The sequence below is a fragment of the Streptomyces sp. NPDC000878 genome (assembly GCF_053599695.1).
In genome coordinates, this window is record NZ_JBSFMT010000008.1 from 1 (window position 1) to 56784 (window position 56784).

At 68.0% G+C, this 56784-nt stretch carries 52 protein-coding genes, 1 tRNA gene and 2 pseudogenes (1 of these 55 only partly in view); 11 read left to right on the forward strand and 44 right to left on the reverse strand.

Translation table 11 applies throughout. The annotated features are described in order from the left end of the window. Positions 1-141: 141 nt before the first annotated feature. The 5 genes and pseudogenes from ACWDR4_RS09830 to ACWDR4_RS09850 form a co-directional block, all read right to left on the reverse strand. On the reverse strand, positions 142-2787 hold the full coding sequence (locus tag ACWDR4_RS09830; protein ID WP_450406228.1) for an ATP-binding protein: 2646 nt from the start codon (positions 2785-2787) through the stop codon (positions 142-144). A 249-nt stretch (positions 2788-3036) separates the two neighbouring features. After that, positions 3037-3360: an STAS domain-containing protein gene (locus ACWDR4_RS09835; RefSeq protein WP_006382151.1), complete on the reverse strand. Its 324-nt coding sequence runs from the start codon at positions 3358-3360 to the stop codon at positions 3037-3039. A gap of 210 nt (positions 3361-3570) precedes the next feature. After that, on the reverse strand, positions 3571-4419 hold the full coding sequence (locus ACWDR4_RS09840) for a 3-hydroxyacyl-CoA dehydrogenase family protein (RefSeq protein ID WP_450406231.1): 849 nt from the start codon (positions 4417-4419) through the stop codon (positions 3571-3573). A 136-nt stretch (positions 4420-4555) separates the two neighbouring features. Then, the gene (locus tag ACWDR4_RS09845; RefSeq protein WP_450406233.1) at positions 4556-5113 is read right to left on the reverse strand and encodes a zinc ribbon domain-containing protein; all 558 of its coding nucleotides are present in this window, start codon (positions 5111-5113) and stop codon (positions 4556-4558) included. Between the two features lie 379 nt (positions 5114-5492). After that, positions 5493-5660: pseudogene (locus tag ACWDR4_RS09850) on the reverse strand (hypothetical protein); the annotation flags it as partial. Between the two features lie 28 nt (positions 5661-5688). On the opposite strand from ACWDR4_RS09850, the gene ACWDR4_RS09855 reads away from it, so the two are divergent. Then, the gene (locus ACWDR4_RS09855) at positions 5689-6261 is read left to right on the forward strand and encodes a cob(I)yrinic acid a,c-diamide adenosyltransferase (protein ID WP_450406236.1); all 573 of its coding nucleotides are present in this window, start codon (positions 5689-5691) and stop codon (positions 6259-6261) included. On the opposite strand, the gene ACWDR4_RS09860 is transcribed toward ACWDR4_RS09855, so the two are convergent. Next, positions 6178-6807 (reverse strand): hypothetical protein, encoded by a 630-nt coding sequence (locus tag ACWDR4_RS09860; RefSeq protein ID WP_450406239.1) that lies wholly within the window; start codon positions 6805-6807, stop codon positions 6178-6180. The genes ACWDR4_RS09855 and ACWDR4_RS09860 overlap by 84 nt on opposite strands. A gap of 186 nt (positions 6808-6993) precedes the next feature. On the opposite strand from ACWDR4_RS09860, the gene ACWDR4_RS09865 reads away from it, so the two are divergent. The 3 genes from ACWDR4_RS09865 to ACWDR4_RS09875 all read left to right on the forward strand — a co-directional run bounded on the left by ACWDR4_RS09865 (position 6994) and on the right by ACWDR4_RS09875 (position 10831). Next, complete coding sequence (locus ACWDR4_RS09865) at positions 6994-8226, forward strand: sensor histidine kinase (protein ID WP_450406241.1); 1233 nt, start codon at positions 6994-6996, stop codon at positions 8224-8226. Next, complete coding sequence (locus ACWDR4_RS09870; RefSeq protein ID WP_450406243.1) at positions 8223-8882, forward strand: response regulator; 660 nt, start codon at positions 8223-8225, stop codon at positions 8880-8882. The genes ACWDR4_RS09865 and ACWDR4_RS09870 overlap by 4 nt, the downstream gene beginning before the upstream one ends. A 128-nt stretch (positions 8883-9010) precedes the next feature. Continuing rightward, the gene (locus tag ACWDR4_RS09875; RefSeq protein WP_450406245.1) at positions 9011-10831 is read left to right on the forward strand and encodes a glycosyl hydrolase family 18 protein; all 1821 of its coding nucleotides are present in this window, start codon (positions 9011-9013) and stop codon (positions 10829-10831) included. A gap of 16 nt (positions 10832-10847) precedes the next feature. On the opposite strand, the gene ACWDR4_RS09880 is transcribed toward ACWDR4_RS09875, so the two are convergent. The 26 genes from ACWDR4_RS09880 to ACWDR4_RS10005 form a co-directional block, all read right to left on the reverse strand. Further along, positions 10848-11294, reverse strand: a complete 447-nt coding sequence (locus ACWDR4_RS09880) for a DUF2550 domain-containing protein (RefSeq protein WP_235474805.1) — start codon at positions 11292-11294, stop codon at positions 10848-10850. Between the two features lie 131 nt (positions 11295-11425). Further along, on the reverse strand, positions 11426-11800 hold the full coding sequence (locus ACWDR4_RS09885) for a F0F1 ATP synthase subunit epsilon (RefSeq protein WP_105970735.1): 375 nt from the start codon (positions 11798-11800) through the stop codon (positions 11426-11428). A 132-nt stretch (positions 11801-11932) separates the two neighbouring features. Next, entirely contained in the window at positions 11933-13369 is a 1437-nt protein-coding gene (atpD, locus tag ACWDR4_RS09890; protein WP_450406249.1) for a F0F1 ATP synthase subunit beta, read from the reverse strand. Continuing rightward, a complete protein-coding gene (locus tag ACWDR4_RS09895) occupies positions 13369-14286 on the reverse strand; it encodes a F0F1 ATP synthase subunit gamma (protein WP_450406251.1) in 918 nt (305 codons plus the stop codon). The genes atpD and ACWDR4_RS09895 overlap by 1 nt, the downstream gene beginning before the upstream one ends. A 20-nt stretch (positions 14287-14306) precedes the next feature. Continuing rightward, positions 14307-15899, reverse strand: coding sequence for a F0F1 ATP synthase subunit alpha (atpA, locus tag ACWDR4_RS09900; protein WP_369033105.1), 1593 nt, complete (start codon positions 15897-15899; stop codon positions 14307-14309). A 158-nt stretch (positions 15900-16057) separates the two neighbouring features. Continuing rightward, positions 16058-16873 (reverse strand): F0F1 ATP synthase subunit delta, encoded by an 816-nt coding sequence (locus ACWDR4_RS09905; protein ID WP_450406628.1) that lies wholly within the window; start codon positions 16871-16873, stop codon positions 16058-16060. Between the two features lie 2 nt (positions 16874-16875). Next, a complete protein-coding gene (locus ACWDR4_RS09910) occupies positions 16876-17424 on the reverse strand; it encodes a F0F1 ATP synthase subunit B (RefSeq protein WP_450406254.1) in 549 nt (182 codons plus the stop codon). Positions 17425-17463: 39 nt separating this feature from the next. Then, the gene (locus ACWDR4_RS09915) at positions 17464-17700 is read right to left on the reverse strand and encodes a F0F1 ATP synthase subunit C (RefSeq protein WP_450406256.1); all 237 of its coding nucleotides are present in this window, start codon (positions 17698-17700) and stop codon (positions 17464-17466) included. Positions 17701-17774: 74 nt separating this feature from the next. Further along, positions 17775-18545, reverse strand: coding sequence for a F0F1 ATP synthase subunit A (atpB, locus tag ACWDR4_RS09920; RefSeq protein ID WP_450406631.1), 771 nt, complete (start codon positions 18543-18545; stop codon positions 17775-17777). Between the two features lie 273 nt (positions 18546-18818). Next, positions 18819-19256 carry a hypothetical protein gene (locus tag ACWDR4_RS09925; protein WP_450406634.1) on the reverse strand — a complete coding sequence of 146 codons (438 nt, stop codon included), beginning with the start codon at positions 19254-19256 and terminating at the stop codon, positions 18819-18821. A gap of 299 nt (positions 19257-19555) precedes the next feature. After that, positions 19556-20908 carry an MraY family glycosyltransferase gene (locus ACWDR4_RS09930; protein WP_450406259.1) on the reverse strand — a complete coding sequence of 451 codons (1353 nt, stop codon included), beginning with the start codon at positions 20906-20908 and terminating at the stop codon, positions 19556-19558. Positions 20909-21034: 126 nt separating this feature from the next. Next, positions 21035-22288, reverse strand: a complete 1254-nt coding sequence (locus tag ACWDR4_RS09935; protein WP_450406262.1) for a serine hydroxymethyltransferase — start codon at positions 22286-22288, stop codon at positions 21035-21037. 135 nt (positions 22289-22423) lie between these two features. After that, a complete protein-coding gene (locus tag ACWDR4_RS09940; protein ID WP_450406264.1) occupies positions 22424-23104 on the reverse strand; it encodes an arsenate reductase/protein-tyrosine-phosphatase family protein in 681 nt (226 codons plus the stop codon). Then, positions 23101-23748, reverse strand: coding sequence for an L-threonylcarbamoyladenylate synthase (locus ACWDR4_RS09945; RefSeq protein ID WP_369033110.1), 648 nt, complete (start codon positions 23746-23748; stop codon positions 23101-23103). The genes ACWDR4_RS09940 and ACWDR4_RS09945 overlap by 4 nt, the downstream gene beginning before the upstream one ends. Positions 23749-23801: 53 nt before the next feature. Continuing rightward, positions 23802-24641 carry a peptide chain release factor N(5)-glutamine methyltransferase gene (gene prmC / locus ACWDR4_RS09950; RefSeq protein ID WP_450406637.1) on the reverse strand — a complete coding sequence of 280 codons (840 nt, stop codon included), beginning with the start codon at positions 24639-24641 and terminating at the stop codon, positions 23802-23804. Positions 24642-24728: 87 nt separating this feature from the next. Next, complete coding sequence (prfA, locus tag ACWDR4_RS09955; RefSeq protein WP_450406267.1) at positions 24729-25805, reverse strand: peptide chain release factor 1; 1077 nt, start codon at positions 25803-25805, stop codon at positions 24729-24731. A 103-nt stretch (positions 25806-25908) separates the two neighbouring features. Beyond that, entirely contained in the window at positions 25909-26133 is a 225-nt protein-coding gene (rpmE, locus tag ACWDR4_RS09960) for a 50S ribosomal protein L31 (RefSeq protein ID WP_006381676.1), read from the reverse strand. Between the two features lie 202 nt (positions 26134-26335). After that, positions 26336-27442: an LCP family protein gene (locus ACWDR4_RS09965; protein ID WP_450406270.1), complete on the reverse strand. Its 1107-nt coding sequence runs from the start codon at positions 27440-27442 to the stop codon at positions 26336-26338. Positions 27443-27650: 208 nt separating this feature from the next. Further along, on the reverse strand, positions 27651-29348 hold the full coding sequence (locus ACWDR4_RS09970) for a trypsin-like serine protease (protein WP_450406640.1): 1698 nt from the start codon (positions 29346-29348) through the stop codon (positions 27651-27653). 279 nt (positions 29349-29627) lie between these two features. Next, positions 29628-31706 (reverse strand): transcription termination factor Rho, encoded by a 2079-nt coding sequence (gene rho / locus ACWDR4_RS09975; protein ID WP_450406272.1) that lies wholly within the window; start codon positions 31704-31706, stop codon positions 29628-29630. Between the two features lie 508 nt (positions 31707-32214). Next, complete coding sequence (thrB, locus tag ACWDR4_RS09980; protein ID WP_450406274.1) at positions 32215-33144, reverse strand: homoserine kinase; 930 nt, start codon at positions 33142-33144, stop codon at positions 32215-32217. A gap of 356 nt (positions 33145-33500) precedes the next feature. Continuing rightward, positions 33501-34559 carry a threonine synthase gene (gene thrC, locus ACWDR4_RS09985; protein WP_450406276.1) on the reverse strand — a complete coding sequence of 353 codons (1059 nt, stop codon included), beginning with the start codon at positions 34557-34559 and terminating at the stop codon, positions 33501-33503. A 6-nt stretch (positions 34560-34565) separates the two neighbouring features. Continuing rightward, positions 34566-35858 carry a homoserine dehydrogenase gene (locus ACWDR4_RS09990; RefSeq protein ID WP_450406279.1) on the reverse strand — a complete coding sequence of 431 codons (1293 nt, stop codon included), beginning with the start codon at positions 35856-35858 and terminating at the stop codon, positions 34566-34568. Positions 35859-36016: 158 nt separating this feature from the next. Then, positions 36017-37408 carry a diaminopimelate decarboxylase gene (gene lysA, locus ACWDR4_RS09995; RefSeq protein WP_450406280.1) on the reverse strand — a complete coding sequence of 464 codons (1392 nt, stop codon included), beginning with the start codon at positions 37406-37408 and terminating at the stop codon, positions 36017-36019. Positions 37409-37465: 57 nt separating this feature from the next. Continuing rightward, entirely contained in the window at positions 37466-38575 is a 1110-nt protein-coding gene (gene nrtL, locus ACWDR4_RS10000; protein ID WP_450406283.1) for an ArgS-related anticodon-binding protein NrtL, read from the reverse strand. A gap of 194 nt (positions 38576-38769) precedes the next feature. Continuing rightward, positions 38770-39282, reverse strand: a complete 513-nt coding sequence (locus tag ACWDR4_RS10005; protein WP_450406642.1) for a response regulator — start codon at positions 39280-39282, stop codon at positions 38770-38772. A gap of 115 nt (positions 39283-39397) precedes the next feature. Between ACWDR4_RS10005 and ACWDR4_RS10010 the strand changes: the two genes are divergently transcribed. Further along, positions 39398-39469, forward strand: a tRNA-Arg gene (locus ACWDR4_RS10010). A 267-nt stretch (positions 39470-39736) separates the two neighbouring features. Here the strand turns inward: ACWDR4_RS10010 and ACWDR4_RS10015 are convergent. The 3 genes and pseudogenes from ACWDR4_RS10015 to ACWDR4_RS10025 form a co-directional block, all read right to left on the reverse strand. Continuing rightward, positions 39737-41125, reverse strand: a complete 1389-nt coding sequence (locus ACWDR4_RS10015) for a tyrosine-type recombinase/integrase (protein ID WP_450406286.1) — start codon at positions 41123-41125, stop codon at positions 39737-39739. Continuing rightward, the gene (locus ACWDR4_RS10020) at positions 41122-41325 is read right to left on the reverse strand and encodes a helix-turn-helix transcriptional regulator (RefSeq protein WP_443231941.1); all 204 of its coding nucleotides are present in this window, start codon (positions 41323-41325) and stop codon (positions 41122-41124) included. Before ACWDR4_RS10020 ends, ACWDR4_RS10015 begins: the two co-directional genes overlap by 4 nt. Then, positions 41315-42340: pseudogene (locus tag ACWDR4_RS10025) on the reverse strand (replication initiator); the annotation flags it as partial. The pseudogene ACWDR4_RS10025 and the gene ACWDR4_RS10020, both read right to left, overlap by 11 nt. Here ACWDR4_RS10025 and ACWDR4_RS10030 point away from each other — a divergent pair. Next, positions 42296-42754 (forward strand): UTRA domain-containing protein, encoded by a 459-nt coding sequence (locus ACWDR4_RS10030; protein ID WP_450406289.1) that lies wholly within the window; start codon positions 42296-42298, stop codon positions 42752-42754. The pseudogene ACWDR4_RS10025 and the gene ACWDR4_RS10030 sit on opposite strands and share 45 nt — an antisense overlap. A 486-nt stretch (positions 42755-43240) precedes the next feature. Next, on the forward strand, positions 43241-44260 hold the full coding sequence (locus ACWDR4_RS10035; RefSeq protein ID WP_450406292.1) for a ParA family protein: 1020 nt from the start codon (positions 43241-43243) through the stop codon (positions 44258-44260). Here ACWDR4_RS10035 and ACWDR4_RS10040 read toward each other — a convergent pair. From ACWDR4_RS10040 to ACWDR4_RS10055, 4 genes are all read right to left on the reverse strand, one after another. Further along, on the reverse strand, positions 44257-45933 hold the full coding sequence (locus ACWDR4_RS10040; protein ID WP_450406294.1) for an AIPR family protein: 1677 nt from the start codon (positions 45931-45933) through the stop codon (positions 44257-44259). The genes ACWDR4_RS10035 and ACWDR4_RS10040 overlap by 4 nt on opposite strands. A 448-nt stretch (positions 45934-46381) precedes the next feature. After that, positions 46382-46708 carry a hypothetical protein gene (locus ACWDR4_RS10045; protein WP_450406296.1) on the reverse strand — a complete coding sequence of 109 codons (327 nt, stop codon included), beginning with the start codon at positions 46706-46708 and terminating at the stop codon, positions 46382-46384. Positions 46709-46712: 4 nt separating this feature from the next. After that, on the reverse strand, positions 46713-47027 hold the full coding sequence (locus ACWDR4_RS10050) for a hypothetical protein (protein ID WP_450406299.1): 315 nt from the start codon (positions 47025-47027) through the stop codon (positions 46713-46715). After that, entirely contained in the window at positions 47017-47577 is a 561-nt protein-coding gene (locus ACWDR4_RS10055) for a bifunctional DNA primase/polymerase (protein WP_450406302.1), read from the reverse strand. The genes ACWDR4_RS10050 and ACWDR4_RS10055 overlap by 11 nt, the downstream gene beginning before the upstream one ends. Before the next feature lie 264 nt (positions 47578-47841). On the opposite strand from ACWDR4_RS10055, the gene ACWDR4_RS10060 reads away from it, so the two are divergent. Beyond that, on the forward strand, positions 47842-49212 hold the full coding sequence (locus tag ACWDR4_RS10060; protein WP_450406305.1) for a helix-turn-helix domain-containing protein: 1371 nt from the start codon (positions 47842-47844) through the stop codon (positions 49210-49212). Between the two features lie 209 nt (positions 49213-49421). Here the strand turns inward: ACWDR4_RS10060 and ACWDR4_RS10065 are convergent, their stop codons facing one another. Further along, a complete protein-coding gene (locus tag ACWDR4_RS10065) occupies positions 49422-50147 on the reverse strand; it encodes a phosphotransferase (RefSeq protein WP_450406308.1) in 726 nt (241 codons plus the stop codon). Between the two features lie 627 nt (positions 50148-50774). Here ACWDR4_RS10065 and ACWDR4_RS10070 point away from each other — a divergent pair. Beyond that, positions 50775-51638, forward strand: a complete 864-nt coding sequence (locus tag ACWDR4_RS10070; RefSeq protein ID WP_450406310.1) for a hypothetical protein — start codon at positions 50775-50777, stop codon at positions 51636-51638. Between the two features lie 132 nt (positions 51639-51770). On the opposite strand, the gene ACWDR4_RS10075 is transcribed toward ACWDR4_RS10070, so the two are convergent. After that, complete coding sequence (locus ACWDR4_RS10075; RefSeq protein WP_450406312.1) at positions 51771-52631, reverse strand: helix-turn-helix transcriptional regulator; 861 nt, start codon at positions 52629-52631, stop codon at positions 51771-51773. 161 nt (positions 52632-52792) lie between these two features. On the opposite strand from ACWDR4_RS10075, the gene ACWDR4_RS10080 reads away from it, so the two are divergent. Both ACWDR4_RS10080 and ACWDR4_RS10085 read left to right on the forward strand, forming a co-directional pair. Then, positions 52793-53656 (forward strand): SDR family NAD(P)-dependent oxidoreductase, encoded by an 864-nt coding sequence (locus ACWDR4_RS10080; RefSeq protein WP_450406314.1) that lies wholly within the window; start codon positions 52793-52795, stop codon positions 53654-53656. 71 nt (positions 53657-53727) lie between these two features. Beyond that, on the forward strand, positions 53728-54726 hold the full coding sequence (locus ACWDR4_RS10085) for an aldo/keto reductase (RefSeq protein WP_450406316.1): 999 nt from the start codon (positions 53728-53730) through the stop codon (positions 54724-54726). Between the two features lie 54 nt (positions 54727-54780). On the opposite strand, the gene ACWDR4_RS10090 is transcribed toward ACWDR4_RS10085, so the two are convergent. The 3 genes from ACWDR4_RS10090 to ACWDR4_RS10100 all read right to left on the reverse strand — a co-directional run. Next, positions 54781-55578, reverse strand: coding sequence for a DUF1963 domain-containing protein (locus ACWDR4_RS10090; RefSeq protein ID WP_450406319.1), 798 nt, complete (start codon positions 55576-55578; stop codon positions 54781-54783). 93 nt (positions 55579-55671) lie between these two features. After that, on the reverse strand, positions 55672-56037 hold the full coding sequence (locus ACWDR4_RS10095) for a hypothetical protein (protein WP_450406322.1): 366 nt from the start codon (positions 56035-56037) through the stop codon (positions 55672-55674). Between the two features lie 141 nt (positions 56038-56178). Then, a protein-coding gene (locus ACWDR4_RS10100; protein ID WP_450406325.1) for a LacI family DNA-binding transcriptional regulator crosses the window boundary here: on the reverse strand, positions 56179-56784 show its 3' portion. It continues 555 nt past the right edge of the window; only the last 606 of its 1161 coding nucleotides appear in the window; its start codon lies beyond the right edge, outside the window — the gene reads right to left on this strand; the stop codon is at positions 56179-56181.

The following is a 56784-nucleotide window of genomic DNA, read 5'->3' on the forward strand; positions in this document are numbered from 1 at the left end:
CATCCGATCCGGACGTTGCGCGCACGGTTGTCCGCCACACCTGGGACGTCTCCCTCGACCAGCTGGACGCGGAAGGCTTCAGGCTGGCTCGCCCGGGGACCGGCCCTTCTCGTGTGTACGCCGAACTGCTGGGCCGTGCTGTCAGATCACCGACGCCTCGCTGGACGTCGTCGTCGCGGGGGCGCTGGTGTCGTCGGCCGGGGCGCTCTCCGTCTCGGTCTCGACCGGAGTGGATACCGGGCCGCTGGCCGAGGCCGTGGTCTCCGGGGTGGACGGCTCCGGCGTTGTTGTCGGGTCGGGCGTCGGCTCCGTGGTCGTCGGGTCGTCCGTCGGCTCGGTCGTCGTCGGGTCGTCCGTCGGTTCCGTGGTCGTCGGATCGTCGGTGGGCTCGGTCGTCGTCGGGTCGTCCGACGGGGTCGTGGTCCCCGTACCGCCACCACCGCCCCCACCGGTCCCGCCACCCGGCGTCTTCGTCCCCGTCGGATCGTCCGAAGGCTCCTCGCCCCCCGAGGACGGCGGCGTCGGGTCGTCCGACGTGCCCATGGTCCCGTCGGGACCCGGGTCGGTCGGGCGGCTGGTGGCCGTGCCCGTGTCACCGTCGCTGTTGTCGGCCTTGTCGGCACCGAGGCTGTCGTCGTCGCTGCCCGGGCTGGCGGACGGGTTGACGCCCACCTGGTCGGACGGCGCGCCGTTGGGGTTCGAGGTCGCCCCCAGCGTCACCACCGTGCCGAGCACCGCCGCGAGCAGGGCGCCCGCGCCGACGGCCACGAGGTTGCGCCGGGCACCGCCGACGAGCCGCTGGAGGCTCGATGCCTTGTGCGCCCCGCCGCCCCCGGACCGGGACGTGATGACCGTCGCCGGGAAGTCACCGGACCCGTAAGCGGAACCGGAACCGGAACCGGAACCGGTACCGGAGGCCGGACCGAAACCCGTGCCCGACGGCTGCAGCGGCGGATAGCCCGCGGCGCCGAAGACGGCCGGGACCCCGCCGGGCGGCGACGCCGACTCCTCGTACCGTGCGTCCGGGACCTCCTCGCCCGCCGTGGAGCCCAGGCCGGAGCCGAGGCCCGGGGTGTCGCCGGCCCGGTCGGCGACCAGGGTGAGGGCACGGCGGCCCGCGACCGTGCCGCGCTTGTCGGCGACGGCGCCGCGCAGGCCGAGGGCGGCCTCCAGCTCGGCGCGGGCCTGGTCGAGCTGTTCGCCGCAGAGCGCGAGGATGCCCAACTCGTGGTGGAAGTAGGCCTGTTCCGCGGCCTCTCCGGCGAGCCGGGCGGCCTCGGCACCGGCGAGCAGGACCCGTTCCCAGGCACTCCAGTACAGACCGGCCGCGAAGGCGGGCGCCGCCGTGCGGGCCAGCTGTACGGCCGTACTCTCCTCGTCCTCCCCCGGCGGCACCGTGACCGGGACGAGCACGTCGAGCGCGGCCAGCAGGGCGTCGGCCTCGGCGCAGACCCGCTCGGGGGTCACGGACGGGTGCCCGGCCCACCAGGCGTAGTGCTGGGCGGCGCTGATCGCCCGTTCCTGGGCGCCCTCGCCGTACCCGGCGGCCTCCAGCTGGGCCAGTACCCCGGCCGCGAGCCGGTAGTGCGAGCCGACCGGGGAGACCAGCGCACAGCCGAGCAGCTCGCCGAGGGCGGCGTCCGCGTGGGCGTCGTCGACCAACGCGGGCAGGTGGGCCTGGTGGGGCACCTCGCCGCCGAGCGCGACGGCGAAGCGCAGGGTCTCCCGCGCGGACCCGCTGAGCCGCGAGGCGAGCAGCGGCGCGGGCGCGGCACCCTCGGCGAGCGAGGGCAGCGGTACGTCGTGTTCGTCGCCGGAGTCGAAGGGCGCGTCGACCGGGATGTCCTGGAAGACACCGAACTCGTCGAACGCGTCGGCGCTGGCGCGCAGTCCGTCGCGCTGCCTGAGCAGGGCGCCGGCCTGGACGAACCGCAGGGGCAGGCCCTCGGACTCGAACCAGAGGTCGCCGGCCCAGTTGGCCTCCTCCTCGGTGAGGACCCGGCCGACGGCACGCTCAAGCAGCTCCAGGCCACCGGCCCGGTCGAGGCCGTCGAGGAACAGCTCCTCGATCAGCGCGTCGGCGGACGGCGCGGGCACGTCGGGGGTGGCGCTGATCAGGAAGGCGCACTCGGGGGTCGCGTCGATGAGTTCGTCGAGCGCGGCACCGCCGAACTCCACGTCGTCGAGGACGACGACCGCGCCGGCGTCCCGGACGAGGGCGTGCAGTTCGTCCGGTTCCGGCCGGTACAGAGGTGCGCTGTAGACGGCGTAGAAGAGGTCGTAGAGGAGGTCGGTCGGGGTGCGGCGGAGGCCGCTGAGGCGGACCACGCCGTCGGGCGCGAGGTCCGCGCAGTCCTCGGCGACCGCGTCGAGGAGCGTGGTGCGGCCGGAGCCGGGCGGGCCGGTGAGGCGTACGGAACGGCCGCGGGCGAGCAGCCGCACCAGCCGTTCGCGTTCGCCGTCCCGCTCCAGGAGCGGGAGTTCGGGCTGCGCGGGCCCGGGCGGTACGGGTGGTGTGGCCGCGCGGGTGATCTCGGCGCGCTCGGCCGCGGTGAGCTTGGCGGGCCGGCCGGGCCGTTCGCCGGGCGGGCAGATCTCTATCTCGCTGCCGTCGACCGGGTTGACCGTGAGCAGGTAGTCGCCCGAGACGAGCTGTACCGTGCGGGCGAGCGCGGGTGTGTGCTGGCCGAAGTCGGATGTGAGGGCGTCGCGAGGCGGGCGCTGACGCGGCGTGGTGCCGTCGGCGTCATGGCCGTACTCCTCGGAGCCCTGGTTGTTCGGGTCCATAAGGTTCAAGCCCCCCAAAAGCGTCGTGTGCGGGTCGACAGGACCCAGGCCCCTCCCGGCCTTGCTGCACACTGCGCTGTCGCTTCTGGTCCGGGCCCGCTCGTGGGATGTCAGGCAGCGGGCGACCGAACCCTAAACCTTCGCACAGTATCTACGACAGTCCGGGGTACCGCGCCGTCCGAGACGTCACAGTCTCGTGAGGATTGTGCACGAAGCGTGTTTCACACCGGGTGTCCCACACAGCGCCTTTCACACTCTGGGCAGTGACTCCACCCCGATACCGCCCTCGATCGCCAGGATCCGGTGCAGCCGGGTGGCCACCAGCAGGCGCTGCATCTGCGGTGGTACGTCGCGCAGCACCAGCCGCCGGCCGCACCGCCCGCACCGTCGGTGGGCTCCCATGATCACCCCAAGTCCGGTGGCGTCCCAGGAGTCCAGCTCGGACAGGTCCAGCACCAGATCGCCGACGCCGGTGTCGACGGCCGTGTGCAGGACCGTACGGGCGTCCGCCGCGCTGCGAACGTCGAGGCGGCCCCCGACGACCAGCTCGGCGTGGTCGCCCCTGATGTACATATGCGCTCCCGTGAGTGCGTTGTCGTGCTCCGCGTCGGTAGGTGATGCAACGTCTGACTGCCTGAGGGGCAGGCAGGTTGCCGTCTGTGAGCGAACCGATACCCAATTCACCCCACAGGGTGATACCTGAGGGGTTCGTGCGGTTTTCGTGCCTGTTGACTACTGCTGAGGTACTGCCGACTGCTTCCGTCTACGACTGCTGACGACCGCTCAGTGCTTGTAGAAGCCCTGCCCGCTCTTGCGGCCGATGTCACCGGCGTCAACCATCCGGCGCATCAGCTCCGGAGGAGCGAACTTCTCGTCCTGGGACTCGGTGTAGATGTTGCTCGTGGCGTGCAGCAGGATGTCGACCCCGGTGAGGTCGGCGGTGGCCAGCGGGCCCATGGCGTGCCCGAAGCCGAGCTTGCAGGCGAGGTCGATGTCCTCCGCGGTGGCGACACCGGACTCGTACAGCTTGGCCGCCTCGACGACGAGCGCCGAGATCAGCCGGGTCGTCACGAAACCGGCGACATCCCGGTTGACGACGATGCAGGTCTTGCCGACGGACTCGGCGAACTCCCGCGTGGTGGCGAGGGTTTCGTCGCTCGTCTTGTAGCCGCGGACCAGCTCGCAGAGCTGCATCATCGGCACCGGCGAGAAGAAGTGCGCACCGACGACCCGGTCCGGGCGCTCGGTCACGGCGGCGATCTTGGTGATGGGGATGGCCGAGGTGTTGGAGGCGAGCACGGCGTCGTCGCGCGCGATCTTGTCGAGCGCGCGGAAGATCTCGTGCTTGACCTCCAGCTTCTCGAAGACGGCCTCGACGACAATGTCCGCGTCGCCGACCGCGTCGAGGTCCGTGGTCGCGGTGATCCGCCCGAGAGCGGCCTCCGCATCCTGCTCGGCCAGCTTGCCCTTGCTCACGAACTTGTCGTACGAGGCCTTGATGCCGTCGGTGCCACGGGTGAGCGCTTCGTCGGTGACATCGCGCAGTACGACGTCCCAGCCCGCCTGGGCAGAGACCTGTGCGATGCCGGAACCCATCAGGCCGGCTCCGATGACGGCAAGCTTCCGTGCCACTGTGCGACTCCCCTGACCCGCTGTTTACGTATGCCTCGTGTATGAGCCTCTCCGGCGGACCTTAGCGGTCGTGAGGGGTTGTGTGACTGCTTAGTAACGCGTTTCACGTCTCATGTCGTGAGACGCCGATCACGTCTCATCTGACGGAGTTGACGATCCTCCCGGCGGCCGAGGCCACAGGGATTCCGAACTCAGTGGTCGGAGCGCTAATTCCTCGCGGTTTCACGCTGGTTGGCGCTTCGCAGACCGGCTGGCGCCGAGGTCTCCACGCCCTGTGACCCGCATGCCCGCGGGCCAGTGTGTTCTTCGCCGCCACCGTGTCGCCGTGTTCCAGGTGACCGCAGACTCTGCATGCGAACTTCGTTTGGCTCTCGCGGTTGTCCGGATGCGTGTGTCCGCAGACGGGGCACGTCACCGATGTGTAGGCGGGGTTCACAGTGCACACTTCGGCACCCGTGTGACGGGCGCGGTTGCGGACTGCGAGCTCGAAGGAGTGCCAGCCCTTGTCGAGAATGGCGCGGTTGAGTCCAGCTTTCTGTCGTACGTGCGTTCCGGGCTCGGCGACGGTTCCCCTGGCGGTGGCATGCTTTCCGCCGATTCGACCCCCGCTGGGTGCGGGCGAGTTGCTGCTGAAGTCTCCGGTACCGCTTGGTCTCGCCAGGGGTGATGAAGTTGCGGTCGAAGAACCTGCCATCACTGGTGGCGACGAGCACAACCACTCCACGGTCCACGCCGACGCGTCCGGAAGCCAACCCACCCGAGTTTCGGCAGACGCACCAGCCCCCGTTTGCGTCCCACCCGCTCGACCGAGAGATGGCGGGGATCAGGGAACCGAAACGAGGGCTGCCACCGCTGCTTCGCCCTCCAGCGAACGCCGAACGTGCCATGCGTGCGACACGCCCTGTCCAGATCCGGAGAGTCTGCTGGAGGATGTGGGACTGCGCGGACTTCAGCCATGGGTGCTCAGCCTTCGCCTCTGCCATTTCACGAGCCTGCTGCACGTAGTCGATCCAACCGCCCTGGCGGCGGTACTCGCGACGCTGTTCGAGACCGGTGTTCCACACCGCGCGGCAGACGTTGCCGTACTCCTCCGCCGTCTCGGCCTGTTCCGGCGTCAGAACGAGCCGATACCTCCTGCCGACCAGCACGGTTTTCCCCTCCCACCGGCAACTCGCCAGCCCCTGTCTCAGCAACGACGCCTCCACCTCCAGGTCACGGGTACGAATCAAGAACACCTGCACGACTTGGGGCAACGTCTAGATTGGCCGCATGGTCAATCTGACGCGCATCTACACCAGGACCGGCGACAAGGGCACCACCGCCCTCGGTGACATGAGCCGGGTCGCCAAGACCGATCTGCGGATCTCGGCGTACGCCGACGCCAACGAGGCGAACGCGGTGATCGGGACCGCCGTGGCCCTCGGTGGGCTGGCGGAGGATGTCGTGAAGGTGCTGACCCGGGTGCAGAACGACCTGTTCGACGTGGGCGCGGACCTGGCGACGCCGGTCGCCGAGAACCCGGAGTTCCCGCCGCTGCGTGTCGAGCAGTCGTACGTCGACAAGCTGGAGGCGGACTGCGACCGGTTCCTCGAAGACCTGGAGAAACTGCGCTCGTTCATCCTGCCCGGCGGCACCCCCGGCGCGGCCCTGCTGCACCAGGCGTGCACGGTCGTACGCCGGGCCGAGCGCTCGACGTGGGCCGCGCTGGAGGTCCACGCCGAGGTCATGAATCCGCTCACCGCCACCTACCTCAACCGGCTATCGGACCTGCTCTTCATTCTTGCCCGTACGGCCAACAAGGAGGTCGGGGACGTGCTCTGGGTCCCGGGTGGGGAACGCTGACCCCTCTTCGTAGCCTGCCGGTGCCCTCTTCGGCCAGATCGTGTACGTCAGCGCGATCAGCCCGTGGATGCCGGCGGCCCTGAGCGCCGCCCACTGGAAGGACCTCAGGGACGAGGTGTCGCCGTCGCCGACGTACCAGACCGCCGCCTGGAGCAGCGCGCAGGCGACCGCCGCCCCCAGGACGGTACGCAGCCACAGGTTGCCCTCGTGCCGGGCGCGCGCCATGCCGTAGCGGGGCGGCCTCGGCGGGGGCGGGCCCCCGGCCAGGCGGTGGGCGGCGTGGCCGTCGAGCCAGCGGAGCGTGTAGTGGCCGTACGCCACCGTGAAGCCGATGTACAGCGCGGCCAGGCCGTGCTCCCAGCCCGGTTCGGCGCCGTTCTTCAGGTCGATCGCCGTCACGGTGAACAGGACCAGTTCCAGCAGTGGCTCGCAGAGCAGCAGCACCACGCTGGTCCGGCGCCAATTGAGCAGGTAGCGGACGGCCAGGCCGAGCGCCAGCAGCACCCAGAAGCCGACCTCGCAGGCGATGATCAACGCGACGATCACGACTCGCTCCTTCCGGTGAGAATCCGTTCAGGGGAATCCGTTCTCCTTCCAGGCTCCCGGCCGGACGCGCCCGATTCGTCGTCGGCGGTGAGGAAGTCGCCGTACATCGAAAGATGCAGTTCGGGACCCTTCCCGACCCTTCCCGGGGAGCAGGCGGGCGGCGTCCCGGCCGTGTTGGATGGGGGCATGGCCCCACGGTTTCCCCGCCCGCACCGCGACGACGTACGCATCGCGCTCGCGGGACTGCTCGGCGGGCTGCTGTTCTGGAGCGTCGGTCTCGGGACCCGGCCGGCCGGCGACCCCATCGTGCTCTGGGACGGGCGCTGGCCGGTGCTGCTGCCGCTCTTCGTGACCGCCGGCTGCGAGCTGCTCCGGCGGGTCCGCCCGCGTACGGGCCTGCTGATCGGCACGGCCGCGCTGACGCTGGACACCGTCACGCAGGGCAGCCTGGTCACGCTGGTGATGTTCACGGACCTCGTGTACGCGGCCGTGCTGTACGGACCGCCCGGCACCGCCCGCCGTGTCCCCCGGATCACCGCGCTGCTCTCGGTGGCCGGCACGATCGTGCCCTTCGCGATCTGGCGGGAGCCGCAGGCGCTGCTCATCGGTGTGGTCGTCGGCATCGTCGCGTTCACCCCCGCCGCCACCGGCCTGATCGTCCGCAACCACCGTGACGCCGCCGAGTCGGCCCGGCTGCGCGCCGAACAGACCGCGCTGCTCGCCGAGTTCGACCGCGCCCAGGCCGTCGTCTCCGAACGGGCGCGGATGGCAAGGGAGTTGCACGACATGGTCGCCAACCACCTCTCGGCCATCGCGATCCACTCCACGGCCGCGCTCTCCCTCGACGACCCCGACACCTCGAAGCAGGCCCTGGGTGTCATCCGCGAGAACAGCGTGGCGGGACTGGCCGAGATGCGCCGGCTGATCGGCATCCTGCGCGACAGCGGCGGCGACCTGGAACCGGCGGCGGCCCCGACGCTGGACGGCCTCGGCACGCTGGTCGACGGCGCCCGCACCAACGGCCTCGACGTCACCCTCGACACCGGTTCCGACACAGGTACCGACTTCGGCACCGACTTCGGCACCGACCTCGGCACCGACCTCGGCACCCTGCCGGCGCCGGTCGAGCTGGCCGCGTACCGCATCGTCCAGGAGTCCCTGACCAACGCCCTCAAGCACGCCTCCCCCGGCCGGGTCACGGTGGCGCTCACCCGGCGGGACTGTTCCCTGTGCATCGCCGTGACCAGTCCGTACGGCGATCACGACAGCCCACGCGCACCCGGCTCCGGTGCCGGTCTGGTCGGGATGCGGGAGCGGGTCGCGCTGCTGGGCGGCACCTTCACGGCGGGAGCGGACGGCGCCCACTGGGCCGTACGCGCCACGCTGCCCCTCACCGAAGCCGAAGGAGTAGACGCATGACGGACACAGGACCGGCGATCCGGGTGCTCGTCGCCGAGGACCAGTCGGCCGTACGGGCCGGGCTCGTCCTCATCCTGGGCAGCGCGCCCGGCATCGAGGTCGCCGGGGAGGCGGCGGACGGCGAGCAGGCGGTTGCGCTGGCCCGTGAACTGCGGCCGGATCTGGTGCTGATGGACATTCAGATGCCGCGCCTGGACGGGGTGTCGGCGACCCGGCAGGTGGTCGCGGAGGGCCTCGCCGACGTGCTCGTGCTGACCACCTTCGATCTCGACGAGTACGTCTTCGGGGCGCTGCGCGCGGGCGCCTCCGGTTTTCTGCTCAAGAACACGGAGGCGAGGGATCTGATCGACGCGGTACGGACAGTGGCGCGAGGGGAAGGGCTGATCGCCCCGGCGGTCACCCGGCGGCTCATCGCCGAGTTCGCGTCCGGGTCGGCGCGGGAGCCGAGGGCCGACCCGGCCGTCCTGGACGCCCTCACCCGCCGGGAGCGCGAGGTGCTGTCGTGTCTCGGCGAGGGACTGTCCAACGCGGACGTCGCGACCCGCCTCGACATGGCCGAGGCGACGGTGAAAACGCACGTCAGCCGGTTGCTGGGCAAGCTGGAGCTGCGCAGCCGGGTCCAAGCGGCGGTACTGGCACAGGAGTTGGGGGTTTAGGCGACTTGGGCGAGCCTTGGCCGAAGTGGTCCAGACCTATTGACCCGTGGTCCAGACCTTCCTATTCTCGCGGCACCGTGGGTGTGAGGCTCAGTCACGCCCCCATGACACCCCCAAGGAGGCGCTGCATGCGCTTCAGACACCGGCTCACGGCAGGCCTGACCACCCTGCTGCTCCCCCTCGCCGCCATGGTCGGCCTCGCGAGCCCGGCCGAGGCGGCCACCTCTGCCACCGCCACCTACGCCAAGACCCAGGACTGGGGCACCGGCTTCGAGGGCAAGTGGACGGTCACCAACACCGGTACCACGTCGATCAGTTCATGGACGGTGGAGTGGGACTTCCCCTCCGGTACGTCCGTCACCTCGGCCTGGGACGCGGACGTCACCTCGTCCGGCACCCACTGGACCGCCAAGAACAAGTCCTGGAACGGCACCTTGGCCCCCGGCGCCGCCGTCTCCTTCGGCTTCAACGGCGCCGGCACCGGCTCCCCCGCCAACTGCAAGCTGAACAGCGGCAGTTGTGACGGCGGCTCGGTCCCCGGCGACAACGCCCCATCCGCGCCCGGCACTCCGACGGCCTCCGGCGTCACCAACACCTCGGCGACGCTCAGTTGGAGCGCGGCCACCGACGACAAGGGCATCAAGAACTACGACGTGCTGCGCGGCGGCACCAAGGTCGCGACGGTGACGACCACCTCGTACACGGACACGGGTCTGACCGCCGGTACGGACTACTCGTACACGGTCCAGGCCCGAGACAGCGCCGACCAGTTGGGCCCGGTGAGCGGCGCGGTCGCCGTGCGTACCACCGGCGGCACCACCAACCCGCCCACCGGGAACAAGGTCAAGCTCGGCTACTTCACCGAGTGGGGCGTCTACGGCCGCAACTACCACGTCAAGAACCTGGTGACCTCGGGCTCGGCGTCGAAGATCACCCACATCAACTACGCGTTCGGCAACGTCAAGGACGGCAAGTGCACCGTCGACGACACCTACGCCGCCTACGACAAGGCGTACACCGCCGACCAGTCGGTGTCCGGCACGGCTGACACGTGGGACCAGCCGCTGCGCGGCAACTTCAACCAGCTGCGTCAGCTGAAGGCCAAGTACCCGAACATCAAGGTGCTTTACTCCTTCGGCGGCTGGACCTACTCCGGCGGATTCGCGCAGGCCGCCGCCAACCCGGCCGCGTTCGCCGCCTCCTGCAAGGCAGTTGTCGAGGACTCGCGCTGGGCTGATGTCTTCGACGGCATCGACATCGACTGGGAGTACCCGAACGCCTGTGGCCTGACCTGTGACACGTCCGGTCCCGCGGCCTTCAAGAACCTGATGTCGGCGCTGCGTTCGGAGTTCGGCTCCAGCTACCTGGTCACCGCGGCCATCACCGCCGACGGCTCCTCCGGCGGCAAGATCGACGCGGCCGACTACGGCGGCGCCTCGGCCTACCTCGACTGGTACAACGTGATGACGTACGACTACTTCGGCGCCTTCGACGCGGACGGCCCGACCGCCCCGCACTCGCCGCTCACCTCGTACACCGGTATCCCGGCCGCGGGCTTCAACTCGGCGGACGCGATCGCCAAGCTGAAGGCGAAGGGCGTCCCGGCGGCGAAGCTCCTGCTGGGCATCGGCTTCTACGGCCGTGGCTGGACCGGCGTCACCCAGGCCGCCCCGGGCGGCTCGGCGACGGGCGCGGCACCGGGCACGTACGAGGCGGGCATCGAGGACTACAAGGTCCTCAAGAACTCCTGTCCCGCCACCGGCACCATCGCCGGTACGGCGTACGCGTACTGCGGCAACAACTGGTGGTCGTACGACACTCCCGCGACGATCGCCGGGAAGATGACCTGGGCCAAGAACCAGGCCCTGGGCGGCGCGTTCTTCTGGGAGTTCAGCGGCGACACGAGCAACGGGGAGCTGGTGAGCGCGATCAACACCGGCCTGAGCTAGCGATCCGAGCTAGCGATCACGCAACATTGACGCGCTGACCGGGCGGGGCTGCTTCCAGCCACGCGAGAAATCCGGTCAGCGCGTCGTCGCTCATCGCCAGTTCGAGTCTCGTCCCGCGATGAAGACACGCCAGCACGACCGCGTCCGAGAGCAGCGCCAGTTCCTCCTCGCCGTCGGGAGCGCGACGGCCGGCCACCTCGATCGCCGAGCGTTCCAGGACGCGGCGCGGGCGGGGGGAGTACGAGAAGACGCGGTACCACTCGATGCGGTCGCCGTTGTAGCGGGCGACGCCGTAGCCCCAGCCCTTGCCGCTGGGGTCGGGTTTCTCGGGGACGTCCCAGCGCAGGCTGCAGTCGAACGTACCGCCGGAGCGTTGGATGAGTCGGCGGCGCAGACCGAAGACGAACAGGCCCACCACCACGAGCGCCACTACCAAGCCGCACACAGTCAGAGCGAGGATCATCGACACCGACCTCCTCGTCTCCTAGGTAACGGAAAAGAAAAAACATCCGGATTCGCCTCAGCCGCGGCCAGGGCCGGCGCGAACCGGTCCCAGCCGCGGCTGAGGCAAAGCATCACATTGACGCGCTGGTGTCAGCGCGCCGCCACGGCCCGCAGCCGGACGTCGGCACGCCGCTCGGCGGACGCGTCGCCCTCCGCCTTCGCGCGCTCCAGCTCCCGCTCCACGCGCTGGACGTCGATCTCGTCCGCCAGCTCGGCGACCTCCGCCAGCAGCGACAGCTTGTTGTCGGCGAACGAGATGAAACCGCCGTGCGCCGCGGCGACGACCGTTCCACCATCACTCGTACGGATGGTCACAGGGCCCGACTCCAGCACACCGAGCAGCGGCTGGTGACCGGGCATGACGCCGATGTCGCCGGACGTGGTGCGCGCGACGACCAGGGTGGCCTCGCCGGACCAGACCTGACGGTCGGCAGCGACCAGCTCGACATGCAGCTCAGCAGCCAAGGTTGGCTCCTCGGGTCACCACCCGGCGGTTTGGCCGGGTGTTGGTTACAAGTCTAGTGGGCGTGAATGAGGGGGCGGGACGTGCCCCGCCCCCTCACCTGTGAGTCATAGGACTCACTTAGAGCTCAGGGCTCAGGAGACGCCCAGCTCCTTGGCGTTGGCCTTGAGGTCCTCGATGCCACCGCAGAGGAAGAACGCCTGCTCCGGGAAGTGGTCGTAGTCGCCGTCGATGATCGCGTTGAACGCGGTGATCGACTCGTCCAGCGGTACGTCCGACCCGTCGACGCCGGTGAACTGCTTGGCGACGTGGGTGTTCTGGGACAGGAAGCGCTCCACGCGGCGGGCGCGGTGGACGACCAGCTTGTCCTCTTCGCCCAGCTCGTCGATACCGAGGATCGCGATGATGTCCTGAAGGTCCTTGTACTTCTGGAGGACCGTCTTGACACGCATGGCCGTGCTGTAGTGGTCCGCCGTGATGTAGCGGGGGTCCAGGATGCGGGACGTGGAGTCCAGCGGGTCCACGGCCGGGTAGATGCCCTTCTCGGAGATCGGACGGGACAGAACCGTCGTCGCGTCGAGGTGGGCGAACGTGGTGGCCGGGGCCGGGTCGGTCAGGTCGTCCGCGGGGACGTAGATCGCCTGCATCGAGGTGATCGAGTGACCACGGGTCGAGGTGATGCGCTCCTGGAGGAGACCCATCTCGTCGGCCAGGTTCGGCTGGTAGCCCACCGCGGAGGGCATACGGCCGAGCAGGGTCGAGACCTCGGAACCGGCCTGCGTGAAGCGGAAGATGTTGTCGATGAAGAACAGCACGTCCTGCTTCTGCACATCGCGGAAGTACTCCGCCATGGTCAGACCGGCCAGGGCCACGCGCAGACGGGTGCCCGGGGGCTCGTCCATCTGACCGAAGACCAGCGCGGTCTTGTCGATGACGCCCGACTCCGACATCTCCTCGATGAGGTCGTTGCCCTCACGAGTGCGCTCACCGACACCGGCGAACACGGAGACACCGTCGTGGTTGTTGGCGACGCGGTAGATCATCTCCTGGATGAGCACCGTCTTGCCGACGCCGGCACCGCCGAACAGGCCGATCTTTCCACCCTTGACGTACGGGGTGAGAAGGTCGATGACCTTGACGCCGGTCTCGAACATCTCGGTCTTCGACTCGAGCTCGTCGAAGCGCGGGGCCTTGCGGTGGATGGACCAGCGCTCGCCGTCGTACGTCTCGTCGGAGTTCAGTACCTCACCGAGGGTGTTGAACACCTTGCCCTTGGTGAAGTCGCCGACCGGGACGGTGATGCCCGTACCCGTGTCGGTGACCACGGCCTGGCGGACCAGACCGTCGGTGGGCTGCATCGAGATCGTGCGGACCAGGCCGTCACCCAGGTGCTGGGCGACCTCCAGGGTCAGCGTCTTCTTCTCGCCGGCGAGGGCCGGGTCGGCCACCTCGACGTGAAGGGCGTTGTAGATCTCCGGCATGGCGTCGACGGGGAATTCCACGTCGACGACCGGGCCGATGACCCGGGCGACGCGGCCCGTGGCAACGGCCGTCTCAACTGTCGTCGTCATTACCTGTCACTCCCCGCGGTCGCGTCGGCCAGGGCTGCGGAGCCACCGACGATCTCGCTGATTTCCTGGGTGATTTCGGCCTGGCGGGCCGCGTTGGCAAGTCGGGAGAGGCTGGTGATCAGGTCTCCCGCGTTGTCGGTCGCCGACTTCATCGCGCGGCGCGTGGCGGCGTGCTTGGAGGCGGCCGACTGGAGCAGCGCGTTGTAGATACGGCTCTCGACGTACCGCGGCAGCAGGGCGTCCAGGACGTCCTCCGCCGACGGCTCGAAGTCGTACAGCGGAAGGATCTCGCCCTTGCCGGCCGACTCCTGCGCCACCTCGTCGAGGCGGAGCGGCAGCAGGCGGTTGTCGACCGCCGTCTGCGTCATCATCGAGACGAACTCGGTGTAGACGATGTGGAGTTCGTCCACGCCGCCGTCCGCCGTCTCCTTCTCGATGGCCTCGATGAGCGGACCCGCGACCTTCTTGGCGTCCGCGTACGTCGGCTGGTCGGTGAAGCCCGACCACGACTCCACGACCTTGCGCTCGCGGAAGTTGTAGTGGGCCAGACCGCGGCGGCCGACGATGTACGTGTCGACCTCCTTGCCCTCCGCCTCAAGGCGCGCCGTCAGCTGCTCGGCGGCCTTGATGGCGTTGGAATTGAAGGCGCCGGCCAGTCCGCGGTCGCTCGTGAGGAGCAGAACAGCGGACCGGGTCGGCGTCTCCGCCTCCGTGGTCAGCGGGTGCTTGGTGTTCGAACCGGTACCGACCGCCGTGACCGCGCGTGTCAGCTCGGTCGCGTACGGCGCGGAGGCCGCCACCTTGCGCTGCGCCTTGACGACGCGCGAGGCGGCGATCATCTCCATCGCCTTGGTGATCTTCTTGGTCGCGGTGACGGATCGGATGCGACGCTTGTAGACCCGGAGCTGGGCTCCCATGAGTCAGGTCCCTTCCGTCGTCACTTGGCCGCGGCGGCCGGGGCGTCTTCGCCGAGAAGCTTGCCGTCCGAGGTCTCGAACTGCTTCTTGAAGTCCGCGATGCCGTCCGCGATGGCGGTGAGGGTGTCGTCGGACATCTTGCCGCCCTCCTTGATGGAGGTCATGAGGCCCTGCTCCTTGCGGTGCAGGTACTCGAGCAGCTCCGTCTCGAAGCGGCGGATGTCCGCGACCGGGACCTCGTCCATCTTGCCGGTGGTGGCGGCCCAGACGGAGACGACCTGGTCCTCGGTGGCCATCGGCTGGTACTGCGGCTGCTTGAGCAGCTCGACCAGGCGCTGACCGCGCTCCAGCTGCGACTTCGACGCGGCGTCCAGGTCGGAACCGAAGGCGGCGAACGCCTCCAGCTCGCGGTACTGGGCGAGGTCGAGGCGCAGTCGGCCGGAGACCTGCTTCATCGCCTTGTGCTGCGCGGAACCACCGACTCGGGAGACGGAGATACCAACGTTCAGCGCGGGACGCTGACCGGCGTTGAACAGGTCCGACTCCAGGAAGCACTGGCCGTCGGTGATGGAGATGACGTTGGTCGGGATGAACGCCGAGACGTCGTTGGCCTTCGTCTCGACGATCGGCAGACCGGTCATCGAGCCGGCGCCCAGCTCGTCGGAGAGCTTCGCGCAGCGCTCCAGCAGACGGGAGTGCAGGTAGAAGACGTCACCCGGGTAGGCCTCACGGCCCGGCGGGCGGCGCAGCAGCAGCGACACGGCGCGGTAGGCGTCGGCCTGCTTCGAGAGGTCGTCGAAGATGATGAGGACGTGCTTGCCCTCGTACATCCACTGCTGACCGATGGCCGAACCGGTGTACGGCGCGAGGTACTTGAAGCCGGCCGGGTCGGACGCCGGGGCGGCGACGATGGTCGTGTACTCCAGCGCGCCGGCCTCTTCGAGGGCGCCACGCACGGAGGCGATGGTCGAGCCCTTCTGACCGATGGCGACGTAGACGCAGCGGACCTGCTTCTTCGGGTCGCCCGAGCGCCAGTTGTCACGCTGGTTGATGATCGTGTCGACGGCCAGGGCGGTCTTGCCGGTCTGGCGGTCACCGATGACCAGCTGACGCTGGCCACGGCCGATCGGGGTCATCGCGTCGACGGCCTTGTAGCCCGTCTCCATCGGCTCGTGCACCGACTTGCGCGCCATGACGCCCGGAGCCTGCAGCTCCAGGGCGCGACGACCGCTGGTCTCGATCTCGCCGAGGCCGTCGATCGGGTTGCCGAGCGGGTCGACCACGCGGCCGAGGTAGCCCTCGCCGACGGCCACGGACAGGACCTCGCCGGTACGGGTGACCGGCTGGCCCTCCTCGACGCCGCTGAACTCGCCGAGGATGACGGTACCGATCTCGCGCTCTTCGAGGTTGAGCGCGAGGCCGAGGGTGCCGTCCTCGAACTTCAGCAGTTCGTTGGCCATGGCCGAGGGGAGGCCCTCGACCTTCGCGATGCCGTCGCCGGCAAGGGTGACCGTACCGACCTCCTCGCGCGAGGCCGCGTCCGGCTTGTACGACTGGACAAAGTTCTCCAGCGCGTCCCGGATCTCCTCCGGCCGGATCGTGAGCTCCGCCATCTGGGTTCCCTGCTCTCCTTGTTGGGCCCGAAGTTTCACTTGGGGGGATGGGGACTCCCCCCAGTAAGAGGTGAATCCTCTGCACGGCCCAACCAGGGCCGTAGTCAAGTACGTACTACGAGTATTGAGTTGCTGCGTGCTGCGTGGCTGCCGGCGAGCTAGCTCGCCATGCGGCGGCCGGCGTCCTCGATGCGGTCCGCGATGCTGCCGTTGATGACCTCGTCGCCGACCAGCACCCGGATCCCGCCGAGGACCTCGGGGTCCACGTCGAGGTTAAGGTGCATCTGGCGGCCGTAGAGCTTCGCGAGGGCGGCGCCGAGGCGCTGCTTCTGCGGGTCGCTCAGCGGGACCGCGGAGGTGACGACGGCGACCATGCGGTCCCGGCGGTCGGCGGCGAGCTTGGACAGGGACTCGAGTCCCGCTTCCAGGCTACGTCCCCGCGGCGCGGTCACAAGGCGCGTCACCAGACGCTCGGTGGTGGCGACGGCCCGGCCTCCGAGCAGGCTGCGCAGCAGCTCGCTCTTGGCGCCGGTGGTCGCGGCACGGTCGGTCAGCGCGGCGCGCAGCTCGGTGTTCGAAGAGACGATCCGGCCGAACCGGAACAGCTCGTCCTCGACGTTGTCGAGCGTGCCCGCCTGCTGGGCGGCCGTGAGGTCGGCGAGGTCCGCCAGCTCCTCCAGCGCGTCCACCAGGTCACGCGAACGCGACCAGCGGGAGCGCACCATGCCGGCCACCAGGTCGGTGGTGGGCCCGCCGACCTGGCTGCCGAACAGACGCTGGGCCAGCTCGGCCTTGGACTCTCCGGACTGCGCCGGGTCGGTGAGGACCCGACGCAGCGACACCTCGCGGTGCAGCACCGCGGTGACCGCGGCCAGCTCCTCGGACAGCTTCTTCGCGTCGACGGACGTCGAGTCCGTCAGCGCGTCGAGACGCTCACGTGCGGCGGCGGCAGCCTCGCGACTGGCTCCGTGCACGCTCATCGAGTCGCCTCGGCCTTCTCCTCGAGGTCATCGAGGAAACGGTCGATCACACGGCTCTGCCGGGCGTGGTCCTCCAGGGACTCGCCGACGAGCTTGCCGGCCAGCTCGGTCGCGAGCTTGCCGACGTCCTGGCGGAGCGCGGACGAGGCGGCCTTGCGGTCGGCGTCGAGCTGGGAGTGACCGGTGGCGACGATCTCCTCGCGCTGCCGCTGGCCTTCCGCGCGCATCTCGGCGATGAGCGTGGCGCCCTGCTCCTGCGCCTCCTGGCGCAGTCGCGCGGCCTCGTGCCGGGCCTCGGCGAGCTGTGCCTTGTACTGCTCAAGGACGCTCTGGGCCTCGACCTTCATGGCGTCGGCCTCTTCGATGCCGCCTTCGATCGCCGCGCGACGCTCCTCCAGAACCTTGTTGATGTTCGGAAGCAGCTTCTTCCAGAAGAAGAAGAACACGATGGCGAAGGCGATGGTGCCGACGAGCAGTTCGGGGCCCGGAGGAATGAGCGGGCTCTGCTCCTCCTCGGCGGCGAACCGCACCAGGTTGTCGATCACGTCAGTGCCTTTCGTCGATACGTGTGAGGTAAGGGGTGGTTACTTACCGAACACGAACGGCATAACGATGCCGATGAGGGCGAGCGCCTCACAGAAGGCGAAGCCGAGGATCTGGTTGGCGCGGATCAGGCTGGCGGCTTCGGGCTGACGGGCGAGGGCCTGGGTGCCGTTGCCGAAGATGATGCCGACGCCGACGCCGGGGCCGATGGCGGCAAGGCCGTAGCCGATGGAACCGAGCGAACCGGAGACAGCGGCAAGGGTCTCAGTGGCAGCCATGCTGAATCTTCCTTCTGTTTCATGGACCGGCGGGGGTTGGCCACCGGACGCTTAGGGGCTTGCGGGAGGTGTGCTCAGTGGTGCTCGGCGAGAGCACCCTGAATGTACGAGCAGGCGAGGAGTACGAAGACGTACGCCTGGACCGCCTGCACGAAAAGCTCGAAGAGGATCATGACGATGGTCATCACGAACGAGACACCGGCCGCCGGGACCATCGCGCCGTTCAGCAGGTACCAGGAGGCGACCGTGAACATCACCAGCATCAGGTGGCCGGCGAACATGTTGGCGAACAGTCGGACCGCGTGCGTGAACGGCCTGACCAGCAGGTTCGAGAAGAACTCGATGACCATCACGAGCGGCAGCACCGGGCCGAGCGACTTGTCGTAGCCGGTGACGTTCTTGAAGAAGCCGACGAAGCCGTGCTTCTTGAAGGTCAGCGACACCCAGAGCACATAGACGATGCCGGCCAGCACCATCGGGAACGCGATGATCGACGACACCGGGAACTGTGCCAGCGGGATCACGGACCAGATGTTCATGATCCAGATGAAGAAGAACAGCGAGACCATCAGGGGGACGTACTTCTCCCCCTCCTTCTTGCCGAGCGTCTCGTAGACGATGCCGCGGCGTACGAAGTCGTAGCCGGCCTCGCCGATCATCTGCAGCTTGCCCGGAACCACCTTCGCCTTGCCGAAGGCAAGCGTGAAGAAGGTGATGACCAGGAGCGTGGTGATGAGCGCGAGCAGCATCACCTTGTTGAACTCGAACCCGCCGACCGTCGCGATCGGCTGGAAGAGGAACGAGTGCAGGCCCGGTGCCGGGAAGCCGCAGCCGTTGTCGGACATGATCCGACAGTTCCACTCAAAGGCGAGCTGGGTCTGGTCAGCACTCACCACGGGCTCCTTCGGCGTGACGCATGGGTACGGCAACCTCGTTGTGTCGGCGCGGCATGCAGCCGCGGGTCGGCACTGGACTGGTGAAACGGATGTGGGGGCGGCTTTGGGGCATCAAGCCTCGCGATTGAGCAGGCGTCAGCTCAGATGCCCGCGCCCGCGATGCCGCAGTTGGCACCGGACGATAGCAGGAGAACCCGACTGCCTTTATCCCGGCCCTACCCCTCACGACGCCGACCCGGACTTCTCGGACTTTTCAGTCTTCGACGAGTCCGGATCGATGTAGAAGATCTTGGCTTTCATGTGTGCGCGGGCCTGCGCCGCCATCCACACGACGGTCGACACGACCAGGGCAACCGCGAAGGCCTTCGGGTTGAAGGCGTCGGTGTCCTGGAACAGGCCCACGAAGATCAGCAACAGCAGCAACTGGGCGACATAGAGCATCAGCCCCATGGCCTGGAACAGGTGCGGGAGCGTTTTTGCCGTCCACTGCAACACGTAGAGCCCGATACCCATGAAGAGAATCGCGATGACCGTGCCGACCGCGGCGCCGAGTGCACCCTTGCCACCGGCGACCCCGGCGCTGACGGCGATGACGATCGCGCCGACAGCCGCTGTGGGGACAGCGGTGTGCAGAAGGTTCCGGGCGTCATTGGACGGCATGGCGGCAACTCCGCTTTCGCAGGGGGCGTGGGGTGTCGTCATGGACGAGCGTAGTCCTGGACGGAGAGTGGATACCTCACACCAATGGACCGTCGCACCACGGTCCTTCGGCTCTGTCCTGGGTTCTCGTGAACCGTATCACAAACTATTTGATGAGGTCTTTACCTGGATGGTGTGCTCGGTGTCACACATGAGAGTGAACCTGCGCGTCTGTGCAGAATCGGCGCCGTTTTGTCTGGTATTAGGGCGCTTCGCTCTCTCCGTCTCAAGCAAAGTGTTAGTCAGATTCTTACCTTGCGTCAGCGCGACGACCCGGCCTTACCCCGGTCCAGAAGCCGCGAACGAGAGCTGATCGCCGTCGCCCCGTTGACTCCGGAGACCCCGGCCCGCACGGGCGCGCGGTGTTGGTCCGCAGGCACGGAGGGGTCCGTGGGCTCGGACGGGACGGACGCGGCGGGCGCCGTCGCCTCCACCTCCGCGGTCCGGCCGCGCCGGTAACGCGGCGGCACGAAGCGCTCGGCCCAGCGCGGGGTGCGCGGGGTGAAGCGCGGCAGCAGCAGGAGTACGAGTCCGATCGCGCTCAGTGCCACGACACTGAGGACGATCCACATGGACGCGTTGTTGACCGAGTAGGACAGGGCGCCGAAGCCGATGAGCGCCGACCAGAAGTACATGATCAGGACGGCCCTGCTGTGCGAGTGGCCGACCTCCAGGAGCCGGTGGTGCAGATGCCCCCGGTCTGCCGCGAACGGCGACTGTCCGCGCCAGGTGCGCCGCACGATGGCCAGCACCAGGTCGGCGGCCGGGATCGCGATGATGGTGAGCGGCATCAGCAGCGGGATGTAGACCGGCACCATCTGGTGCACGGTCTCGCGCTCGGACCCGGAGAACAGGTTCATCGCGTCCGGGTCCATCTGCCCGGTGATGGAGATCGCGCCGGCTGCCAGCACCAGGCCGATGAGCATCGACCCGGAGTCGCCCATGAAGATCCGCGCGGGGTGCATGTTGTGCGGCAGGAAGCCGAGGCACATGCCCATCAGGATCACCGCGAACAGGGTGGCCGGGGCGGCGGCCTCGATGCCGTACGAGACCCAGATGCGGTAGGCGTAGAGGAAGAACGCGGCCGACGCGATGCACACCATGCCGGCCGCGAGGCCGTCCAGGCCGTCGACGAAGTTCACCGCGTTGATGGTGATGACGACGAGCGCGACCGTCAGCAGGGTGCCCTGCCACTGGGTCAGCGCGACGTTGCCGACGCCCGGGATCGGCAGCCACAGGATCGTCAGACCCTGCATGACCATCACACCGGCGGCGATCATCTGGCCGCCGAGCTTGATCAGGGCGTCGATCTCGAACTTGTCGTCGAGCACCCCGATCAGCCAGATGAGGGCGGCGCCGGAGAGCAGCGCCCTCGGCTCGTTCGACGTCTCGAAGACCTCGTGGAGGTTGGTGAGGTGGTCGGCGACCAGCAGTCCGGCGCACAGCCCGAAGAACATCGCGATCCCGCCGAGCCGCGGAGTGGGTTCCCGGTGCACGTCACGGGCCCTGATCTCCGGCATCGCTCCGGCCACGATCGCGAACTTCCGTACCGGCCCTGTCAGCAGATACGTCACCGCGGCCGTGATGCAGAGCGTCAGCAGGTATTCACGCACAGGCTTCCCCACAGGTCTCGCTGGCCATCCAGGCCCCACACCCTAGCGAGGGACGCATAAGGTTGGGGACTTCCGGGTAGCGACGATGGTTGCACGCGGGCCTGTGCACGAGGTGACGGTTACCCCTCACAGCCCGGGATACGGCGGAAATCTACCGGCCAGCTCCCGCACCTCTTCACGCGCCCCACCACTCTCCACAGCACCGCGCAGCACGCCCGCGAGCAGCACCGCGACCCGCGCCATCTCTGCCTCTCCCATCCCCTGCGTGGTCAGCGCCGCCGTCCCGAGCCGCAGTCCGCGGGCCTCCCCATGGGGCAACGCACAGCAGTCCAGAACCACTCCCGCGGCGGAAAGCAGCCCCCGCGCGGTACGTCCGTCCACTCCGAGCGGCCCCGGATCGACGGTGATCAGATGGGTGTCGGTCCCCCCGGTCGTGACCACGAACCCCTCGGCGGCCAGCCCCGCCGCCAGCACGCGCGCGTTGGCGACGACTTGATGGGCGTACGCCGTGAAGGCCGGGGTCGAAGCCTCGCCGAAGGCGACGGCCTTGGCGGCGATCGTGTGCATCTGCGCGCCCCCCTGCGTGAACGGGAAAACCGCCCGGTCGACCCGTTCCGCCAGCTCGGCGCCGCACAGCAGCATCCCGCCGCGCGGTCCGCGCAGCACCTTGTGGGTGGTGGCGCAGACGACATCGGCGTACGGCACGGGACTGGGCGCCGCTCCCCCGGCGACGAGCCCGATGGGGTGGGCCGCGTCGGCGATCAGATAGGCGCCCACCTCGTCGGCGATCTCGCGGAAGAGGGCGTAGTCGATGTGCCGCGGGTAGGCGATGGACCCGCAGACGACGGCTTTGGGCCGATGCGCATGGGCAAGCGTCCGCACCTGCTCGTAGTCGATGAGCCCGCTCTCCGCGTCCACGCCGTACGGCACGAAGTCGAACCAGCGCCCGGAGAAGTTGGCGGGCGACCCGTGCGTGAGGTGACCGCCGTAGGGCAGCCCGAGGGCGAGGACGGTGTCACCGGGGCGCAGGAGGGCGGCGTAGGCGGCCAGTACGGCCGAAGACCCCGAGTGGGACTGGACGTTGGCGTGTTCGGCGCCGAACAGCGCCCTGGCGCGCTCCACGGCGACGCGCTCGGCGACGTCGACGATCTCGCAGCCGCCGTGGTGCCGGGCGCCGGGATATCCCTCGGCGTACTTGTTGGCGAGCGGCGAGCCGAGGGCGGCCAGCACGGCGGGCGAGGTGAAGTTCTCGGCGGCGATCAGCTGAAGAGTCGTCGCCTGCCGCTCGGCCTCCCCGAGGATCACCTCGGCAAGCTCGGGGTCCTGCCGACGCAGCACATCGACAGGGGCATCGGCCTCAAGGGCACGGGTGACCGACATGGTGGGCTCCGTACGTCGACGGTGACGTACGTCCAATGTAGGCCGTAGCGCCCCAAAGGGGCGCGGGGAACTGCGCGACCGGCCACGACGGACCCGCAGCCGCAAAACGACACACAGGGGCAGGACAGTGGGCGATCAGGTCTTCGCAGGCACCCCGGTAAGCGCCGTCACCACCGGATCCAGCGCCTGCTGTATCTCGTCCCCGATCGACCGGAAGAACGTCAAAGGCGCCCCGTACGGGTCGTACACCTCGTCCGCCTCCGCCGTAGGCGCCAGCAGCCACCCGCGTAGCGCCGCCGCCGCGCGGACCAGCGCGCGGGCGCGTTCGATCATGCCGTCGTCCAGCGGCGGCAGCGTCGCCGGGTCGATCGCCTTCACCAGGCGGGTGAACTCCTTCAGCGTGAACGTGCGCAGACCCGCCGAGTGCCCCATGGAGATGACCTGCGCGCGATGGTCCCGCGTCGCCGTGAGCACCAGGTCCGCCCGGATCACGTGCTCGTCGAGCAGCTCACGCCCGGTGAACCCGGAGGGGTCCGCACCGAACTCCGCGAGGACCGCCTCCGCGTTGGCCTCCATGGGTGCGCCCTCGTGGCCCCACGTACCGGCGCTCTCCACGATCAGGCCGCCCCACAGCGGGTCGCCGAGCCGGTCCGCCAGGGCATGCCTGGTCAGCCGCTCGGTGATCGGTGAGCGGCATACGTTGCCGGTGCTGACATAAAGGATGCGGAAGGCGTCCCGCGAGGCCCCGTTCCAGTGCTGAGTCCCCGTGACCCCCGTACGCGTGCCTATGCCACGCCCCGCGTCAGGGGCTGTCAATTCGCCACCTCGAGGTCGGGGACCACCTTGCGCAGCTCATCGGCCGACAGCGCGCCCGCGCGCAGCAGGACCGGCACCTTGCCCGTGACGTCGACGATCGACGACGGGACGTTCCCGGGCGTGGGACCGCCGTCGAGGTAGACGGAGACGGAGTCGCCGAGCATCTCCTGGGCGGCGTCACAGTCCTCGGGCGCCGGATGGCCCGTCAGATTCGCCGACGATACGGCCATGGGGCCGACCTCGGTCAGCAGCTCGATGGCGACCGGGTGCAGCGGCATGCGTACGGCGACCGTGCCGCGGGTGTCCCCGAGGTCCCACTGGAGGGACGGCTGGTGCTTGGCGACGAGGGTGAGGGCGCCCGGCCAGAAGGCGTCGACGAGTTCCCAGGCCATCTCGGAGAAGTCCGTGACCAGGCCGTGCAGGGTGTTCGGGGAACCGATGAGAACGGGCGTGGGCATGCCACGGCCGCGGCCCTTGGCCTCCAGCAGGTCGTTGACGGCCTCGGAGGAGAACGCGTCGGCGCCGATGCCGTAGACCGTGTCGGTCGGGAGGACCACCAGCTCGCCGCGGCGGACGGCGGACGCGGCCTCGCGCAGACCGGTCGTGCGGTCGGTCGCGTCGTTGGTGTCGTATCGCCGAGCCATTTAGCGGGCCTCCTCGTACACGTACTGCTGGGGGTAGGAAGTCTGGGTGTCGCTCACGGCATGGCCCTGCGGGCGGTCGCGAAGCGCGGGCGGTTGTTGAGGTCCGGGTGGTCGGCCGCGTCGGCCCAGCCCCGTTCCTCGGTGAAGATCCACGGCACCTGGCCGCCCTGGGTGTCCGCGTGCTCGACGACGACGACGCCGCCGGGGCGCAGCAGACGGTGGGCGGTGCGTTCCAGGCCCCGGATGAGGTCGAGGCCGTCCTCGCCCGAGAACAGGGCGAGTTCGGGATCGTGGTCCCGGGCCTCGGGAGCGACGTACTCCCACTCCGTGAGCGGGATGTAGGGCGGGTTGGAGATGACCAGGTCGACCTGGCCGTCGAGGTCCTGGAAGGCGTCCAGGGCGTTGCCCTGCCGCAGGTCGACCCTGGACCCCTCCATGTTCTTGCGGGTCCACGCCAGGGCGTCCTCGGACAGCTCCACGGCGTGGACGCGGGAGCGCGGGACCTCCTGGGCGAGGGCGAGCGCGATGGCGCCGGAGCCGGTGCACAGGTCGACGATCAGCGGCTCGACGACGTCCATCGCGCGGACGGCGTCTATGGCCCAGCCGACGACCGACTCGGTCTCGGGGCGCGGTACGAACACGCCGGGCCCGACCTGGAGTTCCAGGTACCGGAAGAAGGCCCGCCCGGTGATGTGCTGGAGCGGCTCACGGGCCTCGCGGCGCGCGATGACCTCCCAGTAGCGGGCGTCGAAGTCGGTGTCCTGGACGGTGTGCAGCGTGCCCCGCTTCACGCCGTGCACGAACGCGGCGAGTTCCTCCGCGTCGTTGCGCGGCGAGGGCACGCCGGCGTCGGCCAGCCGCTGGGTGGCCTGGGCCACCTCGGCGAGCAGCAAGCTGCGGGGGCTCGGGGGCCGTCCCCCAATGTTCTGCTGCACGCTGGTCCTCCGGTACTTGTCACTCGTACGGGGCTCGTACGGGGCTTACGCTGCCGCGAGCTTCGCTGCGGAGTCCGCGTCGACACAGGCTTGGATGACGGCGTCGAGGTCGCCGTCGAGGACCTGGTCAAGGTTGTAGGCCTTGAAGCCGACGCGGTGGTCCGAGAGGCGATTCTCCGGGAAGTTGTACGTACGGATCTTCTCGGAGCGGTCGACGGTGCGGACCTGGCTGCGGCGGGCGTCGGCGGCCTCCTTCTCCGCTTCCTCCACGGCTGCCGCGAGGAGCCTGGAGCGCAGGATACGCATCGCCTGCTCCTTGTTCTGCAGCTGGCTCTTCTCGTTCTGGCAGGAAGCGACGACTCCGGTGGGAATGTGCGTGATGCGCACGGCGGAGTCGGTCGTGTTGACGGACTGCCCGCCGGGTCCTGAGGACCGGTACACGTCGATGCGGAGGTCGTTCGGGTTGATCTCGACGTCGACCTCTTCCGCCTCGGGGGTCACGAGGACACCGGCGGCGGAGGTGTGGATACGGCCCTGGGACTCGGTCGCGGGCACCCGCTGTACGCGGTGCACGCCGCCCTCGTACTTCAGCCGGGCCCAGACGCCCTGGCCGGGCTCGGTGGCGCCCTGGCCGCCCTTGGTCTTCACGGCGACCTGGACGTCCTTGTAGCCGCCCAGCTCGGACTCGGTGGCGTCGATGATCTCGGTCTTCCAGCCGACGCGCTCCGCGTACCGCAGATACATCCGCAGGAGGTCACCGGCGAACAGGGCCGACTCGTCGCCGCCCGCGCCCGCCTTGACCTCCAGGATCACGTCCTTGTCGTCGTTGGGGTCCCGGGGAACGAGCAGCAGGCGCAGCTTCTCGGTCAGCTCCTCGCGCTGCTTCTCCAGTTCCTTGACCTCGGCGGCGAAGTCGGGGTCGTCGACGGCGAACTCCTTCGCCGTGCCGATGTCGTCCCCGGTCTGCTTCCAGGAGCGGTAGGTCGCGACGATCGGGGTCAGCTCGGCGTAGCGCTTGTTGAGCTTGCGCGCGTTGGCCTGGTCGGCGTGGACCGACGGGTCGGCGAGCTTCTTCTCCAGGTCGGCGTGCTCGGTGAGCAGATCCTCGACGGCCTCGAACATGGGGGCTCCTGAAAACGTGTGGTGCGTGGGGGAAGGCGGGCGACCAAAAACGCCGGTCCAGGTACGCCCCGGAGGGCGACCGTGGACCGGCGCTGGTGCCTCGCTACTTCTTGGAGCCGGCAGCGGCCTTGCCGAAGCGGGCCTCGAAGCGGGCCACGCGGCCACCGGTGTCGAGGATCTTCTGCTTGCCCGTGTAGAACGGGTGGCACTCGGAGCAGACCTCGGCGCGGATGTTGCCGCTCGTGATCGTGCTGCGGGTGGTGAACGACGCGCCACAGGTGCAGCTGACCTGGGTCTCGACGTACTCGGGGTGGACTTCGCGCTTCAAGGGGTTCTCCTAGGTTCGGGAGGGCGCCGGGTCGCCTCCGCGGGATGCGGGTGCGTGAACCGGGGCCGACGTACCAGTCTGCCAGGACTGGGCGCATCCCCCAAAACCGGGGGTTGCCCTTGAGTATTCCCTGCGGGTGCGTTGTGGCTTGTCGCGCAGTTCCCCGCGCCCCTGAAGGCAGGGGCTTCGCCCACTGCCTTCATCAGCTGACTACGCCTGCCGCGTCGCCCTTTGCCGTGCCCTTTGTTGCGGCTGCCGGGATGGGCTTGTCGGCCTTCAGGGCCTTCCAGACCAACTGAGCCTTGGTCTTGTCGACTATGACCCTGTTGGGGTTCGCCGGGTCGTACTCCACCGGCATCGTGATCATGGTCATGTGGGAGGAGCTGATGCTCTTCAGGCCTGTGGCGAAGGACGTCAGGGAGCGGACCGAGCCCAGGTCGGAGTCGGTGGTGACCGCCTTCGTGGCCGTGTCCGCCAGGTCGAAGAGCTTCTTGGGGTTCGTCAGGACTCCTACGTCCTTGATCTGGTCGACCAGGGCCTTGATGAACGCCTGCTGGAGCTGGATGCGGCCCAGGTCGGAGCCGTCGCCGACGCCGTGGCGGGTGCGGACCAGGCCGAGGGCCTGCTTGCCGTTCAGCTTGTGCGTGCCGGCCTTCAGGTTCAGGTGGCTGTCGGAGTCCTTGATGTCCTTCGTCGTGGTGATCTCCACGCCGCCCAGCTCGTCGACGAGCTTCTGGAAGCCGGTGAAGTCGACCTCGATGTAGTGGTCCATCCGGATCCCGGTGAGCGACTCGACGGTCTTCACCGCGCAGGCGGCGCCCCCCGTGGAGTACGCGGAGTTGAACATCACGCCGGTCGCCGCGTCGCGCGTGACGCCCTTGGCGTCGGTGCACGCGGGCCGGTCGACGATGGTGTCCCGGGGGATGGAGACGACACTGGCCTTCTTGTGACCCTCGTACACGTGGACGATCATCGCGGTGTCCGAGCGGGCGCTGCCGTCGTCCGTGCCGCCGCCGAGCTTCTTGTTGGCGCCGGAGCGGGTGTCGGAGCCCAGGACCAGGATGTCCTCGGAGCCGTTGTCGACGTTGGTGGGGCGGTCGGTGCCGAGGACCTGGTTGATGTCGACGCTCTTGATGTTGCCGTTGAGCTTGAAGTACACGTAACCGAGTCCGGTGCCGCCGAGCACGACGATGGCCGCGGCGATCCAGGCGGTGATGAGCAGCGCCCTGGAGTGCTTGCCTCGGGGCTTGCGGCGGCTGCCCCGCTTCGCCGGCTTCGCTGGATCAAGCGGATTGCTCTCGGCGGACATGTGCTTCCCTCGGTCTCGTCCCGGTCGGTTACCCCCTGCTTTCAGGGCCAGTCATGGTTCCGTCGTACCCGGTCAGTCAGACGGTCATTACGGAAAAAGGGTTGCACAACGAACTGTGCCCTTCGCGTGGTGCGAAGGGCACAGTGTGTGACCGAACGGGCGGGGGTTCTCCGCGGGAAGCTCCTGGAGAACCCCGTTCACCTGCGGGTTAGCTGATGATGTCCCACTGCTTGTAGTCGGTGCCGACGGACTTCGGTGTGCCGAAGATCTCGCTCGTGCCCTTGCCGGTGCCCGGGTAGAGGTACATCACTCCGGCGGGCGTACGGGCCAGGAAGTCGGCCTTTCCGTCGCCGGTCACGTCGCCGGGGGTGACCAGGGTGTTGAAGCCGCTCCAGGTGCGCACCTTGACCCGGGGCACGAAGGCCTGGGAGCCGGTCTTGCCGTTGCCCTTGAGGAGGTAGCCGACTCCGCCGGTCTTGGTGCGGGCCAGCAGGTCGGCCTTGCCGTCGCCGGTGAAGTCGCCGTGGCCGACGATCGAGCTGTACTGGTTCCAGCCGGTGGAGACCTTGGACGGCGACCCGAAGGTGCCGTTGCCGTTGCCCGGGTAGATCCACAGGGCGCCCGCGGAGTCGACCGAGAGGACGTCGGGCTTGTAGTCGCCGGTGACGTCGCCCGGGGTGATGATCCGGGTGCGGGACTTCCAGTTGGCGAAGATCTGCTTCGTGTCCCAGGCCTCGGTGTCGGGCACGTAGTGCATCCAGTAGACGGCGCCGTTGGAGCTGTCGCGGATCACCAGGTCCTGGTAGTCGTCCCGGTTCAGGTCGGTCTGCAGGACGACGTTGACGCCGTCCCAGTTGCCCCAGGGGTCGCTCGGGCCGAAGCTCGTGCCCTTGGAGTCCTTGGAGTAGCCGACCTTGGTGGAGGCGCGGCGCAGCCAGAGGTCGGCCATCTGGTCACCGCTGAGGTTCGCGTCCTCGACGCGCGGGTACACGGCGCCGACGTACGAGGTGACCTTCGAGAAGACGCTGTAGGCGCCCTCCTCGACACAGTCCGTCACACCCCACGAGACGACACCGACGACCTTGCCGGCGACCACGAGCGGACCGCCGGAGTCGCCGTTGCAGGCGGTGGTGGTGCCGGTGTCGCTGCCGGTGGCGGGCGTGCCCGCGCAGACCATGTGGCCCTTGACGAAGTCGCTGCCGTAGGCGCCCGTGCAGGTGGCGTCGGACTGGATGGGCAGCGTGGCCGTCTTCAGCGTCTCGGAGACGTCCTGGGTGGTGGAGCTGGTGCGCCCCCAGCCGTAGACCTTGGCGTTGGTGAGCGCCTTGTAGGAGGCGGTGTCACCGGCCGTCGTCATCCGGATCGGCGCGGCCTTGACGGGGTACGCGAGCGTCAGGACGGCGATGTCGTTGTCGAACGTCGTCGAGCTGTACGACGGGTTGTTCCACTGGCGCCAGACGCCGGAGACGGTCCCGTCCGTGTTCCCGTCGTCGTCCGGAAGGGTCGCGGTACCGGTGACGACGGTGCCGTTGGCCTTCCAGTTGTAGTTCTTGACGCAGTGCGCGGCGGTGAGGATCTTCGTCGGCGCGATGACGGCGCCGCCGCAGAAGAACCCGATGTCGTCGCCGGTCGCGTCCGTGCCCTTGTCGTCGTAGTACCAGAGCTGGGCCATGTACGGCGCCGCCGAGATGGTGGTCGTCGAACCACCGATGATCTTCGCGTCCTTGGTGCCGGCGACGGTGCCGGCGGTCAGCGCCGACTTCTTCGTCGTGACGCCCGGGATGTCGTCTCCGGCGACCGCGCCCGCGATGCGCTGCTCCAGCTCGGCCGTGCTGGGCACCGCGCTGCGGCTCAGGTCGGCGGTGGGCTGCGGCAGGGCGGTGGCGGCGTTCGCGGACGACATCATCAGGGCGCCGGTGACCGCGGCGGCGAGGCCGGCGGCCACGATGGGCACGGCGATCCGTACACGGCGTCTGTGGCGGCCTTCACCGGACAGAGATATACCCACTCAAGTCCCCCCTAGGGATCGTCTGTTCGTTCGGGCACACCACGAGAACCGGCCCGAAGAGCGCGATCGTACACCTGTCCCAAACACCACAAAGGGCCACCCCTGGAACAGGAGGTGGCCCTTTATGGACTGCTTGCCGACCGTTTACCGATCGTCAGTCGTTCCGCTTACCGACCGTCAGTCGTTGCCGTTGCCCGGCGTCGTCTTCTGGATCTGCATCAGGAACTCGGCGTTCGACTTCGTCTGCTTCATCTTGTCGAGGAGCAGCTCGACCGCCTGCTGCTGGTCGAGCGCGTGCAGCACCCGGCGCAGCTTCCAGACGACCCCGAGCTCGTCGGGGGCAAGCAGGATCTCTTCCTTACGGGTACCGGACGCGTCGACGTCCACCGCCGGGAAGATGCGCTTGTCGGCGAGCTTCCGGTCGAGCTTCAGCTCGGCGTTGCCGGTGCCCTTGAACTCCTCGAAGATGACCTCGTCCATGCGGGACCCGGTGTCCACCAGCGCGGTGGCGAGGATGGTCAGCGAGCCGCCGTCCTCGATGTTGCGGGCCGCACCGAAGAAGCGCTTCGGCGGGTACAGGGCGGTCGAGTCGACACCACCGGACAGGATGCGGCCGGAGGCCGGGGCGGCGAGGTTGTACGCACGGCCCAGACGCGTGATCGAGTCGAGCAGGACGACGACGTCGTGGCCCAGTTCCACCAGTCGCTTGGCGCGCTCGATGGCCAGCTCGGCGACCGTGGTGTGGTCTTCGGCCGGGCGGTCGAAGGTCGAGGAGATGACCTCGCCCTTCACCGACCGCTGCATGTCGGTGACCTCTTCCGGACGCTCGTCGACCAGGACGACCATCAGGTGGCACTCGGGGTTGTTGATGGTGATCGCGTTGGCGATCGCCTGCAGGATCATGGTCTTGCCGGTCTTCGGCGGGGCCACGATCAGACCGCGCTGGCCCTTACCGATCGGCGCGACGAGGTCGATGATGCGGGTGGTGAGGATGCCCGGGTCCGTCTCCAGACGGAGGCGGTCCTGCGGGTACAGCGGGGTCAGCTTGTTGAACTCGGGGCGCCCGCGACCGGAGTCGGGGGCCATGCCGTTGGTCGAGTCCAGGCGCACCAGCGCGTTGAACTTCTCGCGGCGCTCCCCTTCCTTCGGCTGACGGACCGCGCCGGTGACGTGGTCGCCCTTGCGCAGGCCGTTCTTGCGGACCTGGGCGAGGGAGACGTACACGTCGTTGGGGCCCGGCAGGTAGCCCGACGTACGGATGAAGGCGTAGTTGTCGAGGATGTCCAGGATGCCCGCGACGGGGATCAGGACGTCGTCGTCGGCGACCTGCGGCTCGTTCGGGCCGAACTCCTCGCGCCCGCGCCGGCCCCGGCGGTCCCGGTAACGGCCACGACGGCCGCGGCGTCCGCCGTCGAAGTCGTCGTCGTCCTGGGGGCCGTTGTCGCGCGGCCCGTTGTCACGCGGCCCGCTGTCGCGCTGGTCGCGCTGCTGGCGGTCCTGGCGCTCGGCACGGTCCTGGCGGCCCGGACGGCCGTCGCTCTGCTGGCCGCCCTGGCCCTGCTGGGTACCGCGCTGCTGGGCACCGCCCTGCTGCTCGTCGCCCTTGCTGCCCCGGCGGTCGCGGTCCCGGCCGCGGTCACCGCGGTCACCGCGCTCCCGGCGGTCGCGGCGGCCCTGGCGGCCGTCGCCGTCACCGGCGTCGGCCTGCGGCTGCGCGACCGGCGTCTCGGCCTTCGGCTCGTTCCTCACCTCGGCGACAACCGTCTCGGGGCTGCCGGCCTCGGCGGTGGCACGACGCCGACCACGCCCGGCCGGGGCGTCGTCGCTGGCGGGCTGACCGGGGATCTCGATCTGCTGCTGCGCCACGGCCTTCTCGGCGGGCGCCTCGACCTGCACGGCCGTCTTCTTCTCCACGGCGGCGGGCGCGGCGTCCTCGCCCGTGCGGGCCTTGGAGGTGGCGCGGCGCTTCGGCTTGGCCTCGGCGGCGTCCCCGGCGGGGGAGGCGGCCTTGGAGGTCCCGCCTCCGGCCTGCGCCTCCTTGATGACCTCGATCAGCTGGCTCTTGCGCATCCGCGCAGTGCCCTTGATGCCGAGGCCGGATGCGACCTGCTGCAGCTCGGCCAGCACCATGCCGTCGAGGCCGGTACCGCGGCGCCGCCGGGAGCCGGCACCCGTGGCAGGCGCGGAGGCGTCCGTGGAGGGCGCGGCAGCGGTCTCCTCGACACGTGCGCCCATCAGATCGGTGGTGTCGCTCACGAAGGGTCCTTCCCTGGAGCGGACGTCGGCCTGTCTGGCACGGCGACCGGTTGTGCTGTCCGGCTGCGGTCCTTCATGAGTGGACCGTGCCGGGGCGGTGGTCCGCCGAAGCGGCGGAAGAGGTTTCTGGTGATGGCGTTTCCCAAAGCCATGACACTGAGTGTCCGTGTCAGGCGGCTTGGTCACACCGGTTCCGGAGCGTGTCCTGAATGCCGCTCAGCGCCTGCACACGACGAATGGAACGCCGCATGAAACACAGAATGGCTTGGGGGGCTCCCGGAAGAATGTCTGTCCCGGACGGGGACACAAAGCACCTCGCCATGGTGGGGTCGGGTGCAGACTTGAGGTTAACACTACCGGATCCAACAAACATTCCCCCTCTCCAAATCCGGCAACCGTATGTAGTTGAATGTCACAGCGTCGAATGCCGCAGCGTTCGCTGTGGCCGCCTGAGCTGCGACCGCGTTCGCTGTGGCCTTCTTCGACGTCGCCCCGTTGATGTCTCCGCCTAACTCTCGCCGGGTGCCGCGAGCGGCATGACACTCGCGCCCCGGGCGTCGAGTCCGAGCCGGTTGGCGGCCCAGCCCTCGCCCGCCAGCCGGGAGACCTTGTCGGCCGTGGCCTCGTCGGCCAGCGCCAGCACCGTGGGCCCGGCGCCGGAGATCACCGCGGGGATGCCGTCGGCCCGCAGCCGCTCCACCAGCGCCGCGCTCTCCGGCATGGCGGGGGCGCGGTAGTCCTGGTGCAGCCGGTCCTCGGTGGCCGGCAGCAGAAGCTCAGGACGCCTGGTCAGCGCCTCGACGAGCAGGGCGGCGCGCCCCGCGTTGGTCGCGGCGTCGACGTGCGGGACGGTGCGCGGCAGGAGACCGCGCGCGGTCTCGGTCAGCACCGGCTTCCCCGGCACGAAAACCACCGGAACGACGGAACGGTGGGGCTCCATCCTGATCGCCCGGGCGGCTCCGGCCTCCATCCAGGAGAGCGTGAACCCGCCGAGCAGACAGGCGGCGACATTGTCGGGGTGCCCCTCGATCTCGGTGGCGAGTTCGAGCAGCGCCTCGTCGTCGAGCCGGTTGTCGCCGCCTATGGTGACGGCCCGCGCGGCGACGATGCCGGCGCAGATGGCGGCCGAGGAGGACCCGAGTCCCCGCCCGTGCGGAATGCGGTTGGCGCACACGATCTCCAGGCCGCGCGGCTGTCCGCCGAGCAGGTCGAAGGCGGTGCGCAGGGACCGTACGAGGAGGTGGTTCTCGTCTCGCGGGAGGGTCTCGCTGCCCTCACCCGCGATGTCGATGTGCAGCCCGGAGTCGGCCACCCGGACGACCACGTCGTCGTACAACCCCAGCGACAGGCCCAGGGCGTCGAAGCCCGGACCGAGATTGGCGCTGGTGGCGGGGACGCGCACCCGGACGGCGGCGGCGCGGAACGCTGGACCGGCCATCGCTCGATGACTCTCCTTGAGCTGCGAGGTTGTCGAAAGTTGTCGAGGTTGTCGAAGACATTCGATACGGCACTGACATACGGCACTGACAGGACGACAACAGGCGGCCGAAGACGACTGAAGCCGATGTAAAACGGCTGAAGACGTACATGAAGACCCTCAGGCCGCTGGGACGACGCGGCGCCGTGCCATGTGCCGGGGCATATGCGGCGGGCGGGTTCACCCCAGCTTATCGAAGGAAGGTTCTGTGGCGACATAGGGCGCACAGGAGGCGCACGATGCGTGTCGCAAGCCCCCTGTGCACCCGCCGTAGGGAGTACGTGGGAGTATCCCGGTTCGGGTGGTCAGTACCCGGTCTACGCGAGTCCCAGTCGCTCGGCGGCGGTCGCGGCGTCCACCGGCACGACGACCGGCTTCGGTGCGCCCTCGGTGGCCCAGCCCGGGTCCTTCAGGCCGTTGCCGGTGACCGTGCAGACGATCGTCTGGCCCGGGTCGACCTTGCCCTGCTCGGCCAGCTTCAGCAGACCGGCGACGGACGCGGCGGACGCCGGCTCGACGAAAACACCCTCCTGCGCGGCCAACAGCCGGTAGGCGCGCAGGATCTCACGGTCCGTCACCTCGTCGATGAGGCCGCCCGAGTCGTCGCGCGCGGCCAGCGCCTGCTTCCAGGAGGCAGGGTTGCCGATCCGGATCGCGGTGGCGAGCGTCGAGGGGTCCTTGACGATCTCGCCGCGCACGATCGGGGCACTGCCGGCCGCCTGGAACCCCCACATGCGCGGGGTGCGCCGGGCGATGCCGTCGGCGGCGTACTCGGTGTAGCCCTTCCAGTACGCGGTGATGTTGCCCGCGTTGCCGACCGGCAGGACATGGATGTCGGGCGCGTCGCCGAGCATGTCGACGATCTCGAAGGCGGCCGTCTTCTGTCCCTCGATACGCACCGGGTTGACCGAATTCACCAGCGCCACAGGGTAGTTGTCGCTCAGTGCCCGGGCGAGGGTGAGGCAGTCGTCAAAGTTGCCGTCGACCTGGAGGATCTTGGCGCCGTGCACGAGCGCCTGCCCCATCTTGCCGAGGGCGATCTTGCCCTGCGGCACGAGAACGGCCGAGACCATCCCCGCGCGCACGGCGTAGGCGGCGGCGGAGGCAGAGGTGTTGCCCGTGGAGGCACAGATAACAGCCTTGGCCCCCTCCTCCTTCGCGCGCGTGATGGCCATGGTCATACCGCGGTCCTTGAAGGACCCGGTCGGGTTGGCGCCCTCCACCTTGAGGTGGACCTCGCAGCCCGTGCGCTCGGAGAGCACCTGCGCGGGGACGAGAGGCGTGCCGCCCTCGCGGAGCGTCACGACCGGCGTGCTGTCGGAGACGGGCAGCCGGTCCCGGTACTCCTCGATGATTCCGCGCCACTGGTGGGTCATTGCTGGTTACTCTCCTTCAACCCGCATGATGCTGGCGACACCCCGCACGGTGTCGAGCTTGCGCAACGCCTCGACGGTTCCGCCCAGGGCGGCGTCGGACGCACGATGGGTGACGACGACGAGGGATGCCTCGCCGTCCTTGCCCGTCTGCCGAACCGTATCGATGGAAACCCCGTGCTCGGCGAACACGGTGGCCACCTGGGCGAGAACACCCGGTTTGTCGGCGACGTCGAGGCTGATGTGGTAGCGCGTGACGACATCGCCCATGCCCGACACGGGCAGCGCGGCGTACGCCGACTCGCCCGGCCCGGTCGTCCCGCTGAGCCGGTTGCGGCACACGGCGACGAGGTCGCCGAGCACGGCGGACGCGGTCGGCGCACCGCCGGCACCGGGCCCGTAGAACATCAGCTGTCCGGAGGCGTCCGACTCGACGAACACGGCGTTGTACGCACCGCGCACGGAGGCCAGCGGGTGCGTCAGCGGAATCATGGCCGGATGCACACGCGCGGTGACGGACTGGCCGTCCCCGGCCCGCTCGCAGATGGCGAGCAGCTTGATGGTGCAGCCCATGTTCCTGGCGGAGGCGAAGTCGGAGGCGGTGACCTCGGTCATGCCCTCGCGGTAGACGTCGTCCAGCCGCACGCGCGTGTGGAAGGCGATTCCGGCGAGGATGGCGGCCTTGGCGGCGGCGTCGAACCCCTCGACATCGGCGGTGGGGTCGGCCTCGGCGTACCCCAGGGCGGTGGCCTCGTCGAGGGCTTCCTGATACCCCGCCCCAGTGGAATCCATCTTGTCGAGGATGAAGTTAGTAGTGCCATTGACGATCCCGAGCACGCGATTCACCTTGTCCCCGGCGAGGGACTCGCGCAGCGGCCGGATCAGCGGGATGGCACCGGCGACGGCGGCCTCGTAGTACAGGTCGGCGTCGTGGTCCTCGGCGGCGGCGTGCAGGGCGGCGCCGTCCTGGGCGAGGAGGGCCTTGTTGGCGGAGACGACCGACGCCCCGTACTCGAAGGCGGTGGTGATGAGGGCGCGCGCGGGCTCGATACCCCCGATGACCTCGACGACGACGTCGATGTCACCGCGTTTGACGAGGGCGGTGGCGTCGGTGGTGACGAGGGCGGGGTCGATGCCTTCACGCACCTTGGAGGGCCGCCGCACGGCAACACCGGCAAGCTCGACAGGAGCGCCGATGCGCGCGGCGAGATCGTCGGCGTGCGTCGTCATGATGCGCGCCACCTCTGAGCCGACAACCCCACAGCCCAGCAGCGCCACCTTCAGCGGACGCGTACGCATCATCCGACCTCGTTTCCTCATACCGTCTAGGTTCGACAAGTCTCACTCACCGGACTGAAGTTTCTATCCATCGTCCGGATCGTGAGATGTTTATTTCGTTTTCCGAGCGGCGGAAGACAGGAGATCTTCCGCCGCGCGATGTGTGGCGGGCTGTCGCCGCCTTATCCCACGTCGAGACGCAGAAGATCCTCCTCGGTCTCCCGTCGAACAATCACACGAGCCTCCCCGCTACGCACGGCGACAACGGGCGGCCGAAGGGCGTGGTTGTAGTTGCTGGCCATGGACCGGCAGTACGCACCGGTCGCCGGCACCGCGATGAGGTCACCCGGTGCCAGGTCGGCGGGCAGGAAGGCGTCCTTGACGACGATGTCCCCGCTCTCGCAGTGCTTGCCGACGACCCGCACGAGCATGGGCGCGGCCTCGGAGGTCCGGGAGACAAGAGCGACGCTGTACTCGGCGTCGTACAGCGCGGTCCGGATGTTGTCGGACATCCCGCCGTCGACGGAGACGTAGGTGCGCAGGTTTTCGAGCGGCTTGATGGTGCCGACCTCGTAGAGGGTGAAGGCGGTGGGCCCGACGATGGCACGCCCGGGTTCGACGGAGATACGAGGGGTGCTGAGCCTGGCGGCTTCACACTCCCGGCTGACGATCTCTGTCAGAGCCTTGGCGATCTCGTGGGGCTCACGGGGGTCGTCGTCGCTGGTGTAGGCGATCCCGAGCCCACCCCCAAGATCAATCTCGGGCAGCTCGACCCCGTGCTCGTCACGAATGTCCTTGAGCAGCCCGACAACGCGATGCGCGGCGACCTCGAACCCGGACATGTCGAAAATCTGCGACCCGATGTGGCTGTGAATACCGATCAACTCAAGCCCATCGAGCTGAAGGGCCCGCCGCACGGCCTCGGCGGCCTGCCCACCGGCAAGCGGAATCCCGAACTTCTGGTCTTCGTGTGCGGTGGCGATGAACTCGTGGGTGTGCGCCTCGACCCCCACGGTGATACGGATCTGCACGCGCTGCCGCTTACCGAGGGACTGCGCGACATGCGCGACCCGGACGATCTCCTGGAAGGAGTCGAGCACGATCCGCCCGACACCGGCACGAATGGCGGTCTCGATCTCGTCGACGGACTTGTTGTTGCCGTGGAAGGCGATGCGATCGGCGGGCATACCGGCGGAGAGAGCGGTGGTCAGCTCACCTCCCGAGCAAACATCAAGGTTGAGCCCTTCGTCATGCAACCACCGCACAACAGCACGCGAGAGGAACGCCTTACCGGCGTAGAAGACGTCGGCGTCGGCTCCGAAGGCGGTACGCCAGGCGCGGGCACGCTCGCGGAAGTCGGTCTCGTCGAGGAAATAGGCCGGGGTACCGAACTCCTCGGCAAGCGTCGTGACCTCGACCCCTCCCACAGTGACGACACCGTCGGGGGTACGGGTGACGGTGGACGCCCAGACCTTCGGGTCCAGGGCGTTGAGGTCGGCGGGCGGCGCGGAGGGGTGCCCCTCGGGCAGCACATCGGCGTGACGGGGCCCGGCGGGATGTGCGGAACGGCTCATGGCTGTGCGGCTTCCTCAGAGGTGTCAAGACATGTCAGAGGTATGGCAAGAGGCATGTCAAAGGTATTCGGGTGCGTCGATGCCGAGCAGGGACAAGCCGCCGGCCAGCACCGTCCCGGCGGCTTCGGCGAGCGCGAGCCGGGCCCGGTGGGCGGCCGAGGGTTTCTCGTCGCCGAGCGGCAGCACGGTGGGCAAGAAGGCGAGCGTGGCATCGGCAACGGTGACGAGATGCCGGGCGAGCCGGTCCGGGGCGCGGTGGGTGGCGGCGCCGAGGAGGAGACGGGGGTGGTCGGCGAGGGGGGTGAGGAGAGCAGGGGGGGCTGCCGGGGGGGCTGCCGGTAGGTCGGTGAGGTCACCGGGGTACGCGGGGACGCCGAGGTCGGCGGCGTTGCGGCCGAGGAGCTGGGGCGGTACGGAGGTGAGGTCACCCGGGTGCACGGTGAAGCCGAGGTCGGCGGCATTGCGGCCGAGGGCGCGGGTACGGGCGTAGGCGTACCGCACCCGGAAGAGGGGGTTGCTCTCCCGCTGGACCAGGTGCTCGGCGCCGATACGGGGCCGGTCGTGGGGCGCGGGGTGGAGGAGGGCCCAGCGGGCGGCGTCGGGGCCGAGGGGGGTGGGGTCGCGGGGGGCTGGGGGGAGGGTGCGGAGGTCGAGGACGTCGACGTCGACGTCATGAGCGGCGCTCTGTTCACCGGTGCCACGATGGATGTGCACCCGGCCGCCTTGGGTGGCGACGATGCGTACGACGGCGTCGGCGATGACATCAGCGCGGGCCTCGTACGCGCCGGGCAGGCGCACGCCGAGCACCTGCCCGGCGAGAGCGTCACTGTGCCCGTACCGCAGACCCTGGCTGAGAATCTCGCGTACGAGGGCGGCGGGGGCTGCGCTGTCGAGGCTGATGTTGAGGAACCCGGGCCCGGTGATCTCGACGTCGCGGACACCGGGGGCGACGCTGATCCGCTCGCGCAGCACTTCGGCGACGTAGCGGGGGGTGCGTCCGGCGGGCCGGGCCAGCTGCAGCGCGATGTTCGTGGCGTAGTCCCCGGTGCCACCGGGCCCGGGCGCGGAAACGACGGCGCGTGCGGGGACGGCGACACTCAGCTTTCCCTCGTCGACAGCACGACGCACCGCGCACAGCACGGTACGGGACAGCTCGACGGGGGTCACGGGACAAGGGTATGGGAGGAGGGGGGGTGGGGGTGCGACTGGGTTTGGGGGGTCCGGTATGTGGACGGGAGAGGCGAGAGGCAGCCAGGGGTGCGGGAGAGAGCGGAGGAGGAGAGAGAAGGGGAGGAGGGAAAGAGGGGCAGGGGAAGGAGAGGGGGGAGAGAGAAGGGACCGGCGGAACAACTGTGCCCGGGTCAGCCGCTGGCGCCCCAGCCGGCGCGCTCGGCTTCGTTGGGGGCGCCGAGGGGTGGCGTGAGGGCGCTCTCAAGGGAGGCGCTGTCCCGACCCCGCTCGGCCAACTGCCGTACGAGACCGATGAGTTCGGCGGGATCGAAGGGCTTGGCAAGAAACGCGTCGACGCCGACTTCAAGCCCGGCCTCGACCTCGTACTGCGAACAGGCGCTGATGATGGCGAGGGGCAGGTCGCGGGTACGGGGGTCCGCGCGCAGGCGGGCGGCGGTGCGCAGACCGTCGAGCCGGGGCATCGCGACGTCAAGGGTGACGACATCGGGGCGCACCTGATGAACGACTTCCAGACACTCGGCACCGTCAGCAGCGGTCACGACCTCGAAACCCTCCAGTTCGAGGTTGACCCTGATCAGCTGCCGGATCACCTTGTTGTCGTCCACAACAAGCACCCGGCCGGACACGCCCGGCACAAGTCGAGGGTAGGTCGAGACCGGCCACCGCGTCCGGCTTTTCCCCACTTCCACGCCCGCGAACGGGCGCCTGCCCCGTCCCCCGGGACCCTCAAAACCCGTTCCTGATCACCCCGAACGAGCTGGTAGTGTTCTACCCGTCACCGCGCAACGCGCCAGACACGCCCCCGTAGCTCAGGGGATAGAGCAACGGCCTCCGGAGCCGTGTGCGCAGGTTCGAATCCTGCCGGGGGCACCTTGTATTGGGTGCCCAAAGACCCCGCCATCAGCGCAGTAGCTGAGGACGGGGTCTTCGCGTGTGTGCAGGCGGATGCCGCTGAAAGTAGTTGTTTGCCAGTGATCACGTAATGGTGACGTAATGATCTTGAGGGGTCTTCCGGCAGGTCAGCGACCGTTTCCCGAAGCCCTCAGCACAGCTTTCCGGCACACCTCCGACACAGCCGCGAAAGCCCCGGATCGCTCCGGGGCTTCAGCGTGTGCGTGAGTGGTGCGTGGGCCGCCTTCAGCCTTCGGTGTCGAGCCCCTCCCCCAGCCCCTTCAGAATCCTGTCGTTCATCTCCTGCTCCTGCCCGTCGATGCACTTCGCGTAGATCTTCAGCAGGACATCCACCGAGTGCCCGGCACGAGCCGCCACCTCCGGAGCAGGCACTCCGGAGTTGAGCCACTGCGAGACGCCCGCGTGCCGCAGGTCGTACGGCCGGAAGGCCAGCACCGAGGAGACCTGTCCCGGTACGAGCGCCAACTCACGCGTCTGCTTCCACACACGCGAGTACGACGACGCGGCCACGACGTTGCCCCGCTCGCTCGCGAAGAGCCGGCCGTCCTTCGCCGTACCGAACTCCTTCAGGTGCTCACGAAGCAGCACCACCAGCGGAGGCGGAATCGGCACGATGCGCACCTCACCTTGAGCGCGCTGCTTGAGGCCCCGCCGGTCGTGAGCCTCGCCCGAGTCGGTCCACGCCTTGCCCGCGGTCGGACGCGTCTCGGTCAGCTCGATACGACCCCAGCCTTGCGCGGGAAGCGTGCAGTCGGAACGGCGTAGGCCCAGCGCCTCACCGGGGCGCATGGCCGCGTAGTACAGGCATCCGAAGAAGGCCCGGAGTCGTCGACCGCTCGCCCGCTCGTAGCCACCGACGTACGTCACGGCCGCCAGCAGCTCCCGCGCCTGCCGAGGGTTGACCACAACTCGGCGGTCAACCTCTTGGACGGGTCGCTTCCCCCGCTTGCGCCGCACCCGCCCGAGGGGGTTGGAAGGAAAAGCCTCCAACTCAACAGCAAACTCAAGGGAGTTGAAGGCGACCGCCCTCCGCCGCCGGTACGTCTGCGTCGCCGCAGGCTTGCCGTCCAGCTTCCGGCCGAGCGCATCGATCAGTTCGTGAACCCGCGCGATCTCCTGCAACTCCGCCACCAGCAGCGACGACTTCTCAAGCCACCGCACCGCCGAGGCGATCTCCTCGGGCCGCTCCCGCTCCCGCCGAGGCGGGGGCAGTACGTACGAGCGCAGCGCCCGCCGCAGGATCTCGGGCGTGGGGCGCCCGCGTCCCGGCTTGACCAGCGCGGGCAGGACCGTCGCCAGCGAGTCGGTCATGCTGTCCCGCTGCTTCGCCGACGCTTCCGCCCACCGGGCATCGATGTACTTGAGCGCCAACTCCAGGAAAGACAGCGCTACTTTGCCGCCGCGCAGCGAGTCCGGCAGACCCGTCACGGTGTCGAACGGCTCGCCCTTGTCCGCCGCCCGCAGCAGCTTCGCACGGAAGCGATCGGCCAACGCCTTCGTCTTGTGCGACTCGTGGAAGGGTTCGCCGCCCACGGACCAGCGGACCAGGTACGTCGGTTTCTTCGCGGAACGGTTGATGCTGAGCTTCCAGATGACGACCTTGTACGACTTCACGACGCGGCTCCCTCCGCTCGCTCCGCCAACCAGTCGTTGAGCACGTCACGCCGGACTCGTAACTCACCGTTCGGCAGACGGATGCAGGCCGGCGCGATGCGCAGTTCCCGCCAGCGGTAGAAGGTGCGCCGGGAGATCCCGCCCAGTTCTTCGAGCACCTGCCGCACGGTGAGCAGTTCGGCCGCCTTCTCACGCGCCATGACGACCACCGTCCTCCCGCACGGAGGCAGCCAAAAGCGCCGCCTCCGGTGAGTAGCCGCGCCCGGCATAGCGCCACTGCCCAACGGTGATCGTTGACCGGGCGCCGATACCGAGAGCGGTGCGCTGCTCCTCCGCACGATGTTCGGCACGAGCTTCACGGAGCGCGGTCAGCGTCGTCGAATAGCACCGCGACTTGGTGGAGAAGTGGCCGCCGTAGCCGAGCATGTGCGCCCAGCGCCGCAATCCGAGCGGTTCGAACGCGGGCAGACCACCGAGCCACCAGCACGTACTGATCATGCGGAGGACATGGGCCCGTACCGGCAGCATGACCAGTTCCCGCGCCTGGTGAATCCGGCCGTCGACCGCGCCGGCGGACTCGGCACCCTTGGTGGCGTACTTCGCGATGTAGCCCGCGACGGCCGCGGAGGTCAGCCTCTCCCCCGATCCGAACGCCGCGATGGGCCGCACGTCGACCTGTTCGCCGAACCGCAGCACACGACCGCCGACGACATCCGCGCCAGGGGCGACGAGCCGTACACGACCGACAATCGCCGGTACCGCATCCATCAGCAGATCCGTTGTCGCCCAACCGGGCGGAGTCGAGGCTGGTCCCTCCGGCCCGTCGACACGGATCACGGCATGGAAGTGGACCAGGCCCCGCCGCTGGTACTCCGCCACCTTCGCGTACGACAACCGGGCCACATCCCCGAACTCGGTACGGGACAGCCCGGCCCGCCGCGCGACCTCGCGGCGCAGCTCCAGCGTGAACCGGTGCCAGAGCTGACCGGCGTACGCCTGCCAGAGCACGGTCCCCGCGTAGTCGTAGCAGTGCGGACACAGTGGCTCGCCGAGACCGGGCTCACCCTCCGAGTGACGTTCATGGCATCCGATGGGCGAGCCGTGCGGGCAGTACTCCCCCGCCCTCCGGGGACGACATGCCCGTACACGCCCCTCGCGCTCACGACGGGTGTGAACCGGGCCAAAGCCGGGAGCGGTGAGGGTGGCGAACCACCGGTAGCCACTCGCACGGACGCCCCCTTGGCGTTGGCGGATCTCCTCTGCATCCCACCAGGCGAGCCGATGTTCACGTACGACGCCTTGCAGACAGCCGACCAGGGCCGCCTCCGCCAACTCCACCGCACGTACGTGCCGTTCTCGGTTCTGGTCGGCACGAAGTACGAGGAGGAAGCACCGCCGCCGGCGCCAGAGCTCTACGTGGCACTCGCCGAGCTGAACCACGAACTTCACTTCACGGAGTACGTCCGCACGCGCATGCCCCTCCCGGACCAGGCCCAAGCCCTCCGCCTGCCCGAAGGCGTGCCGCTGCTGCATGTCATCCGCGTGACGCTCGCGGAGGGAGACAAGCCGCTGGCCCTTGAGGAGCTCCACCTCCCCGGCGACGATCTGGAACTGTCGTTCAGGCTGTAGCCGAACCTCAGTTGGCTCAGACCTTCTCTACGTCATCAAGGCCCGCGCGCAGCGCGGGCGCGGGCCGTCTCTGCGGCACGGCCTGCCTCCTGCCTCCACCCCGGCTGGCCGCGCCCGGCGGCGCGCTACGTGCAGCGGGTATTGGTGGGAGAAACCCTCTATGGCTGGGGCGGTCGGCCCCACGGCTTTAGGCAGCCACTTTGGGGCGAGCCTCTAAGATCATGGCCCCAACGTCGTGCTTTAACAGGCAGGTCCACAGACTGCCCGACTCGCCGGAAGCTTAAGGGGCCATGATCACTCACCCCAAAGCAGCTCCCGCCCAAAGCCGCTCCGCCGACCTCGCGTCTCAAGGTTCAGACGTCACGTTGCAGCCCACCCGAGACAATCTCACGTCCAAAATGGACGCACCGTGAGCCCATGATGTATGCTCGCGAGTACCTAATGGACGTGGTCGAGCGTCCTCGTTGTGATCAAGGGGGAACATCCGTGACGGTCTACGCCTACTGGAACAACAAGGGTGGCACCGGCAAGACCAGCCTGGTCTTCCAGTCACTGTGCTTCTATGCGAACCAGCACCCCGATGAGCGTGTCCTCGCGATCGACGTCTGCCCGCAGGCCAACCTCAGCGAGTTGCTGTTCGGCGGCCTTACCAATCAGGGCAGTTTCCGGCTGCTCGCCCAGCAGGGGGAGATCCCCCGCAAGACCCTGGGCGGCTACTTCGAGAAGCGGCTGCCGTCGCCATTCACTATGCCGGCCGTGACACCGAGCGACTACATTTCGACGCCGCACGACTTCAACCCGGCGATCCCGCCGAACGTGGACCTGATCGCGGGTGACCCGCTCCTGGAACTCCAGAGCAACGCCATCTCCACCCTGGCAAACACCCAGATCCCAGGCACCAACTCGTGGCTCAAGGTCATCGACTGGATCAGCGACCTGATCGAGACATTGGAGGACAAGTACGACACGATCTTCATCGACTCCAACCCGTCATTCTCGATCTACACCCAGATCGCATTGTCTGCCGCCGACCGTCTGGTGCTGCCGGTCATGGCCGACGACTCGTCACGGCGAGCGATCCAGAACGCCTTCTCGCTGATCTACGGGCTCAAGCTGCCGTCCGAGATCTACTCGACGTACGCCTTTGCGACCCGTCTACAGGCAGCCGAGCGTGAACTGCCGAAGGTCCACCTGATCGCGAAGAATCGGCTGACCCAGTACATGGGCTCGGCGTCGGCGTACGCCGCCGTACTTCGGTCAATCGATGACGACATCGAGGGTGTACTGGAGGACCACCCCGAGATGTTTACCTTCGACAAAGTCGAGAAGGGAATCGTGGACATCCGCGACTTCCAGACTACGGGTGTCGTGGCGTTCGCTCGCGGGTGCCCGTTCTATGAGCAACGGTCCGGTCGCTTCGACGTCATGGGGAAGCGTGTCCGCGTGGACGGGAACTATCTGGCTAACTGTGTCCAGGCCGTCCAAGGCTTGGTGGCACATCTCTAGCCTCGGAAAAACCGCCGCCCTGACTTCTCCCCCAACTTACTCTGATTGGCATCTTCGTTCCAGTCATCGCGGACCCCATGAACGAGGTCTCGGCATTTCGTTATATTTTTGAAAAGGCTCGTCACATAGCTATTCTGATATGTGTCGTCCACATGTTTCACAAGAGAGTAGAGTGCCTTTTCTGTGAGTGCGGGAACTCGCCTTAGCTCTGAAGACCAGTCGTACTCAGCGTCATCGACCCGCTGCAAGTCGAGCTCTCGAAAAACCAAATGGAGCACAAGCCTATTGCCCTGAAGGCACACTGACCGCGGACGTCCATCCAGTTTCTTCTTGAGGTCAGACAAGGTGAGGTCCACGGTGCGCATTACCTCAACGCATCTCCACACGCGATACGGGCCGACAGTCGGATTGAACAATGTGCGGTACGGGGGCTTCTCCGTTGACTCCCAAAGACTTCCGACTTTGCTCTTTGCCAGGACTGCCAAGCTTGGCTCCCGATTCGCGCACGCCAAAGCAACCGTGGCATCCACCACCGTGCAGCCGTTCTCGGCGCTAGGCACAGGTTCACCGCGCTTTATCGCATAGGTTTTCTTGAGTGAAAGCACCAATTCGGTGCGCAATCGATCCTGTTGCGGATCCAGCGCCACGAAGTCTCTCGTCTCAACGCTATTTTGCGTATTCGTTGCCCGCGTAACTGCCGTTGCAAAGTCTGCCGGACAGGCTTCGAGGTTGATGAACCGGACCCACACCATCGCGCCATCAAGCGAACTCCCACTCCTGTGCCATGCCTGATGGATGCTGGCCACTGTCTGAGCACCATTCACGATGCTCACCCCGGTCAGGGAGAAATCGCCGAAAGTACGCGTTGCGGCGCCGCGCGGCGTCTTCTTGATACTCTCGCAGAGAGCTGTTACACCATTATTAAAGTACCAAAAATGGTGAGGAGCATCCAAGATAGTATGCGCTAATGCTTCGTTCACGCTGGTATTGCCAAGAGCCTTGCGAATGTTCTGCGAGAACAACCGGTCGCCAAAACGCTCATACCATTCAGCAACGCTAGAAGCTGCCACAATCCCATAATAAGCTTCATACGGCTCGCTTACGGTTCCCCAGTTCTCTAACTGTGCGTGAAAATCGATGCGAGAGCCCCCGAGCCCTTCAGCGACAAATGAATGGAACTCACTCAGCCCCAACATCTCCACCGAAACCAACTGCTGAGTCTCATTCATCTCGTCAAGCACATCTTGGAACACCGCCGCAGACGGTTTGGCTAGCTCCGTTCGACCCGTAGTGGCCACGACAAGAACAAATGTCACATCTACATCGTCAAGCGCGGTGGTGATCTGCTCTTCACGGGCCCGGAGCCGAGGTGTAAAACGATCGAACTTGGTGTCGAGGAGGTCCTTGAATCCCGCAATAAAGTTCCGCGAATCTCCTAGCCCAAGGCTGCCGTCTCCGGAGCCGTCCCACTTGGATTGCACAAGAATCACTCTGTGCTGAATAGGATCGATCGCGATGGCGTCAATTCCGTTGTCATGACTGCCGTCCACAACGGTGACGGCCGCCTGCGCAGCAGAAAGTTCGGTGAACCTTTGAATCGCAAGGGCCGCTAAAGATCGGCTTAGGAACGCCTTTTCACTAACGGAGGAGCTAGCCCTCTCGTAGTCACTCATGTCGATGTAATTCGCGAAGCCTGTGTGAAGTGCATCTTTGATGTGTCTGACCCACAGCCTCTTCATGCGCCCCCCGCATGCCAAGATTGGCAGACTCGTCCCTGGAAGCAACACCGTACCGATGACACACGGTGATGCGGAAGAGGCAGGCGGTGATCTACTGGACGGCTCCGGAGCTGATGGAGCTCCGGAGCCGTCCAAGCTGATGCCTCGCGCAGGGCTCGTGAGGTGCCTCTCTGACGCTCGCATCTGGGCGAGTTGTTCTGCCGTTCGTCCGGGCTGCGGCGCTGGGGCGCCGGTCCCGGCCGAGCGGCAGACCAGCGAGCAAGCGGTGTAGACAGCTCAGGGCCCCGCACGACAGTCGCCGGGGGAACGACGTCGCACGGGGCCAGGGCCGGCCGGTCGCAGGAGCACGCTCACCGCGACGAGCCGGGGATCGGAAGCTCAGTCAGGCCGCGGAAGATTCCCGGAGTATGGCATCCGGTGAAGCCTGAATCGGCGCACCGGTCGGTGACTCTGCTGCGAGACCCGAAGTGATCAGCTCAGCCAGTACCAACGCCGCTTCCGGTCGGATGGTGCCGAGGCGTACCAAGCCGTCGCCGAGGACGTTCACGTCAGCCACCAGGCCAGGGAAGTCGGACTCCAGTCCCAGTTCTGCGAGTTGCTCAGCCAGAACCGCGGCGCCGCGCCGAGCTTGCATCCAGCCGCGGACGTACGGCATTCCCGGCGTCAGGTTCTCGGCTCGCTTGGCGATCACTCCCCGTCGGTCGGTCATGGCGTCAGTCCCTTCCCTTGTGGTCGTCCGTGTCAGTGGTCGACGTGCGTTCGCCGTTGGCCTCAACTCCGCTCGCCAGTGCGAGCCGCAGCAGTTCGGCCAAGCGTTCCGCGGTCGCCGGGGACACGCGACCGAGTTCGATGAGGCCATGCCCGAAGGCGTTCAAGTCCGCTCGTAGGTAGGGGAAGTCCTTCTCCAGGCCCGCGCGGATGAGGGCATCTCGCAGAGCGGTGGTCGCGTTGCGTGCGGCATACCAGCCGTCGCTGTCCAGGGGCGACCACTGAGCGGCGTCATGGTCGGCGGTCGCGTCATCCCGCATGGGTGGTCGTCTCCTCGGGGAGTGCCGCCACTGCCGCGTACGGAGAGGTGTACTGCTCTCCGTACCGGTCCGCCCTCGCCAACAACTCGGCAGCAGCAACGAGCATCGTCGCCAGGGCGACCGGGCGCAGCGGGTTCGCCTCCGGCCGGCGGGACGGAGCACGCAACCACTGGTAGCGGTCACCGGGCATGGGCATCGGGCCGGGGACGACCACCACGGAGTTCCTGCTCAGGTAGCGATAGGGAGGAGGAGTTGGCGTTTCGCGTTCGAGGTTTTGCGTGAAGGATTCCTGGCTTGCCGAGCTGAGGAAGAAGCCGACGCGCCGGGCCTTGTGATCCACCATGGCCGGACCGAACGGGAGCCCCCGGCGCAGGAGTTGGTCGAAGGTCTCCAGACCGAGCCGCTGTTCGATCGTCACCACGTCGAAGAAGCGGCCGGACGGCAGCATGCAGGGCATACGGGGGTCGTCTGCCCACATCTCGCGGCACATCGCCGGATCGTCCGCCGCCGCGGACAGCCATTCGACGCCCCGCCTGGTCATCCTCTGCACGTCATCTCACCTCAGTCGGACTGCGTTGCGGCCGCGATGCCGCAGTGAGTCCAGACTCAGGGTCGACCCCCTGACCAGGGCAGATGACGTGAGGTGACGGGGGATGACGTGCAAACGTCTGGCGCGTCATCCCCCGTCACCCGCCGTCCGAGGAGGGATCTCCGACTACTGACTGCAAGAGGCGATGACCGGCGCGTACATTCAGTTGCGGAACCTGAGTTGTCGTACCGGCGCACGCGCAGGGAGTGAACGGTCACGTCTTCGATGCAGTCGATCAGTGCCCGCTTACGTGAGGCTCGCGCGGGCCGGGGCTGGAGTCAGCCGAGGTTGGTACGCGAGTTACGGCAGGCTGCTGCCCATCGTGGTCATCAGCTTCCGTCGGACGCCAGCGTCAAGCGCCGCATTGCCAGTTGGGAGAACGGACACAGTTCTCCGGATGACTTCTACGGGCCCCTGCTGTGTGACGCGTTGAGCGTCAGCGCGTCGGAACTCGGGCTGAACCACGGTGGGGCGCAGGACTCAGCCCTCTTGGATGCTGTTTACCCAGCCAGCCCGGATGCGGCCATTCAGACCGTAGGGCAACTTTGGCGTGCCGATCTCAACGGGTATGAGCCCCTCCTCCAGGCCGAGCCCTCCGAGCCTGCGTGGAGCGAAGCCTCGCTGCGCTGGCTCGTGGCGCCCGAACCAGCGATTCCCCGCCCCCGTACGGATGGTGCGCGCGTCGGTCTCGGTGACGTGGCAGCCGTGAAGACCACCGCGGTATTCGCTCGGCTCGACGACCAGTTCGGCGGAGACCACGCACGGCACACCGTCATTCAGTACCTCAGCAACGACGTGGTGCCGCTGCTACGCGGCCAGTACACCGACCAGGTGGGCCGGGCCCTCTATTCCACCGTCGCTGAGGCGACTCTCCTTGCCGGCTGGATGTCCTACGACTCTTGTCACCACGGTTTGGCCCAGCGGTATTTCCTCCAGGCCCTCCGGTTGGCTCAGGATGCCAATGACCGTCGGCTGGCAGGGAGCATCCTCTCCGCCATGAGTCATCAGGCGACGTTTCTCGGTCGGTACACGCAGGCCGCCACGCTCGCTCGCGCCGCGCTCATGGGCATTTCACCGGTCGCAACGCCGACCCTGCGCGCCCAGTTCCACGCCATGGAGGCCCGCGCCCTCGCGCGAACCGGTGATGTCAGCGCGTGCGAGGCCGCGTTGAGCGCAGCGACGAACGCCTTGGAGAGCCGGAACAGCGATGACGAACCCGAGTGGATCACCTACTTCGACGAGGCCGAGCTTGCCGCCGAAGCGGCACACTGCTTCCGTGACGTGAACAGCGCCCGCCGGGCCGTGGCTCATGCCGAGAACGCCATGAGCGGGAGTCACGTACGAAGCGACTTCTTCGCGACCATGGTTCTGGCGGACGCCCATCTACGGGCCGGAGAGACCGAGGAAGCTTGCCGCGTCGCGCTCGATGTCCTCGATCTCGGGGAACTGCTCAAGTCCGCCCGTTGCGTCAGCTATCTCGCCGAGTTCCAGCAGAACCTTACTGCCGCCGGTGACAGTTCGATCTCGCGGAACTTCGCAGAGCAGGCCCAGGAACACAGATTGTGGGTCGCTTCGGAGACGCAACTCGGCCTCTGACCACGTGTCAGAAAGGGCCCCACGTGTCTCGCCCCTCACCGGTTCGGATCGTTCGCACGCGCCGCGCAAACTCCGCCGCGGAACGCTCGCTGGCAGCGACCTGGTGGCCGAGCCAGGAAACCATCATCAGTTCGCGGAGATCCGCCATGGTCCCGTAACCAGGCCAGTTCATCAGGTCGAAGCCGTATCGGTGAACGAACTCGGCGTACTCAGCCTTCGTGTGCCAGCCGTACCGGTCGTAGAACATCGCGGTCTGGATCAGATCCCACTCGCGCGGCGCCAGAGCGAAGCCGTCGAGGTCGATGAGCACCGCGTTGCCGTCCCGGTGACGGAGCACGTTGTCCTATGCTCGCGTCCCCGTGGATCATCCCGAAGGGGAGGACGAAGTCCAGCCGGTCGTAGTCCTTGTGCAGGTTCGCGGCTCGCTCCTCCAGGAACGTGCGGTCGTCCTCCGGTACGCTGTTCATCTGCCTCAAGGACGCCGACAGCTTCGCGAACGGATCAAAGTACGGGAGCCTCAGAGACTCGGGCTCCTCAAGCCAGTGAAGTCGGCGGAGCAGGTCGGCTAGCTCGCCTACCGTGGCGTACTCCTCGCGCTCCTGCACGCTTTCCCAGAAGGTCACGACCAGGCCGCCGACCACCAGCGGTTGCGTGACGCCCGCCGGCACCCGAGTAGCCGGAAGGTCTTCCGCCTCCAGCCACCGCGCGACCCGTACCGCCCGCTCCATCTCTTCCAGGGCATCGGGGTCACGAGCAACGCGGACGATGACCGGCGACGCCGATAAGCGGTACACGGCGTTGGAGCCGAGCCGCAGCAACTCGGCGCCGTCCGGGTCGAGTTGGGTCGTCGCGCACGCCTCACGCAGGACAGGCCCGAGGCTTTCCGCCGTGAACTCCGTACCGCCGTCCTTGCCCCCGCCGCTGCCCGAGATCATGCCTTCGACCATACGGCGCCGCCCAGCCGCCCGACAGGTCACCCACGTAATAGGGACGTAATGACCTTGGTCGGTAGCACCCAGGCCCTCCGCTCCCCCGCAGGTCAGGCCCCCAATACCCTCACGGCCTCACCTGGGCTCCGGAGCCGTGTGCGCAGGTTCGAATCCTGCCGGGGGCACTCGCCACACAGCCAGCAAGAATCAAGCGCTGAGCTGGGCGGATGCCGACAAGAGAGAGCGGGAGTCAGTCTCACTGACTCCCGCTCTTTCTCGTTGCCGCGCACTATCTGTGTGTGAGGAGCGTGTGAGTCACACGCGAGCCGTGGGCCTGGCTACGTCCCGTGCCAGGGGAGGCTGCCCACTCATATTCAGAGGCGCCACAGCCCTGGGGTAGCCAGAATGGCCCTTATGCCACGACGGCAAACCCCTGCATACGCCTGGCCCGGTCACCTAGTTCGACGTCAGACTGGACAGCGCCTCGTCTATCTGGACCTCAACCACTGGATCAGTCTGGCCAAGGCCGCTACGGGACACCGGACCGGGGGGCTCTACCAGCCGGCGCTGACTGCGGTGCGAGACGCTGCTAGTTCCGGGCTGTACCTCTTCCCCCTGTCGCTGACTCACTACATGGAAATGTCGGGGATCCAGGACCCTCGCCAGCGAACCGACATCGCCGATGTCATGGAAGAAGTCTCCGGTTTCACGACCTTGCTCACTCGCTCGCACATCGCGCGACTGGAGGTGGAGGCAGCACTTGACCAGGTGTTCGCCACGGAGTCACCGCACATTGCAGACATCGAGCTACTGGGACACGGCATCGGCCACGCCGTAGGTAAGCGTGGAGGTCTACATGTTCGTTCAGGTTCTGGCGATGTCACCGATGAGGCTCGCGCCGCGTGGCCAGATGGGCCAGCAGCTTTTGATCTGTGGCTGGCAAATGCCAATGCCCATCTTGAGCGCTCCGTGCTGCGAGGACCCACTGACGCCGAAGTGCCAAACCTCAAGTCAAACGGGTGGGACCCGACGGTCGCTAGGAGAATCGCTGAAAACCGAGCGGAATCGGAGCGTCAACTAGCCGAACGCCTCGACAATGATCCGCAGTATTGGAACCGCCTGCGCGACGTAGTACAGGGCCGGTACATGTCTCTCGAAATCATCGACACGCTCACCCAAGCACTCATTGACCGCGGCAGAGAACTTGCTGAAGTAATCACAGGCAGAGAGTCGATCAGGGCCTTCGCGGACTCGATGCCAAGCGCCGACGTCCATACAACTCTCGTGGAAGCGGCACACCGTAACCGAGAGAAGTCATGGGAGCCGAACGACATCTTCGATATTGATGCACTGAGCGTCGCGGTGCCGTACTGCGACATTGTCGTGACCGAACGCTATGCCTGCCATGTCCTCCGCGCCGCCCACCTTCCTCGCGGGATGAGCAGCGAGGTAGTTCCCAGACTCAGAGATCTAACAGACTGGCTGAGTCGCCAGTGAGTGTGCGGCCACCCGACCGCATATTCACGCGAATAGTTCCCCATGCCTCCCCTCCCCGCCTTCTGGGCAACCGCTGGACGAACTATCCAGAACAGCCGCATGGATGTGGGCAGAGAGCGGTGGGTGGCGGCTTCACTCGGAGTCCGTCGCGAATTGGTCCGTACCCAGGACCGTGAGCAAGGCCAGTTTTTCGTGGCTTTCTGTGCCTGGGGTCGCCGTGAATATGAGGAGGGACTGGCCCTGGTCCGGGTCCAGTAGGAGTTGGCAGTAGAGGGCCAGTTCTCCTACCTGGGGGTGGATGAAGCGTTTTGTTTCGCTCCAGCGGCGGCCTATCTCGTGGCGCTCCCACACGTGGGCGAACTCCTCGCTGGTTTGTAGGAGGAGGTCCGCCAGGTTTGCCGCCGGGGAGCCGGGGCCGTCTCGGGTGGCTGTCGTGCGTAGTAGTGCCGCGTTGGTGCGGCTGTTGTTGTCGTGCTGGTCGGGGTGGTAGCGGTCGCGAGCCGTCGGGTCCGTGAACCATCGGTACGTCGCGCTGCGGGCGTTCCCTGTGTACTGGGTCTGCTCGCCCAGTAGTGCCACCGCTGACGGGGTCTGCAGCAGGGTTTCGCCCAGTGGGCCCATGACCTGTGCGGTGGTGCCGGCCAAGCCGTCCATGACCCGCATCAGGCCGGGGCTCACATGCTGAAGGCGCAGGTCGCCCCGGGCCGTTCGGTAGCCGGCGAGCAGGAACAGGTGGTCACGTTCGTCCGGGGTGAGGCGTAGGCCGCGGGCGATCGCCGCGATCATCTGCTCCGACGGCTGCGGCCCGTCGCCGCGTTCCAGGCGGGCGAAGTAGTCGGCGGACATGGTGCACAGTTCCGCCACCTCCTCGCGGCGCAGGCCCGGAGCGCGTCGGCGTTGTCCGCGGCGCAATCCGACGTCCTCCGGTTGCAGCGCCGTACGACGCGTGCGCAGGAAGGCGCCGAGGGACGAGCGGTCGAACGTATGGTCCATGGTTCCCATCGTTGGTCATCCGGCGCGGCTTATCCACGACCTGCCAGTCAGTGGTTCCGCATGTCCTTCCACCGCCCGTCGTGCGGCGAGTTCACTGGCGATGCGATCACCCGTCGCCGCCCAAATCACCCAACTTGAATCTCGCCTACGGAGCCATCGCCATGACCAGTTGGACCGCTCACGACCTTCCCGACCTGACCGGCCGTACGGTGGTGATCACCGGGGCCGGGCGTGGCCTCGGGCTGATCACGGCACGTGAACTCGCTCGGGCCGGTGCCCGTGTCGTGCTGGGGGTGCGGGATGCCGACAAGGCACGCCGTGCCGTCGGCGGCCTGCCCGGCATCTTCGACGTCCGGTCGCTCGACGTGTCGGATCTGGTCTCGGTGCGTGCCTTCGCCGACTCCTGGTCCGGTGACATCGACATCCTGATCAACAACGCCGGTGTGATGGACATCCCCGCCGCGCGTACCGCCGACGGTCTCGATCTGCAGACCGCCACCAACTACACCGGGCCGTTTCTGCTGACCAACCTGCTGCTCACGCACGTCACCGACCGCGTCGTCCACGTCACCAGCGAGCTGCACAAGCAGGGCAGGATCGACCTGGACGACCTCGACTGGCGGACACGCAAGCACAACGGGATGCAGGCCTACCAGGCGTCGAAGCTCGCCGTCGTGCTGTTCTCGCTGGAGTTGCAGCGCCGGCTGACCGACGCCGGAAGTGCGGTGCGCTCGGTGCTGGCCAGCCCTGGCATCGCCCGTACCTCGCTGGCGGCCCAGTCCCGGTCGAACGTCATCAACCGGTTTACGTTCCTCACCAACGACCCCGAGCGTGGAGCGCTGTCGCTGCTGTACGCCGCCTCCCAGGACGTTCCCGGTAACGCCTACATCGGGCCGGATGGTCTCGGCGGCTTCCGGGGTTCCCCGTCCCTCCGTCGGCCGGGCAAGGCCGGACTCGACCCGGTCCTGGCCGGTCGGCTGTGGGACGTGACCGCCGGCCTCGTCGGGGCGGCGGTCGCGCGATGAACTGCGCGGAAGCTCACCTCAAGACCTACCTGGACGCTTCTGCAACACGACGACTTGGACTTGGTGGAGACATGACTCTGCAGACACACAACATCGGCCGGCACGGCCTGGTCGCCTCCGTCGAAGGTCTCGGCACCATGGGCATGACCGCGATGTACGGCGCCCCGGACGAGGCCGAGGCGATCAGGACCGTTCGCCGGGCGGCCGAGCTGGGCGTCACGATGTTCGATACCGCCGACATGTACGGGCCTTTCAGCGGTGAGGAGCTGCTCGGGCGGGCGGTGAAGGGGCGCCGTGATGAAGTCACCGTCGCGACGAAAGGTGGCGGTGTCACGCTCGACGAGGCCGGGAGGATCGTCGGCGGTCCCAACGGGCGCCCCGAGTATCTGCGGGCTTGTGTGGAGGGCTCGTTGCGTCGGTTGGGGACCCACTACATCGACCTCTACTACCTCCATCGGGTCGACCCTGGCGTGCCCGTCGAGGAGACATTCGGTGTCCTCGCCGATCTCGTGGCGGAGGGAAAGCTGCGGTATCTCGGTATCAGCGAGGCGTCTCCTGCGAGTGTTCGGGCGGCGCATGCAGTGGCCCCTCTGTCAGCCGTGCAGACCGAGTACTCGCTGTTCAGCCGGAACGTCGAGGTCAACGGCGTACTCGACACGGTCCGTGAGCTGGGCGTCGGGTTCGTCGCGTACGCGCCGCTCGGTCGGGGTTTCCTCACCGGGGCCGTGTCATCGGTGCAGGACCTGCCGGCTCATGACTTCCGGCGTACGTCGCCGCGCTTCTCCGACGCGAACCTGGAGCAGAATCTGTCGCTGCTCGATCGTGTCGTCGCAACAGCGGACGACCTCGGCGTGACGGCCGGTCAGCTCGCCCTCGCCTGGGTGCTCGCCCAGGACGGAGTCACGGCTCTCCCCGGGACGAAGCGGCGCAGCTGGCTGGAGCAGAACGTCGCTGCCGCCGCCGTCGAACTCGACCCCGCGACCGTCGCCGGGCTGAGCGCCGCGATTCCGGTCGGGGCCGCGGCAGGTGACCGCTACTCGCCGATGGGTATGGCCTCCATCCAGGAGTGAGCATCGGTACCCCACCGAACTACAGCACCCTGGCGGGGCTGACTGGAGCCCGGATCAGGTCTGCTGCTCGTACTGGAGGTCGGCGTACCGTCGGGCGGCTATGTCCTCCCGTGTGCCCACGATCAGGTTCAGGGTGCATACGTCGTAGTCGATCGCCTGCCCGGCCAGCTGCGCGAAGAGTACGAGTTCGCCCTCGTCCGGGGCCATGTCCCACGGGTCGGAGAACCCGCCGATCTGTACGCAGACGCCGGGGTGTTGTCCGCCGTAGGCCAGGTCGAGTACGGCTTCCTCGAAATTCTCCAGCGCGTCCTCGGCTTCGTCGCTGTCGCCGTCGCCATCGCCGTCCAGGAACGCCTCGGTCTCCGGGCCCCCTTCCCAGTCACCGTCGAGGCTCAGTCCGGGCACGGCATACAGGGTGCGTGGTTCATAGACCGTGGTCTGCATGGACTCGCCCTCCCATTCGTACGTCGCGGCGCGCTCCGTCGTGCGTGCTCCGGCGGGGACATGGAGCACCGCGGCCGAGTCGGGCGGGTACGAGATCTCCGTGAAGAACAACAGGTGGCCGTCCGCGGGCAGTTCGATGTCCAGGACGTCCTGGGGCAGGGCCGCGCAGTCGACGCTCAGTACGAGCGACGCTCGCCCTTCGGGCCAGTCCACCCCGTCCGGCAGTTCGGGGAGCCCGCCCGTTCGTGCGGCGGGGCGGGCGCTTTCCTGCCGGGACGCGGGCAGTTCCCGGTGCTGCACCAGGTAGACGCAGGGCCGGGTCTGGGCCAGCAACTCCTGTGCGACGGGGGCGGGAACGCCGTACTCGGCGGCCGTCTTGAGAAGGAGCGCTTCGTCGATCGAGGTCATGCCCGGGATCGTGCCATGGGCCACTGACAACGTGTCATGCGGCAATGCGTCATGCGGCGACGTGGCTTGCGGTTCGCCAACACCTCTGCCGCGTCAGTCCGTTCCGGACTTGTGCAGCATCTGGGCCATCAGCAGGGCGCCGCCGGCTGCCGCTCCTACCGCTCCCACGGCCAGGAAGCCCCGGTTGGAACGCCAGGACAGCACCGACCACCGCGACTGCGCGGAGAACAGCGAACCCATACTCAGCCATGACCCGGTCGAGATCAGCGACAGGGAGGAACCGATCGAGCCGACGGACAGCGCACTTCCGATCGAGCCGATCGACAGGGCCGAACCGACCGACCCCACGGACAACACCGACCCCACCGAGCCGATCGACAACACGGAGTCCTGTGACCACAGCGACAGCACTGAACCAGAGGAGGTGCATCCATCCGACCGTGCGGGCAGTTTCGTCATGGGCTCATCTTGCCGCTGGTCGCTGCTGTCCCGCGCGGTTTCGGAGTCACGTCGTACCGAGCGTCACCTCCATCCGGGGGAAGGCGGCGCCCAGGCAGTAGTGCGGCTGACGCGAGCCCTCCTGGATCCAGGTCACTCCCGTCACCCCCGGCCTCTCCGCCCCCGCGACGCCCGCCCCGCCCGCCCCTCCCCCGGCGCCCGCACCGACTGCCGGATCACCAGCTGCGTGCCCAGGATCACGTGATCGCCCCCGGCGGCGCGCCGTTCCCCGTCCAGCGCCAGCCGTACCGCCGTGCGCCCCAGGTCCTCGTACGGCACCCGGAGTGTGGTCAGCGACGTCGACAGGTCGGCCGCGAAGGGTACGTCGTCAAAGCCCATGATCGAGATGTCCCCGGGGACGTCGAGCCCCGACTCCCGCAGGGCCGCCAGTACGCCCGTGGCCACCATGTCCGTGCCCGCGAAGACCGCCGTGAACTCCAGGCCCGCCTTCAGCGCGTCCCGCATCCGGTCGTAGCCCGAGGCGCGGGTGTACGTCCCCGGAATGTCCAACTCCTCGGCGTACGGCACCCCGTGGGCGCGCAACGCCTGGAGGTAGCCCGCCCGGCGCTGTTCGGCCGTGCTCATCCCGGGGGCGCCGCCGAGGAAGAGGATGCGGCGGTGGCCCGCGGTGAGCAGGTGGTCGCCCGCCTGGAAGGCGCCGCCCCGGTTGTCGTACTCCACCACCGTCACCGGCAGGTCGCCGGGCAG

Coding starts and splice junctions, on each gene's coding strand:
- ACWDR4_RS09895 (WP_450406251.1), bottom strand. CDS start 14,286: ATGGGAGCCCAGCTCCGGGTCTACAAGCGTCGCATCCGATCCGTCACC.
- ACWDR4_RS10075 (WP_450406312.1), bottom strand. CDS start 52,631: ATGGACCATACGTTCGACCGCTCGTCCCTCGGCGCCTTCCTGCGCACG.
- ACWDR4_RS10050 (WP_450406299.1), bottom strand. CDS start 47,027: ATGCGGGATGACGCGACCGCCGACCATGACGCCGCTCAGTGGTCGCCC.
- thrB (WP_450406274.1), bottom strand. CDS start 33,144: ATGGCCGGTCCAGCGTTCCGCGCCGCCGCCGTCCGGGTGCGCGTCCCC.
- ACWDR4_RS10045 (WP_450406296.1), bottom strand. CDS start 46,708: ATGACCGACCGACGGGGAGTGATCGCCAAGCGAGCCGAGAACCTGACG.
- ACWDR4_RS10095 (WP_450406322.1), bottom strand. CDS start 56,037: ATGACGAAACTGCCCGCACGGTCGGATGGATGCACCTCCTCTGGTTCA.
- ACWDR4_RS09855 (WP_450406236.1), top strand. CDS start 5,689: ATGGTCAATCTGACGCGCATCTACACCAGGACCGGCGACAAGGGCACC.
- ACWDR4_RS10060 (WP_450406305.1), top strand. CDS start 47,842: ATGCAGTCGATCAGTGCCCGCTTACGTGAGGCTCGCGCGGGCCGGGGC.
- ACWDR4_RS10090 (WP_450406319.1), bottom strand. CDS start 55,578: ATGACCTCGATCGACGAAGCGCTCCTTCTCAAGACGGCCGCCGAGTAC.
- ACWDR4_RS10085 (WP_450406316.1), top strand. CDS start 53,728: ATGACTCTGCAGACACACAACATCGGCCGGCACGGCCTGGTCGCCTCC.
- ACWDR4_RS09925 (WP_450406634.1), bottom strand. CDS start 19,256: ATGCCGTCCAATGACGCCCGGAACCTTCTGCACACCGCTGTCCCCACA.
- ACWDR4_RS09875 (WP_450406245.1), top strand. CDS start 9,011: ATGCGCTTCAGACACCGGCTCACGGCAGGCCTGACCACCCTGCTGCTC.
- ACWDR4_RS09935 (WP_450406262.1), bottom strand. CDS start 22,288: ATGTCGGTCACCCGTGCCCTTGAGGCCGATGCCCCTGTCGATGTGCTG.
- ACWDR4_RS09970 (WP_450406640.1), bottom strand. CDS start 29,348: ATGATGTCGTCCGCGAACGCCGCCACCGCCCTGCCGCAGCCCACCGCC.
- ACWDR4_RS10065 (WP_450406308.1), bottom strand. CDS start 50,147: ATGATCTCGGGCAGCGGCGGGGGCAAGGACGGCGGTACGGAGTTCACG.
- ACWDR4_RS10040 (WP_450406294.1), bottom strand. CDS start 45,933: ATGAGTGACTACGAGAGGGCTAGCTCCTCCGTTAGTGAAAAGGCGTTC.
- ACWDR4_RS09865 (WP_450406241.1), top strand. CDS start 6,994: ATGGCCCCACGGTTTCCCCGCCCGCACCGCGACGACGTACGCATCGCG.
- ACWDR4_RS09965 (WP_450406270.1), bottom strand. CDS start 27,442: ATGTCCGCCGAGAGCAATCCGCTTGATCCAGCGAAGCCGGCGAAGCGG.
- atpA (WP_369033105.1), bottom strand. CDS start 15,899: ATGGCGGAGCTCACGATCCGGCCGGAGGAGATCCGGGACGCGCTGGAG.
- ACWDR4_RS09990 (WP_450406279.1), bottom strand. CDS start 35,858: ATGATGCGTACGCGTCCGCTGAAGGTGGCGCTGCTGGGCTGTGGGGTT.
- atpD (WP_450406249.1), bottom strand. CDS start 13,369: ATGACGACGACAGTTGAGACGGCCGTTGCCACGGGCCGCGTCGCCCGG.
- ACWDR4_RS09835 (WP_006382151.1), bottom strand. CDS start 3,360: ATGTACATCAGGGGCGACCACGCCGAGCTGGTCGTCGGGGGCCGCCTC.
- ACWDR4_RS09945 (WP_369033110.1), bottom strand. CDS start 23,748: ATGGCTCGGCGATACGACACCAACGACGCGACCGACCGCACGACCGGT.
- lysA (WP_450406280.1), bottom strand. CDS start 37,408: ATGAGCCGTTCCGCACATCCCGCCGGGCCCCGTCACGCCGATGTGCTG.
- ACWDR4_RS09880 (WP_235474805.1), bottom strand. CDS start 11,294: ATGATCCTCGCTCTGACTGTGTGCGGCTTGGTAGTGGCGCTCGTGGTG.
- atpB (WP_450406631.1), bottom strand. CDS start 18,545: ATGTCCGACAACGGCTGCGGCTTCCCGGCACCGGGCCTGCACTCGTTC.
- ACWDR4_RS10020 (WP_443231941.1), bottom strand. CDS start 41,325: ATGGCGCGTGAGAAGGCGGCCGAACTGCTCACCGTGCGGCAGGTGCTC.
- ACWDR4_RS09870 (WP_450406243.1), top strand. CDS start 8,223: ATGACGGACACAGGACCGGCGATCCGGGTGCTCGTCGCCGAGGACCAG.
- ACWDR4_RS09845 (WP_450406233.1), bottom strand. CDS start 5,113: ATGGCAGGTTCTTCGACCGCAACTTCATCACCCCTGGCGAGACCAAGC.
- ACWDR4_RS09830 (WP_450406228.1), bottom strand. CDS start 2,787: ATGGACCCGAACAACCAGGGCTCCGAGGAGTACGGCCATGACGCCGAC.
- ACWDR4_RS09915 (WP_450406256.1), bottom strand. CDS start 17,700: ATGGCTGCCACTGAGACCCTTGCCGCTGTCTCCGGTTCGCTCGGTTCC.
- prfA (WP_450406267.1), bottom strand. CDS start 25,805: ATGTTCGAGGCCGTCGAGGATCTGCTCACCGAGCACGCCGACCTGGAG.
- thrC (WP_450406276.1), bottom strand. CDS start 34,559: ATGACCCACCAGTGGCGCGGAATCATCGAGGAGTACCGGGACCGGCTG.
- ACWDR4_RS10070 (WP_450406310.1), top strand. CDS start 50,775: ATGGAAATGTCGGGGATCCAGGACCCTCGCCAGCGAACCGACATCGCC.
- ACWDR4_RS10080 (WP_450406314.1), top strand. CDS start 52,793: ATGACCAGTTGGACCGCTCACGACCTTCCCGACCTGACCGGCCGTACG.